We start from the raw sequence: 57,163 nt of genomic DNA, 5'->3' as shown, positions 1-57,163 counted from the left end.
CCGGCAACCAGGCATGGGTCGGCATGGCGCTCACCCGTCTCTTCCACGCCACCGGGGAGACGAAGTACCTCGAAGGCGCACTCGACATCGCGCGGTGGATCCAGACGAACACTGCCGACATGACGCGCGCGCCATACGGCTACATGGGAGGGCAGCTCGAGGACGGCACCTCGCTCGTCTGGAAGTCGACCGAGCACAACGCAGACATCGCCGGATTCTTCACCCAGCTCGCACAGGTCTCCGGCGACCCCGTCTGGTCGGACCGAGCAGCCGTCGCCGCCGCGTTCGTCACCGCGATGCAGGCGGCAGACGGGCACGTCGACACCGGCACGCTCCTCGACGGCAGCACCACCAACGTGTATCCGGTGCCGCTCGACGCGCAGACATGGAGCTCGCTCGCCACGGGCGATCCGCGCTACGGCACGGCCGTCGACTGGACGCTCGCGAATCTCATCGCGAACGACGGCCAGTATCAGGGCCCGTCGATCAGTCACGTCGACGTCTCGAAGGTCTGGTTCGAGGGAGCGGGGCACCTGGCGCTGGCGCTGCGGCTGCGCGACGGCGTCGACGATGCCGCGCGCGCTGACGCCCTGCTCGACAGCATCCGCCTCGCGCAGCGTGATGCGCCGAACGGCGACGGCAAGGGGATCGTGGCGACGTCGACCGATGGGCTCGACTCCGGGTTCGGCGACCTGTACTACGCGAGCCTGCACTCCGGCACGACCGCCTGGTATCTGCTCGCCGCCGCCGGAGACAACCCCTTCACGCTGCCATCCCCCTGACCCCCGCGCGCCCGCGCCCGCGCCCAGCCCGCCGAGCGGCCCCTTTGGCGCCGGCCCACCCCCTTCGCGACGCATTCAAAGGGGTGGCTCGCACGCAAAGGGGTGGGTCGACCGTGCTTGCGGCGGCGGCAGACGCAGGGGGAGGGGAGGGGGGAGGCTGGCGTCAGGCGGCGACGCGGGCGACCGCGGCGATCGCGCTCGCGAAGAAGCCGAGACCGTCGATGCCGCTGCGCATGGCGAGCGAGGTGTCCGGGCCGAAGCCGGCCTCTGCGGCGTGCTCGGGGTGCGGCATCAGACCGACCACGTTGCCCGCCTCGTTCGTGAGTCCGGCGATGTCGCGCAGCGAGCCGTTCGGGTTCACGCCCGCGTAGCGGAAGGCGACCAGGCCCTCGCCCTCCAGACGGTCGAGCGTCTCGTCGTCGGCGATGTAGCCGCCGTCGCCGTTCTTCAGCGGGATCACGATCTCCTGGCCGGTGCGGAACGTGTTCGTCCACGCGGTGTCGGAGTTCTCGACCGTGAGGCGCTGGTCGCGGCGCACGAAGTGCTGGTGGTCGTTGCGGATCAGGCCGCCGGGCAGCAGGTGCGCCTCGACGAGCATCTGGAAGCCGTTGCAGATGCCGAGGATGGGCATGCCCTTCGCCGCGGCGTCCTTGACCTCGCTCATGATCGGCGACAGCGCGGCGATCGCACCGGCGCGCAGATAGTCGCCGTAGCTGAAGCCGCCGGGAAGAACGAGCGCGTCGACACCCTCGAGGTCGTGCGAGCCGTGCCACAGGGCGACGGGCTCTGCGCCGGCGATGCGCACCGCGCGCTGCGCGTCGCGGTCGTCGAGCGAACCGGGGAACGTGACGACCCCGATGCGTGCGGTCATTCGACGACCTCGATGCCGACGACGTCCTCGATCACGGAGTTGGAGAGCACCTCGTCGGCGATGCGCTTGGCCTCGGCGAGCAGCTCGTCGGTGACCTCGCCCTCGACGGTGAGCTCGAAGCGCTTGCCGATGCGGACATCGGTGAAGCCCTCGACGCCCAGACGGGCGAACGCGCCGGAGACGGCCTTCCCCTGCGGGTCGAGCAGTTCGGACTTGGGCATGACGTCGACGACGATGGTGGGCATTCTGATCCTCTTGGCGGCCGCAGGACGCAGCTCTCGGTCGTTGAGCGACGAGCGCGGCGAGGAGTCGAAACGCCGGAAGTCGCGGGAAGGCTGGCGCGCCAAGTCTACCGGGCCGTGACTGCCTCCCACGTCGGTGCTACTCGGCGTGGAACACCGTGTGCAGATCGCCGATCAGGTCGCGACCGCCGAGGCCGTCGATCTCGAACAGGACGGAGATGCCGATCACGTGACTGCCGAGCTGTTCGACGATCTGACGCCCGGCGGCGAGGGTGCCGCCGGTGGCCAGCACGTCGTCGATCAGCAGCACGCGCGACCCTGCCGGCAGATCGTCGTGCATCTCGATCGTGGCGGTGCCGTACTCGAGTGCGTAGTCGACGGATGCCGCAGGCCGAGGCAGCTTGCCGGCCTTGCGGATCGGGATGAGCCCGACACCTGCTGCGATCGCCGCGGCTCCGGCGAGGATGAAGCCGCGCGCCTCGATGCCTGCGACCACGTCGAACTGTCCGGCGAAGGGCTCGAGGATGGCGTCGGTGGTGGCCTTGAGCGCCTCGGCGTCTGCGAGCAGCGGCGTGATGTCGCGGAAGACGATGCCGGGTTCCGGGTAGTCCGGGACGTTGCGGATCAGCGATGCGGCGCGGAGGAGGGCGGGGGAGAGTTCGGCTTCGGGCACCGAGCAAGGCTACCCGCTCTCCGCGAGACGGCAGGTTCGCCGCATCCGCTCCGCATCCGCTCCGCATCCGCTTGACACGCGTGGGAGCGCTCCCATAGAGTGGCGAACCAGCCGTGGGAGCGCTCCCACGGTTCCCGAGAGCACCACCCACCGCACGACCCCCACAAAGGAGTGAACCGTGAACACCCGCGCCCGCAATCGCATCCTCACCACAGCCGCCGTGGCATCCGTCGCAGCCCTGGCCCTCGCCGGCTGCTCGGCCGGCAACGGCGATGCAGCCGAAGGAGACGCCGACGCAGACGTGACGCTGACCGTCACCACGTTCGGCACCTTCGGCTACGAAGACCTCTACACGGAGTACGAGAAGCTCCACCCGAACGTGAAGATCGAGGCGACGAACATCGACACCGGCGGCAACGCCCGCACCGATGCCTTCACCAAGATCGCCGCCGGCTCAGGACTCAGCGACATCGTCGCGATCGAGGAAGGCTGGCTCGGCGCCGTCATGGACGTCTCAGACACCTTCGTCGACCTGCGCGACTACGGCATCGAAGACCGCAAGGCCGACTGGGTCGACTGGAAGTACGGTCAGGCGACGGATGCCGAAGGTCGCGTGATCGGCTACGGCACCGACATCGGCCCGAGCGGCATCTGCTACAACGGCGCGGCCTTCGAGGCCGCAGGTCTGCCGAGCGATCGCGAGTCGGTCGCCGAGCTGCTGACCGGCGACTGGGACACCTACTTCCAGGTCGGTGCCGACTACACCGCCAAGACCGGCAAAGCCTGGTACGACCACTCCGGCTTCGTGTGGAACGCCATGGTCAACCAGCTCGACGAGGGCTACTACACGGCTGACGGCGAGCTGAACGTCGAGGGCAACGCCGAGCTCAAGGAGCGCTTCGAACAGCTCGGCGCCGCGACCGAGGGCGGCCAGTCCGCAGCGCAGACGGCCTGGGACTGGAACGGCGGCAAGTCGTTCGTCGACGGCACCTTCGCGACCTTCGTCTGCCCCGGCTGGATGCTCGGCGTCGTGCAGGGCCAGGTCGAGGCCGGTGGCGGCGACGCATCGACCGGCTGGGACTTCGCCGATGTCTTCCCCGGAGGCGCGGCCAACTGGGGCGGCGCGTTCCTGTCGATCCCGGAGACCTCGCAGCACAAGGAAGCCGCTGCGGCACTCGCCGACTGGCTGACGCAGCCCGAGCAGCAGGTCGAGCAGTCCGCCGCGGCCGGCAACTTCCCGTCGACCGTGAAGGCGCAGGAGACGCTGGCATCGGATGCCACGCCGAACGCGTTCTTCAACGACGCCCCCACGGGCGCGATCCTCGCCGAGCGCGCGAAGGGCGTCGTGGCGCAGTTCAAGGGCGCGGACGACTCCGTCATCCAGGAGAACGTCTTCGGCCCGGCCCTCAGCAGCCTCGACCGCGGTGAGACCGACACCAAGGGCGCCTGGGATCAGGCCATCCAGCTGCTGAACGACCTCGTCGGCTGATCCTCACTACTGGGTTGCTGAGCCTGTCGGAGCACCACCGGACCCTTCGACAGGCTCAGGGACCCACCCATGGGGCCACCCGAGCTCACGGACCCGCGCGCTCAGGGACCCACCCATGGCCACCCGAGCTCACGGACCCACCCGAGCTCTGGAACCCACACTCGCGTCAAACAAGGACGACTCATGACCCTCACAGCGGAACGCCGCGAGACGGCATCCCGACACACGCCGGATGCTGTGCCGAAGCGGCCATGGCGGCACCGGCTGTCGCGGTTCGACCAGCACGCCTCGCCGTACTTCTACATCTCTCCGTTCTTCCTGCTGTTCGGCCTCGTCGGGCTGTTCCCGCTGCTGTACACGGTCTGGGTGGCCGTGCACGAGTGGGATCTGCTGAAGGGCCAGGAGGGCTTCGTCGGGCTCGACAACTTCGTCAAGATCCTGAATGACGCGATGTTCTGGAACTCGATCGGCAACACGCTCAGCATCTTCCTGCTGTCGGCGATCCCGCAGCTCGCGGTGGCACTCGTCATCGCGTACCTGCTCGACCGCGGCCTGCGTGCTCCCACGTTCTGGCGCATGAGCGTGCTCATCCCGTTCGTGGTGACCCCGGTCGCCGTGGCCATCATCTTCTCGAGCATCTTCAACGAGGCCGACGGTCTCGCCAACAACCTGCTGAACCTGATCGGCATCGCCGACCAGGAGTGGAAGCACAACACCGCGCTGTCGCACCTCGCGATCGCGATCATGGTGAACTTCCGCTGGACCGGGTACAACGCCCTGATCCTGCTCGCCGCGATGCAGGCGGTGCCGCGCGATCTGTACGAGTCCGCCGCGCTCGACGGCGCCGGCTCCGCCCGCAGGTTCTTCTCCATCACGATCCCCACGATCCGGCCGACCCTGATCTTCGTCATCATCACCGCCACGATCGGCGGGCTGCAGATCTTCGCCGAGCCGCGCCTGTTCGACGTCTCGACCGCCGGCGGCATCGGCGGCAGCGACCGGCAATTCCAGACCACGGTGCTGTTCCTCTGGGAGCTCGCCTTCTTCCGGCGGAACCTGGGCGAAGCATCCGCCGTCGCGATCCTGCTGTTCCTGCTGATCGTCGGCATCGGCGTGATCAACTTCCTGATCTCCCGACGGATCTCGACGGGTGACGCCCCGAAGAACCGCGCAGCGCGCCGCCGAGCTCGCACCACCGCGCCCAGCACCACGACCGAGAAGGAGAGCGCACGATGACTGCGACCCAGGCGCTCAGCGTGCCCGAGAAGATCCGCCGCCGTCGCGGCGCGACCGGTGGCACCGCCGGTATCGGCAGCCGTCCCGGCTTCCTCACCTATGGGCTGCTCGCCGCCTTCATCATCGGCAGCGTCTACCCGTTGTGGTGGTCGGTCGTGGTCGCCAGCGGCACGAACGCCACCCGCGGCGAGACGCTGCCCCTGGTACCGGGCGGCAACTTCTTCGTGAACGCCGCGAAGGTGCTCGACGCCATCCCGTTCTGGCTCGCCCTCGGCAACTCGTTCCTGATCTCCGGCATCATCACGATCTCGGTCGTGACCTTCTCGACGCTCGCCGGCTACGCCTTCGCGAAGCTGCGGTTCAAGGGTCGTGACGGGCTGATGATCTTCGTGATCGCGACCATGGCGATCCCGACGCAGCTGGGCATCATCCCGCTGTTCATGCTGATGCGCGAGCTCGGCTGGACCGGCTCGATCGGCGCCGTGATCGTGCCGACGCTGGTCACCGCGTTCGGCGTCTTCTTCATGCGGCAGTACCTGGTCGACGTGATCCCCGACGAGCTGATCGAGGCCGCGCGCATGGACGGCGCGAACCAGTTCCGCACGTTCCTCACCGTCGGCATCCCCGCCGCTCGTCCGGCCATGGCGATCCTCGGGCTGTTCACCTTCATGACCGCGTGGACCGACTACCTCTGGCCGCTGATCGTGCTCTCCCCGCAGAATCCGACGCTGCAGACGGCGCTCAGCCAGCTGCAGTCCGGCTACTACATCGACTACTCCATCGTGCTCGCCGGTGCCGTGCTCGCGACCCTCCCGCTCCTCGTGCTCTTCGTGGTCGCGGGGCGGCAGCTGGTCAGTGGCATCATGGCTGGCGCGGTGAAAGGATGACCCCTATGACCCGTGCTTTCCCCGAGAACTTCCTGTTCGGCGCCGCGACAGCGGCCTATCAGATCGAGGGGGCGGCATTCGAGGACGGACGCACGGCGTCGATCTGGGACGCGTTCTCCCGGGTGCCGGGTGCGGTCATCAACGGCGACAACGGCGACGTCGCCTGCGACCACTATCACCGGTATGCCGACGACATCGCGCTGATGACGCAGCTGGGCCTGCAGACCTACCGATTCTCGACCTCGTGGTCGCGCGTCCGGCCGGACGGCGGAGCCGTGAATGCGAAGGGCGTCGACTTCTACGAGCGCCTGGTCGACGGGCTGCTGGATGCCGACATCCTGCCGTGGCTGACGCTGTACCACTGGGACATGCCGCAGGCGCTGCAGGAGCAGGGCGGCTGGACGAACCGCGACACCGTCGGCCGCTTCCTCGAGTACGCCGGCACCATGCACGACGCACTGGGCGACCGGGTGAACGTGTGGACCACGCTGAACGAGCCGTGGTGCTCGTCGTTCCTCTCGTACACGGGCGGGGAGCACGCGCCGGGGCACACGAGCATCGAGGAGGGGCTGCTCGCCTCGCACCATCTGCTGCTCGCGCACGGCGAGACCGTCCGCGAACTGCGCGGGCGCGACGCCGGCCTGAACCTCGGCATCACCCTCAACCACACGGTCGCCGACGCCGCGGACCCGGATGACCCGGCCGATGTCGACGCCGCCCGCCGGATCGACGGGCAGTTCAACCGCTGGTTCCTCGACCCCATCTACCGCGGTGCCTATCCGGCCGACATCGTCGAGGACATCAGGGCGGTGGATGCCGAGGCCGTCGCCGCATTCGAGGCGGCAATCCACGACGGCGACCTCGCGACAATCGCGCAGCACATCGACACGCAGGGCGTGAACTACTACCACGGCGACCTCGTCTCGGGCACGGCGCCCGCGGAGTCAGCGGTCGAGAGCGTGCCGGACACCGAGCGGAAGGTGCGCAGCCCGTATCCCTCGTTCGAGCACATCCACAACGTCGAGCGCGGCCTCCCTCGCACGGCCCAGAACTGGGAGGTGCAGCCAGAGGGGCTCACCAGGCTGCTCGAGCGCATCTGGACCGAGTACGCGCAGCCGGCTGGCACCGTGCTCTCGATGACCGAGAACGGCGCGGCGTACGACGATGTCGAGGTGCTGGAGGACGGCGAGACGCGGGTGCACGACGCCGAGCGCACCGAGTTCCTCCGCCTGCACCTCGAGGCGGTGCTGGATGCCGTGGAGGCCGGCGTCGACGTGCGCGGCTATTTCTACTGGTCGATGTTCGACAACTACGAGTGGGCCTGGGGCTACGACAAGCGCTTCGGCATCGTGCGCGTCGACTACGACACCCAGGAGCGGAGCGTGAAGGACTCCGGCCGGGAGTACGCTCGCATCATCGCCGCACGCAGCATCTGATCGCGGCGGGGCGGGCGGAGCATCCGAGCCGTCGTCGGACTTGAAGGAGAGCCGTGCCGTCACGAGCGACCATCGAAGAGGTGGCGTCCACCGCCGGGGTGTCCCGGTCGACTGTGTCTCGCGTGGTGAACGGGTCGACTGCGGTCAGCCCAGAGGCACTCGTCGCGGTGCGCGCGGCGATCGAGCAGCTCAACTACGTGCCCAACCGCGCGGCGCGCTCCCTGGCATCCAATCAGACCCAGGCGATCGCGCTGATCGTGCCGGAGGACACCACCCGGTTCTTCGGCGACCCCTTCTTCGCGGCGATCGTCGCGGGCATCACCGGCGCGCTGCGCACCTCGGACTACCTGCTGAACCTGCTGATCGCGAGCGACGACCCCGGCGACAAGATGTCGAGCTTCGTGCTCAACGGCGGCGTCGACGGCGCGCTGATCGTGTCGCATCACATGAGTGACGCGTTCATCGACCGGATCGCCGACGCGGTTCCCGTGGTCTACGGCGGCCGGCCGGTGCGGCAGCGCGAGGACGACTACGTGGTCGACGTCGACAACGTCTGGAGCGCACACCAGGCCACCCGCCGCCTGATCGACATCGGCCGTACCCGGATCGCCACGATCTCGGGGACCCCGACGATGGTCTCCTCGGTCGACCGGGTGCAGGGCTTCCGCAGCGCGCTCGCCGAGGCGGGGCTGCGGCCGTTCGCCGAGGAGGCCGGTGACTACAGCGAATCCAGCGGAGCGGATGCCGCGCGCCGCATCCTCGCCGCCGGGCGTCCCGATGCGATCTTCGTCGCGAGCGACCTGATGGCCCGCGGTGCCCTCACGGTGCTGCGCAGCGCCGGTGTGCGCGTGCCGGAGGACATCGCGCTGGTCGGCTTCGACGACTCCTCGGTGGCGACGTCGACGGATCCGCAGCTCACGACCATGCGTCAGCCGATGTATGCGCAGGGGGAGTCGATGGCGCGGGTGCTGCTCGCGCGTCTCGGCGGCGGGGATCCGCCGCACACGACGATCCTGCCGACCGAGCTCGTGGTGCGCGCCTCGGCCTGACTGCTCGCCTCGGCTTTCCGAGGTGAACACGGGTGCGGGCTTGACGCCCCTCCAGGACAAGCCCGCACCCGTGAGACTGCGGGGTGCAGCCCGTCATCCGGAAGTCGGTCTCCGTTGCGAGCTGCTCTCTGTCCACCCATAGATTGAATGAGTGTTCAGTGAGTAATCTATATGGCGGGGGAACCGAACCGGAAGCCGAACGGCTGAACCAGGAGGTGAGACCCGTGGCGCGATCCGACGAGCAGAACCGTCTCGCTCGCGAGCGCGCTCGCGAGAACATCCTGCAGGCGGCGATCGAGGTCTTCAGCGAACGGGGTGTCTCCGGGGCGAGCGTCGCCGAGATCACCCGCCGTGCCGGTGTCGCCCAGGGGTTGGTGAGCTATCACTTCGGCGGCAAGGAGCAGCTGATCGTCGCGGTCATCGATGCGTGGTTCGACGCGCTGTTCAGCATCCCCGAGGTGTCCGGCGCAGCTGACGACCGTCTGGCCGGCATCATCGACGGCGTGCTGATGGCGACCGGCTACGCGCTGCCGGTGCAGAAGGTCGTGCTCGCGATGCAGCAGCAGCCGGCGACGCACCGCCTGTACGCCGAGGCGGAGGACCGGTTCCACGAGCGGGCGATCCAGTCGGAGGAATCCGTGCGAGACATCTTCCGCGCGCGCGGCGCCGTCGATCCCGAGCTCGAGGAGATCATGCTGCGCGGCACGCTCGAGGGCGTCCTCCTGAAGTTCGCTGTCTACGGCGACACGTTCCCGCTGGAGGATGCGCGCCGCTGGATGTACCGGCTCTACGGCATCCCAGCTCCCGAGACTCCGCTGCCGCTCGAGCTCCCGCCGCGCCAGGTGCCGCTGCGCCTGCGAGCATCCGGTGCGGTGCGCGATCCGCAGCGCTGAGGGGCGCTGACCGTCATGGGCGCGGCGTCAGGCGTGGCCCATGCGGGCGAACGCGCCGAGCACGCTGCGCTCGGATGCCGTGAGGTAGCGCTCCAGCTCATCGGCCGCGGCCTCGGGACCGCGTTCGAGCAGCGCCGTGAGCACGGCCCTGTTGCGACGGACGAACGGCTCGTGCAGTGACTTCGGCTGGTCGATCTCGAGGAACACGAGCCGCAGCTCGGCGGCGACGTCACGATAGGTGCGGGCGAGGCGCGCACTGTCCGCGAGCGCGACGATCGCATCGTGGAAGGCCATGTTCGCGCTGCCGATGCGCCGCCAGTCCTCGTGCGGCAGCTGCTCCTCCGCTTCGGCGAGCGCGTCGCGCATGAGCTGCACCGCCGGGTGCTCGGGCTCGGACTGGCGCAGCGCGGCGCACTCGATCACGCGACGGGCGCGATAGATGTCGATCACGTCGGCGATGGTCGGCGATGCGACGGAGACCCCCCGGTGCGGGATGTGCTCGACGAGGCCCTGCTCGGCGAGTACGCGGAAGGCCTCGCGCAACGTGTTGCGCGATACGTCGAACTGCTCGGCGAGAGCCGACTCCGACAGCCGCGACCCGGGCGCGAAGTCCCCGTCGATGATGCGCTGACGGAGCACGTCGGCGAGCACGCCCTGCTGGTTCATGCCTTCATCGTAGGTGCCGGAGCGCGCGGATCGTCCACGGATTCCCCGCATGAATCACACGAAAGCAACCTTGTTGTAGCACGGCGGAAACAATCTTGTTGAACAATCATGAACTATCCGTTCTACACTGGGTGCCAACCGACACCCACCAACGACGATGGGAATCCCCCTATGACCGAGCAGTCACCCACCGCCCTCTCCCCGGAGGACGAAGTCCGCCTCGCTGCCGTCAAGAAGCGCGCAGGACGCAGCGCCGTCATCGGCGCGATCTTCCTCATGGCCACCAGCGCCATCGGCCCCGGCTTCATCACGCAGACCGCGACCTTCACGGCGACGATGGGTGCGGCGTTCGCGTTCGCGATCCTCATCTCGATCCTCGTCGACATCGCGGTGCAGTTGAACGTGTGGCGCATGATCACGTCTTCCGGCAAGCGCGCCGGCGAACTCGCCAACAGCGCCATCCCCTTCTCCGGCCACCTCATCGCACTGCTCGTCGTGATCGGCGGCCTCGCCTTCAACATCGGCAACATCGCCGGTGGCGGGCTCGGCCTCAACGCGCTCCTCGGCATCGATGCGAAGCTCGGCGGCGTCCTCACCGCGGCGCTCGCGATCATCATCTTCCTGGTGAAGAAGGCCGGTCCCGTCATGGACATCGTCCTGGTGATCCTCGGTGTCGGGATGATCGTGATGACCGTGGTGGTGGCGGTCATCGCCCAGCCCCCGATCGGCGAGGCGCTGCGCCAGACGTTCGTGCCGGACGAGCTGAACTTCGCCACGATCACCACGATCGTCGGCGGCACCGTCGGTGGATACATCACGTACTCCGGCGCGCACCGCTACCTCGACTCCGGGCACACCGGCCCTGAGCAGGCCGGCCCCGTGATGCGGGCTGCGGCCAACGGCATCCTCGTCACCGGCGTCATGCGCTACGTGCTGTTCCTCGCCGTGCTCGGCGTCGTCGCCTCCGGTGTCACGCTCGACCTCTCCGGTCAGGGCGCGAACCCCGCTGGTCAGGCCTTCGGTGCGGTGCTCGGCGATGCAGGTCTCCGCATCTTCGGCGCGATCTTCTGGGCCGCCGCGATCAGCTCGGTCATCGGTGCGGCGTACACCTCGGCGACGTTCCTCTCCACCTACACGAAGAAGCTCGCCGGAGGCTGGCCGCTGCAGCTCGCGACCGTGGCGTTCATCGTCGTCTCGCTGATCGTGTACCTGTCGATCGGCACCGCGCCCGCCGCGATCCTCGTCTTCGTCGGCGGCTTCAACGGACTGATCCTGCCGATCGGACTCACCGTGTTCATGTACATCGGCTGGTTCCGTCGCGACCTCCTCGGGTCGAAGAAGTACCCGATGTGGCTGCTCATCGCCGGCACGCTCGTGACCGCGCTGACCTGGTACATGGGCGCCGTCTCGATCGGCCCCATCTTCGCCTTCCTCGGAATCGGAGCGTGATCGCATGACATCCATCGACCTGAACTCGGACCTCGGCGAGAACGTCGCCGACCGGATCGTGAGCGACGACGAGAGCATGCTGCGCCTCGTCGCGAGCGCGAACGTGTCGTGCGGCTTCCATGCAGGGAGCCCGGAGGGCATCCGCGAGACGCTCGCAGCAGCAGTGCAGGGCGGCGTCGTGATCGGCGCGCACCCCGGCTACCGCGACTACGAGAACTTCGGACGCACGAAGGTCGACATCGACTCCGCCACGCTCCAGGCGCAGGTCGAGTACCAGCTCGGGGCGCTCATGGGTCTCGCTGCCGCGGTCGGCGGGCGGGTCGCCTACGTCAAGCCGCACGGCGCGCTGTACAACACGATCGCCCGCGACGAGCGACAGTCGAACGACGTCGTGGCCGCGATCCGCGCGATCGATCCCAGCCTCGTGCTGCTCGGCCTCGCCGGCGGCGTCGTGCTCGATGTCGCCGAGCGAGCGGGGCTGGCAACCGCGGCCGAGGCCTTCGCCGACCGCGCCTACCAGCCGGACGGGCAGCTCGTGTCGCGCACCGAGCCGGGATCCGTGCTGCACGACCCGGCCGAGGTCGCGGAGCGGATGGTCCGCCTCGCCGCCCACGGCGTGATCCGCGCGATCGACGGCACCGATGTGCCGGTGGTGGCCCAGTCGATCTGCGTGCACGGCGACAGCCCGGGCTCTGTCGCGATGGCCGCTGAGACAAAGCGGATGCTCCAGGCCGAGGGCATCACGATCGCCCCGTTCGTGCGGGTGTGACATGACGGTGCTCGCCACGTTCATCACCGACGTGCCGGATGCGGAGTACCCGGTCTGATGCGAATCCTCACGGCATCCGATCGTGCCCTGCTCGTCGAGGCAGCCGATCTCGATGAAGCCATGCGGCTGAACCTCGCGTGGGACGGCCTGCCCGGCGTCGTCGAGCGCATCCCCGGTGCCAGGACGGTGCTCGTGCGCTTCGATCCGCTTCAGGTCTCCGCTGCTGATCTCGCGGGTGTGCTGGCCTCGACCGAGGTGGGCGGCGGTGAGCTGCCGCGCGCCGGCGAGGCTGTGGTGCCGGTGCACTACGACGGCGAGGACCTCGATGAGGCGGCGTCGTTGCTCGGCGTCTCGGCGGATGAGCTCGTGAACCGGCATCTCGCCGCCGACTGGCGGGTCGCGTTCTCGGGCTTCGCCCCGGGGTTCGGCTATGTCGTGAGCGGCGATCCCCTCTTCGACGTACCGCGTCGCTCCTCGCCGCGAACCCGCGTGCCGGCCGGATCGGTGGCGTTGGCCGGGCAGTTCACCGGGGTGTATCCGCGCGAGAGCCCAGGCGGGTGGCAGCTCATCGGCCGCACGGATGCCGTGATGTGGGACATCGACCGCGACCCGCCGGCACTGCTCGCACCCGGCGCGACCGTGCGGTTCGAACGGGTGCGTGCCCAGGCTCGGCTGGGCGAGAGCGGACATGTGCAGACGCAGCCCCCGCGTGCCGGCGACGGCGTGAGCCTGCACGCGGATGCTGCCGTCGAGGTCGTCCGCTCCTCGCTGCAGCTGCTCGTGCAGGACGCAGGGCGCCCTGGCTACGCCGCGCTCGGGGTCTCGGCATCCGGAGCAGCCGATCGGCGAGCGATGCGCGACGCGAACCGTGCCGTGGGCAATGCCGCGTCCGCTGCCGTGCTGGAGAGCGTCGGCGGAGCCGTCCTGCGGTTCCGCGGCGCAGGCGTCGCGGCGGTCGCCGGCGCACTCGGCTCGCTCAGCCTGACCGAAGCAGACGGCACGGTTCGCTCCGTCGCGCACGGCGAACCGTTCGCGACGGTCGACGGCGACGAGCTCGCCCTCGGCCATCCCGAGCGCGGGCTGCGATACGTCATCGCCGTGCGCGGTGGATTCGACGCCGACACCGCACTCGGCAGCCGAGCGGGCGACACCCTCGCCGGGCTCGGACCGGAGGCGCTCGCGGTCGGCGCGGTCATCCCCGTCGGAGTCGCCGCGACGAAACCGGTCGAGCCCGATCCCGTGCCTCGAGACCTTCCCGCACCCGGTGATGTCGTCGAGCTCGAGATCACCCTCGGCCCCCGCGACGACTGGTTCACCGCCGCCGCGCTGGGGGCGCTCACCGACCAGGAATGGACAGTGACCCCCCGTTCGGATCGCGTCGGCATCCGCCTGCAGGGAGAGGTGCCGCTCGAGCGCTCCGTCGGCGGCGAGCTGCCCAGCGAGGGCGCCGTCACCGGCGCGATCCAGGTGCCGCCGGACGGTCAGCCGGTGCTGTTCCTCCCCGATCATCCGCTCACCGGCGGGTACCCCATCATCGGTGCGCTCACGGATCGCAGCCTCGACCTCGCAGGTCAGCTGGCTCCTGGCGTCCGTCTTCGTCTCATCGTCAAGGAGAACTCATGATCAAGGTGCTGATCGCGAATCGCGGCGAGATCGCCGTGCGCGTCATCCGCGCGTGCGCGGAAGCAGGGTACGCGTCGATCGCGGTGTCCGCGGATCAGGATGCCGATGCGCTGCACGTGCGTCTTGCGGATGAGGCGGTCGGGCTGGGCGGGGACACCGCAGCGACGACGTATCTGTCGATCGATGCGCTGCTCGCAGCTGCCGAGCAGACCGGTGCGGATGCCGTGCATCCCGGCTATGGATTCCTCTCGGAGAGCGCTGCGTTCGCGCGAGCGGTCGAGGGGGCGGGGCTCATCTGGATCGGTCCGTCGCCCGAGAGCATCGACGCGCTCGGCGACAAGATGACCGCGCGGCGCATCGCGCAGCGGGTCGGCGCACCGCTTGCCGCCGGCACCGATGAGCCGCTGGCCGGCCCGGACGAGGCGGTGGCGTTCGCGGAGCAGCACGGCCTCCCGATCGCGATCAAGGCCGCGTTCGGCGGTGGCGGACGAGGGCTCAAGGTCGTTCGGGAACTGTCCGAGGTCGCCGCTGCCTTCGACGCGGCCACGCGCGAGGCGATCGCCGCCTTCGGTCGCGGTGAGTGCTTCGTGGAGCGGTTCCTCGAGAGCCCGCGGCACATCGAGGTGCAGGTGCTCGGCGACGGGCTCGGCGGCATCGTCGTCGTCGGCGACCGCGACTGCTCCATGCAGCGCCGGAACCAGAAGCTCATCGAAGAGGCGCCGGCGCCCGGGCTGTCGACCGAGCAGCGGTCGCTGATCCACGAGGCGGCGCGGTCGATCTGTGCAGAGGTGCAGTACCGCGGCGCGGGCACGGTCGAGTTCCTGCTCGCCGCCGACGGCACGATCTCGTTCCTCGAGGTCAACACGCGGCTCCAGGTGGAGCATCCGGTCACCGAGGAGGTCACCGGGGTCGACCTGGTGCGGGAGCAGTTCCGCATCGCGTTCGGTGAGGGCATGTCGCTCGCTGAGACGCCGACACCGACCGGGCACGCGTTCGAGTTCCGGATCAACGCGGAGGACCCGGGCCGCGGATTCCTCCCGAGCCCCGGCCGAGTCGAGACGCTGCGCATCCCAGGTGGCCCTGGGGTGCGCTGGGACAGCGGCATCGAAGCGGGCGACGCCGTGCAGCCTGCCTTCGACTCCATGATCGCCAAGCTCATCGTGCACGCCGAGTCGCGTGATGCGGCGCTCGTGCGCGCTCGGCGGGCCCTGCGCGAACTCTCGGTCGAGGGCCCGGCGACCGTGATCCCGTTCGACCGGCTCGCGATCGATGACCCGGCGTTCGCCACCGAGACCTTCGCGGTGCACACGCAGTGGATCGAGAGCGCCCTGCTGCCGACGCTGGAGCCGCAGCTGCGACCGGCTGCGGTGCCGGATGCCGCGCTGCAGCGGTTCCCGGTGGAGATCGACGGTCGCCGGGTCGTGCTCGGTCTGCCTGCGGCCCTGCTCGCGGGTCTCGGCCAGGGCGGTGGGGGTGCTGCGGCGACGCCTCCGGCCGACCCGACCGAGCTGCGCTCACCTGCTCCGGGCACGCTCGTCCGCTGGCTCGTCGATGACGGTGCACAGGTGGCCGAGGGCGATCCGGTCGCGGTGCTCGACGCGATGAAGATGGAGACGTCTGTCGCCGCCCATCGCTCCGGCACGCTGTCGCGGAGGGCCGAGCTCTCTGCATCCGTCCCGGCCGACGGCGTGCTCGCCGTCATCGACTAGGCGCATGTCCGGCTTCTGAAACGCAGAGATCCCGGATGCCTCGGGCGAGGCATCCGGGATCAGCTGGTCATGCGCGACGAGCGTTGCGTGTGGGCGCCGGATCAGGCCGGGTCGCCGCCGAGCGGGCCGACCGCCTCGAGCGGCTTGGGGTCGTCTGCGCCGGTCTTGCGGGCACGGGCGATCAGATTGCCCAGGTGGTAGATCAACAGGGCCGCGACCGTGCCGAGCACGATGCCGCCGAACGCGAAGTCGCCGAGCTGCATCGAGAAGCCGGCGATGCCGATCACGAGCGAGACCGCGGCCGTGTACTGGTTCACCGGGCGTGAGAAGTCCACGCGGCTGTCGACCCAGATCTTGATGCCGATGATGCCGATCAGGCCGTAGAGCGCGGTGGTCGCGCCGCCCAGCACGCCGGCTGGGATCGAGTTGAAGACCTCGCCGACCTTGGGCGAGAATGCGAGCAGAATCGCGAACAGGCCGGCGACCCAGTACACGGCCGTCGAGTACACGCGGGTCGCCGCCATGACGCCGATGTTCTCGCCGTAGGTGGTCGTGCCCGAGCCGCCGAAGCCACCGGCGAGCGTCGTCGCGACACCGTCGGCGATCAGGGCGCGGCCCGTGTGCTTGTTGATCGACGGGTCCTCGGTCATGCTGGCGACGCCGCGCACGTGGCCGACGTTCTCGGCGACCAGCACCAGGACGACCGGCAGGAACATCGCGATGGTCGACCAGGTGCCGGGCTCCACGAAGTCCGGGAGGTGGAACTCGGGCAGGCCGATCCACGGGGCGTCGGCGATGAGCTCGGCCGGCGTCTTGCCGCCGCGCAGAGCGTTCGGCGCGTCGAACGAGCCGGTGAACGCGGCATAGATGAATCCGACCGCGACGCCGAGGAAGATCGAGATGCGGCCGAGGAAGCCGCGGAACAGCACCGCGAATACGATGATCGCGACGAGCGTGATGGTCGCGGTGACGGGGTCGATCTGGAAGTTGTTCCACGCCGTCGGGGCGAGGTTGAAGCCGATCAGCGCGACGATCGCGCCGGCGACCACCGGTGGCATCAGGGCGTCGACCCAGCGGAGCCCGGCGAACTGCACGACCAGACCGACGATCGTGAGCAGGATGCCGACGGCGACCACGCCGGCGAGCGCCGAGCCCATGTTGCCGGCGGCGACGGCGGCCGTGATCGGCGCGATGAACGCGAAGGAGGAGCCGAGGTAGCTGGGCAGGCGGTTCTTCGTGATGAGCAGGAAGAGGATCGTGCCGATACCGCTGAACAGCAGCGTGGTCGAGACGGGGAAGCCCGTCAGCGTCGGCACCAGGAACGTCGCGCCGAACATCGCGACGACATGCTGCGCGCCGATGGCGATCGTGGCGGGCCAGTTCAGGCGCTCTTCGGGCGTGACGACGGCGCCGGCTTCGACCGTGCGGCCGTTTCCGTGGATCTTCCACAGGGGCATGCGTGCTCCTCAGGTTTTCGGGGGAGGGAGAGGGGAGTGCTGGAGCAACACTACCGATTCCTGAATGTTCCCTGGGTGCCTCGACCTGCGTCGGGGCGTCGAACGGCCGGCGCGCGCTCACCCTGCATGGCGTTGTGCGGGATGCAGGGAGAATCGACCCGATTCTCCCTGCCGGTCGAACATCTCCCTGCAGCTCGCTCGGGGCAACGGTGGATGCCGAGGGCGACGGTGGATGCCGCGGTCGACGCCGGATGCCGCGGGTCAGACCCCGAGGCGGCCGAGGAGCTCGCGGTACCGGTCGGCCGTGCGGTCGACGATGTCCTCGGGGAGCAGCGGCGGCTCGCCCTGCTTGTCCCAGTTCGCGGCGAGCCAGTCGCGCACGATCTGCTTGTCGAAGCTGGCCATCCGCTCGCTCGGCGTCGTGCCGGTGCGCCACGCCTCGGCATCCCAGTACCGCGACGAGTCGCTCGTGAGCACCTCGTCGGCCAGGCGCAGCGTGCCGTCGGCATCCGTCCCGAACTCGAACTTCGTGTCGGCGAGGATGAGGCCCTGCTCCTCGGCGATCGCGGCGGCACGGGAGTAGATCGCGAGCGAGGCCTCGCGCAGCTCGTGCGCCCGCTCGGCCCCGACGAGCTCGACCGTCTGCTCGAAGGTGATGTTCTCGTCGTGCTCGCCCATCGGCGCCTTGTAGGCGGGCGTGAACAGCGGCTCGGGCAGGCGGTCGCCGTTCTGCAGGCCGGCGGGAAGCGGGATGCCGCACACCGTGCCGCTCTCCTGGTACTCGGCCCAGCCCGACCCAGTGATGTACCCGCGGACGACGCACTCGATCGGCAGCATCTCGAGCGACTGCGCGAGCATGGCGCGGTCCTCGACGGAGGCCGGGATGTCGCCATCGGCGAGATGGTTCGGCACGTCGTCGAGCTGTGCGAACCACCAGCGGCTCAGCGCGGTGAGCACGGCGCCCTTCTTCGGGATGCCGGGGGAGAGCACGAAGTCGAACGCGCTGACCCGGTCGCTCGCGACGACGAGGATGCGGGTGTCGCCCGGGTCCTCCGAGGCGTACAGGTCGCGGACCTTGCCCGAGTAGATGTGCCGCCAGCCGGGGATGCTCTGTGCTGATCCTTCTGAAGGTGTGCTCACCCGCCCATTATCCCGGTGATCCGCTCGGCATCGTCTCCGCATGTCCTCGCGGCTGAATCAACCACACCGGACCACTTGATCGGATGCCGGAACGGGCGTATAGTCCACGTGGACTAATTGAGATGGAGTAGGTGATGAAAGACCCCGTGGACACGCTCACGCCGATGGGCGTGATGGTGCTCGCACTGCTGCGCGAGAGCGACATGCACCCGTACGAGATGGTGCGGCTGCTGCGTGCGCGCCACGACGACCGGCTGCTCACGATCACCAACGGCACGCTCTACCACACGGTCTCGCGCCTGCAGAAGACGGGCCTGCTCGACGAGGTCGGCATCGACCGCGAAGGCAACCGTCCTGAGCGCACCACCTACACGCTGACGGATGCCGGACGCAGCGCTGTCGTCGCCTGGGTGCAGCGCGAGCTGCCGCGCGTCGATCGTCCGGCCGAGTTCCGCATCGCGCTCGCCGAGTCGCACAACCTCGAACGCGACGACGTGGTCGAGCTGCTCGGCGACCGCCGTACCGCGCTCGTGGAGGAGCACGCGATGCATCGCGACGGACTCGTCAAGGCGCACGCCAAGGGCGTCCCCGCCCAGGTGCTCGTCGAGATCGAGCGCCAGGAGGTGCTGCTCGAGGCCGAGCTGCGCTGGCTCGACGCATTCCTCACCAGGCTCGACGGCGACGAACTCCCCTGGGGGCCGTCGGCGTTCACCGACTCAGACCGCTATCTCGCTCAGCGAAAGGCTGCACAGCAATGACCGAATCACGCCAGGCGACGGGACCCGACACGGGCACGTTCGCCGCGGGGCAGCGCCCCAAGAGCCCATGGCCCGCCCTGTGGGCGCTCGTCATCGGCTTCTTCATGATCCTCGTCGACACCACGATCGTCTCGGTCGCGAATCCGGCGATCAAGGCCGCACTCGACCCGAACACGAACAACCTCGACAACGTCGTGTGGGTCACGAGCGCCTACCTGCTCACCTACGCTGTGCCGCTGCTCATCACGGGCCGCCTCGGTGACCGCTTCGGACCGAAGAACATCTACCTCATCGGTCTCGCGATCTTCACGCTCGCCTCCCTCTGGTGCGGGCTGTCGAGCTCGCTCGAAGGCCTGATCGCGGCACGTGCCGTGCAGGGTCTCGGCGCGGCGTTCATGACGCCGCAGACCATGGCCGTCATCACCCGGACGTTCCCGCCGAACCGACGCGGTGCGGCCATGGGTCTCTGGGGTGCCACGGCCGGCGTCGCGACCCTGGTCGGACCGCTGCTCGGCGGCGTCCTGGTCGACGGCCTCGGCTGGGAATGGATCTTCTTCGTGAACCTGCCCGTCGGCGTGATCGCCTTCATCGCAGCGTGGATCCTCGTGCCGAAGCTGCAGACGCATCCGCATCGCTTCGACATCCTCGGTGTCGTGCTGAGCGCCGTCGCGATCTTCCTCGTGGTCTTCGGCCTGCAGGAGGGCGAGAAGTACGACTGGGGTGTCATCTGGGGCCCGATCTCGGTGTGGGGCCTGATCATCGCCGGACTCGTCCTGCTCGCGGTGTTCATCCTGCAGCAGTGGAAGACGAAGAGCGAGGCCCTCGTGCCGCTCGAGCTCTTCCGCGACCGCAACTTCTCCGGCGCGAACATCGCGATCGCCACGGTCGGCTTCGCGGTGACGAGCATGTCGCTGCCGCTGATGTTCTTCCTGCAGATCGCTCGTGGGCTCACCCCCACCCAGGCTGCGCTGCTGATGATCCCGATGGCCGTGTTCTCGGGCGTTCTCGCACCGCTCGCCGGCAAGATCCTCGACCGCACCGACCCGCGGCTCATCCTCATCCCCGGCCTGATCTTCTTCTCCATCGCGCTGCTCTGGTACTCGTCGCTGGTGAACATGGACAGCGAGATCTGGATGTTCCTGTTCCCGTCCGCGCTCCTCGGCATCGGCAGTGCCGGCATGTGGGGTCCGCTCGCGACCACGGCGACACGGATGCTCCCGATGCGCCAGGCCGGCGCCGGAGCGGGCATCTACAACACCACCCGGACGATCGGCTCGGTGGTCGGATCGGCATCGATCGCGACGTTCATGCAGGCGCGCCTCGAGGCCAACCTTCCGGGGATGGACGACGCCGCAGGCTCGATCGGCTCGGGCGGATCACTGCCCGCTGCCGTCGCCGACGGCTTCTCGGCGGCGATGTCGCAGGCCATCCTGCTGCCGGCCAGTGTGATCGTGATCGGGCTCATCGCCTCGCTGTTCCTGCGTGGCGCTCCGAAGGCCCCGCAGCCGGAGGCATCCGCGCCGTCTGCGCCGGTTCCCACTCCGGCCGAGTGACCCGCGCGACACCGCCCCCTGTTCCCTCCGGTGCAGGGGGCGGTGTCGTGTCCGGCATCAGCGTGTCCTTTTGCGACTCCGACGACGATCTGGTGTGCTGTCGTGATGACGACGGAACTCCTGCGCCCGACCAGCCGCCTGCTCGACAGCTGGGCAGCCGCTGTCGCCGAGTTCGGTGACGGGCACATCGACGGGTCCGGTCTCCAGTCGCCGGTCACGCCGGATCGGGCGACGCTCGACGCGCTCGTCGCCGAGTCCATCACGCTCGCGGACACGACCGTCGCGCCGCCGGAGGGACGGGTCCACAACGACCTGTACTGGATCGTCGACGAGGGCGAGGTCGTCGGCTTCCTCTCGTTCCGGCACGCGCTGAACGACTATCTGCGCGAGGTCGGCGGTCACATCGGCTACGCGGTCCGGGCATCGCGACGGCGTCAGGGGTATGCATCCGCAGCGCTCGCTCTCGCCCTCGACCGCGCGAGAGAGATCGGTCTCGACCGCGTGCTCGTGACGTGCGACGACGACAACGAGGGGTCGGCGCGCACGATCGAGGGCGCCGGCGGCGTGCTGCAGGATGTCCGGGATCAGTCCGAGAAGGGGCACCCGATGCTGCGGCGCTACTGGATCACGCTCTAGCCGAACGGCTTCCGCAGCGGCGGTGTCAGCGGCAACCGGCATTCCGGACTGCGTCCAAGTGTTGACTAGGGTGGTTTCTCGGCGCCCGTCCGGTCGTCACCGCCGATCGAGGAGCATCCGTCGTGATCCGAAATCCCTCTTCCGCGGCCGGGAGGCTGCGCCGACTCGGTCGTACAGCCACGGCCACGGTGTTGACGGCCTTCGTCGCCATCGGAGCGCTGCTCGGCGGCGCCACTGCGGCGAACGCCGAGACCGAGACGTACGTGATCGGCACCGACACGACCTTCGCGCCGTTCGAGTTCACGAACGCCGACGGCGAGCTCGTCGGCATCGACATGGACCTGCTCCGTGCGATCGCGAAGGATCAGGGCTTCGAGGTCGAGATCCGTCAGCTCGGATTCGACGCGGCCCTGCAGGCCCTGCAGTCGAACCAGGTGGACGCCGTCATGGCGGGCATGTCGATCACCGACGAGCGCAAGCAGGCCTTCGACTTCAGCGACCCGTACTTCACCAGCGGCATCCAGCTCGGCGTGCTCGAGGCAAGCGACATCCAGTCGCTCGACGACCTCGACGGCAAGACCGTCGCGGTCAAGACCGGCACCCAGGGGCAGACCTTCGCCGAGGAGAACGAGGACGAGTACGGCTTCCGTGTCACGCCGTACAGCGACACCACCGACATGGTGGATGCCGTCAAGGCCGGCCAGGCGGTCGGCTACTTCGAGGACTTCCCGGTGCTCGCCTACGGCATCCAGCAGGGGTCGGGCTTCCGCCTGGTCGGTGAGCCGGAACTCGGCGGCGAGTACGGCTTCGCGGTCAACAAGGGGATGAACCCCGAGCTGCTCTCGATGTTCAACGAGGGACTCGCGAACCTCCAGGACTCCGGCGAGTACGACGAGATCGTCGACACCTACCTCAGCGCCGACGAGACCAGCGCGCAGCCGACCGACATCATCTCGGTCGCCGTGAAGTACTGGCCGGCCCTGATGAGCGGTCTCTGGCTCACGATCCTGGCGACACTCGTCGCACTCGTCGCCTCCTTCATCCTGGGCATCGTGTTCGGCTTCGGACGCATCTCGAAGTTCCTGCCGTTCCGCTGGCTCGCCACCGCGTACGTCTACGTCTTCCGCGGCACCCCGATCCTGGTGCAGGCGTTCTTCGTGTTCTTCGCCATCCCGCAGCTGTTCCCGGGTCTGCAGTTCAACCCGTTCGTGGCCGGTGCGATCACGCTCTCGCTCAACACGGGTGCGTACATGACCGAGATCATCCGCGGCGGCATCCAGGCGGTCGATCCCGGCCAGGCCGAGGCATCGCGCTCGCTCGGCCTCGGCCACTGGAAGACCATGCAGAAGGTCGTCCTGCCGCAGGCGTTCCGCATCATGATCCCGTCGTTCGTGAACCAGGGCATCATCACCCTGAAGGACACGTCGCTGATCAGCGTCATCGGCCTCGCGGAGCTCACCTTCGCCTCGCGTCAGATCATCGCCTCGACGTACCTGTCGGCGCAGGTGCTGACGATCGTCGCCATCATCTACTTCGTCGTGATCACGCTGCTGACGCTGCTCGCGAACCGCCTGGAGAGGACGTTCAACGCATGAGCAAGATCGCCGTGCAGGATCTGCACAAGTCGTTCGGAAGCAACCAGGTGCTCAAGGGCATCGACCTCACGGTGGATGACGGCGAGGTCGTCGCGGTCATCGGCCCGTCGGGCTCCGGCAAGTCGACGCTGCTGCGCTGCCTGAACAAGCTCGAGGAGCCCACCTCCGGCAAGGTCGTCATCGACGGCGTCGACCTCACCGACAAGAGCGTCAAGCTCGACGAGGTGCGCCAGCGCATCGGCATGGTCTTTCAGCACTTCAACCTGTTCCCGCACATGACCGTGCTCGAGAACATCACGCTGGCTCCGATCGAGCTCGGCCGGTTCTCGAAGGCTGAGGCCCGGGAGCGGGCGATGTCGCTGCTCGAGCGCGTGGGGCTGCAGGAGAAGGCGGATGCCAAGCCGGCATCCCTCTCCGGCGGACAGAAGCAGCGTGTGGCCATCGCGCGCGCACTCGCGATGGATCCCGAGATCATGCTGTTCGACGAGGCCACCAGCGCGCTCGACCCGGAGATGGTCGGCGAGGTGCTGCAGGTCATCCGCGACCTGGCATCGGCCGGCATGACGATGGTGCTCGTGACGCACGAGATGGGCTTCGCCCGCGAGGTGTCCGACCGCACGGTCTTCATGGACGGCGGCGTGGTCGTCGAGGAGGCGGCTCCGGCCGACCTGTTCGGCGCCCCCAAGAACGAGCGCCTGAAGGACTTCCTCTCGAAGGTGCTCTGACGCTCTTGCCTGCTGCCGCTTCGTGCCGAGCGGCCCCTCTGTGTGCGAACGGCCCCCTTGAGTGCAGCACTCACGGGGGCCGTTCGCATGAAAAGGGGCCGCTCGGCACAAGCGGAGGCGGGAATTACTCCGCGACGCGGGCGGCGATGTCGGTGCGGTACTGCGACCCGTCGAGGGTGATGCGCGAGATCGCGTCGTACGCGCGGTCGCGAGCGGTGCGGAAATCGGATGCCACGGCGACGACGTTCAGCACGCGGCCACCCGTCGCGATGAGCGATCCGCCGGGTGCGTCGGGCGCGGCGGTCGCGGCGTGCACGATGCGAACGCTCTCGACCGACGCGGCATCCGCCAGCCCCTCGATCGGACGACCGGTCTGCGGCGCCTCGGGGTAGCCCTCGCTCGCCAGCACCACGGTGATGGCGACGTCATCGCTGAACTCGGGCTCCGGCTGGTCTTCGAGGGTGCCGGATGCGGCGGCGAACAGCAGCTCCGACAGCGGCGTGACCAGGCGCGGCAGCACGATCTGCGTCTCGGGGTCGCCGAAGCGCGCGTTGAACTCGATCACGCGCACGCCGGCGGGCGTGAGGATGAGGCCCGCGTAGAGCAGGCCGATGAACGGGGTGCCCTCGGCGTCGAGCTGACGGATCACCGGCAGCGCGACGTCGCGCGTGACCAGGGCTGTGAACTCCTGCTCGCTGCCGAACTGCTCGGCGAGCCAGGGGAGCGGCGAGTACGCGCCCATGCCGCCGGTGTTGGGGCCGGCGTCGCCGTCGAGCGCGCGCTTGAAGTCCTGCGCCGGGCTGAGCGCCCGAACGGTGTCGCCGTCGCTGAGGAAGAACAACGAGACCTCGGGGCCGGAGAGGAACTCCTCGACCAGCACCGGCCCGGTGGGCAGATACTGCTCGGCATGTGCGAGCGCCTCGGCGCGGTCGGAGGTGACGATGACGCCCTTGCCGGCCGCCAGACCATCGGCCTTCACGACGTGCGGGGCGCCGAGCTCGTCGAACGCGGCCTCGACCTCGGCGACCGTGGTCGCGCGTGCGGCGCGGCCGGTCGGCACGCCGGCCTCGTCCATGATGCGCTTGGCGAAGGACTTCGATCCCTCGAGCTGCGCTGCGGCCTTGCCGGGACCGAACACCGGGATACCGCGGGCTCGCAGCGCGTCGGCGACGCCCGCGACCAGCGGGGCCTCCGGGCCGATCACGACGAGGTCGATCGCGTGCTCGTTGGCGAAGTCGGTCACCGCGCCGCCGTCGAGCGGGTCGAGCGACACGGGGGTGGCATCCTGTGCGATGCCGGCGTTGCCCGGAGCGACGAAGATCTCGTGCTCCGTCTGCTCTGCCCGCAGAGCGAGGATGATCGCGTGCTCACGGGCACCGGAACCGAGGACGAGAATCTTCACCCGTCCAGACTACCGAGGGTCCCGCTCCGGATTTCCGCCTCGGATCCCTGAGCGTCCGCCCCCTGGGTCCCTGAGCGTCCGCCCCCTGGGTCCCTGAGCCTGTCGAAGGGCCCGACCCGTGCGGCTCGCTTCAGACGGGCCGTTCGTCGTCGACGTTCCACGGCACGGTCCAGCCGGCGGCGTCGAACAGCCCGCTCAGCACCATGGCCGTGAACCCCCACACGATCGTGCCGTCGACATCGAACGCCGGAGCGCGGAACGTGCGATCCCCGAAGGCTCGCACCGACGTGTATCGGGTGGCCGGGTCGAGCAGCTGGGCGACCGGCACGCGGAACACCTCGACGGTCTCGGCATGGTCGACCGCTGCGACACGCGACGGCGTGCGCCACCAGCCGAGCACCGGCGTCACACGGTGATTGCTCGCGGCGAGCGGGATCTCGGGCAGCGTCGCGAGCACCTCGACACCGGCGGGGTCGAGTCCGGTCTCCTCCTCCGCTTCGCGCAGCGCGGTGGCCGCGGCATCCGCGTCGCCCGGCTCGGTGCGGCCGCCGGGGAACGACACCTGCCCGGGATGCGAGGAGAGCGTCGGTGCTCGGCGCTGCAGCAGCACGTCGAGGTCGCGGGCGACCGCGGCATCCCACGTCGGCGCAGGCATGCAGTCGAGCACGCCGAACAGGATCAGCACGGCGGCGTCGTGCGCGCTCTCCGGGTCGAGGAGGGCGGGGAACGGGCCACCCCAGGACTGGCCGGACGCTGCAGCGAGCAGCTCGGCGCGTGCGCCTTCCGGATGCTGCGTGCTCATGCTCCGAGCCTATGCCTGCCGCGTGCGTCGGGCGTCGGGCGGCGGCGTACCCTGATTCCCATGGCTCGCAAGATCGACATCATCGACGGACGCACGGCGCTCGACGCCGTCCGACGAGCGGATGCCGATGGCTCGAAGCCACCGCGGACGGCGCTCGCGACCGCGGTGCGGTACCTGCTGCAGCTGCTCGATGAGAAGGCGCCGGGCAACAGCGTCGAGGTACGGGTGCCGCCCTTCGGCGCGGTGCAGGTCATCCAGGGCCCGCGACACACGCGCGGCACGCCGCCGAACGTGGTCGAGATGGATGCCGAGACCTGGATCGCGGTCGCGACGGGCGAGGAGCACTGGGCGGATGCCGCGGCATCCGGTCGTATCCATGCCTCCGGCACGCGGGCCGACCTCCTGGACGTGCTGCCGCTGCGCCCATGAGCGGGCGCGGTGCTGTCTCCGGTGCCGAGTAGCGTGACAGTGACGAGACGAAGGGACTGCTGTGGGCAAGCGCAAGACACCGGAACAGATCGCCGATGAGGAACGCCGGTACGAGCTGGCTCGCGGTGCGCGCACGCCCGAGGAGTTCGAAGCACTCGTGTTCGACCCCAATCAGGCGATCCGCGCGGCGGCCGCGCACAATCCGGCGGCGGATGCGGCCTCGCTCTCGCAGTTCGCTCATGACCGGTTCTGGGGCGTGCGCATCGAGGTCGCGAATCATCCGAACACCACGAGGGGCGTCCTCCTCGAGCTGCTCGAACCTGATCCGCGCAAGCGCGGCGTCGTGCACCACGAGGCCATGGAGCGGCTGCTCGCCGAGGGCGTCCGCTTCGACGACGACGGGCGGCCGGTCTCGTGAGCTACGTCGTCGACGACGCGCTCGACCGCATCGACACCGACATGGTGTGGGGAGCCCTGCGTGACGTCTACTGGGCGAAGTGGCGCAGCCGCGACGACATCGAGGCGCAGATCCGCGATGCCTGGCGGGTGATCGGCGTCTACGAGGAGCAGACCGGCGAGCAGGTCGGCTTCGCCCGCGCGGTGTCGGACGGCCTCGGCTTCGCCTATCTCGCCGACGTCATCGTGGTCGAGGCGCATCGCGGCAATGGGCTGGGCAAGCGGATCGTGCAGGCCATGATCGATGACGGCCCCGGTGCGCACTTCCGCTGGACGCTCTTCACGAGCGATGCGCACGGCCTCTACGAGCAGTTCGGATTCGCGGTTCCTGACCGCACGGCGCTGGTCCGCCCGGCCGCTTCCCTTCCGGTGCATCCGACCCAGGCTCCGTCGACGCGCTAGGCCTGCGTACCCGCGGTCGGCTCGGTCGGCTCGGTCGGGTCGGTCGGTCGACGGGTCGGCTCGGTGCCCCGCTCAGCGCCGTATTCGCCCTGCATGGAGATGTTCGGGATGCAGGGAGGATCGGGCGGATCCTCCCTGCATACGTGACTTCTCCCTGCATCATGAACGCGCGTCGCGGAGTCGCGGCGAGGAGCCACGGTGCAAGGCGTGCCCGTCTCAGCGCCGCGCGGCCACCAGCGGCACGCCCGTGCTCGGGTGCGGGAAGACGTCGACCGGCTGGCCGTAGACGGCCTCGATCCGCTCGGCGGTGAGGACCTCTGCCGCGGTGCCGGATGCCGCGACGCGGCCGCCGTCGAGCAGGGTGACCCGGTCGGCGTGCGCGAGGGCCGCGTTCAGGTCGTGCAGCACGATCGCGACGGCGATCCCGGCATCCGCCTGTGCCCTGATCAGCCGCATGACATCCTCGTGGTGCTTCAGGTCGAGCGCGGCGGTCGGTTCGTCGAGCAGCAGGATGCCGGTGCGCTGCGCGAGCACGCGAGCCAGGGCGACGCGGGCTCGCTCGCCGCCGGAGAGCGATGTCACCGATCGATCGGCGAGCGGCAGCACCTCGGTCGCCGCCATGGCTGCCGCCACGATCTCATCGTCATCGTCGGCAGCGCCGGTGCGCGCCCAGGGCGCGCGACCCATCCGCACGACCTGCTCGGCGCTGAACGGGAACGAGACGGCGTTCTCCTGCAGCAGCACCGCGCGCGCACGCGCCAGCTCCTGCGGTCGGATCCCCGTGATGGGCGTTCCGTCGAGGGCGACCGACCCGGCGTGCGGAGACACGTCGCCCGCGAGCACGCCGAAGAGCGTCGACTTGCCGGCGCCGTTGGGTCCGACCAGTGCGTGGATCTCGCCCGCGCTGACCTCGATCGAAGCCGCGTCGAGGATCGCGCGGGTGCCGCCGACACGGACCGTGATGCCGCTCGCGCGGAGCCGGGCGCTCATGCCCAGCCACCCGAGCGGCGCCGGGTGCGCACCAGCAGCCAGAGGAAGAACGGCCCGCCGACGAGCGAGGTGATCATGCCGATCGGCAGGTCGGCCAGTGGCACGGCGGTGCGTGCGACGAGGTCGGCCACGGCGATCAGGAGCGCGCCGCCGATGGCCGAGGCGATCATGAGCGGCAGGTGCGCCGGTCCGATGATCATGCGCATCAGGTGCGGCACGACGAGCCCTGCGAAGCCGATGATCCCGGCGAACGCGACAGCCGCGCACACCAGCACCGCGACCGTGACGATCACGACCATCCGGAGCAGCTCGACGTTGACGCCGAGGTGGCGGGCAGTGCGCTCGCCGAGGGCGAAGAGGTCGAGCTGCGGCGACACGATGAGTGCGACGACCACGCCGATCGCGACGAGCGGCGCAACCAGGCCGACGTTCGCCCAGAGCGCCCCGTTGAGCGAGCCGAGCTGCCAGAACACGATCTGCTCGCGCGTCGAGGTGGTACCGAGGAACGTGAGGAATGCCATGCCGGCGCCGGCGATCGCATTGATCGCGATGCCGGTCAGGAGCAGCGTGACGACCTCGGTGCGTCCGCCGGAGCGACTGATGAAGTACACGGCGAGCACCGCGACGAGGCCGCCGAGGAACGCGAACGCGGGCGTCGTCCACATGCCGAAGGAGGCGAGCCCCAGCGTGATGCTCGCGGCGGCGCCGAGGGCGGCTCCCGAGGAGACGCCGACGACCCCTGCATCCGCCAGCGGGTTCCCGAAGATCGCCTGCATGAGCACGCCGGACACCGCGAGCGCGGCGCCGACGAGCAGACCGAGCACGAGGCGGGGGAGTCGGAGGTTGTAGATCACGCCGTAGTCGGTCGCCGAGGTGGGCGCCCAGGCGGTGTCGATCCCGATGCCGCGCAGCAGCACGCCGATCAGGTCGGTCGGGGAGAGCGAGTACTGCCCGCTCGTGATCGACACGATGCAGGTGACGACGAGCGCGGCGAGCAGCCCGATCGTGACGAGGGTGAAGCGCAGCCCCCGATGCGTCGACGGGGTGCTGGTGACGACTTCGCCGCTCACTTCGCGGGCTCTGGCGCGTAGAGCGCGCGGGCCAGCGCGCCGATCACGTCGGCTGAGCGCGGCCCGAAGCTGAGGATCTCGCTGTCAGCCATGTCGATCACGCGGCGGTTGGCTCCGGCCGGCGTCTCGGCGATCGCCGGGATCCGCTCGATGAGTCCGTCGATGCCGTCGACCGATTCGAGTCCGTCGGTCATCATCACGAGCACGTCAGGGCGGGCGGCGACGAGCGCCTCGGCAGTCATCGGCTTCATGCCCTCCCAGCCGATCTCGGCGGCGACGTCGACGCCGCCCACCGCGTCGATCAGGGAGTCCGCCCCGGAGTCCTCGCCGAAGATGTAGTAGATGTTCGCGTTGCCGCGCACGTAGAGGAACAGCATCCGCGCACGGTCCTCGACATCGGCGGGAACGACCGCGCCGATCTCGGCCTGCGCTGCCGCGAGGTCGGTGTCGAGCCGCTCGATCAGGGCCTGCCCTCGGGTCGGCACGCCGAGCGCGGTGGCGATCTCGGTCACCAGTTCGTCGGTGGTGTCGAGGCGGCGGTCGCTGGAGATGACGACGACGGTGATGCCGGCATCCCGAAGCTGCTGCCGGATCTCCTTCGGGCCGATCGTGGTGTCGGTCAGGATCACGGTGGGCGCGAGTTCGAGGATCGCCTCGGCGTTCAGCGTGTGGCCGGTCTTGGTCACGACGGGCAGGTCTTCGGTGCCGGCGAACATGGTCGAGGCATCGCGGCCGACGACCTGATCGCCGAGTCCGAGCGCGAACACGGTCGAGGCGATGGTGCCGGAGATGTCGATCGGCAGGATGCGGTCGACGTCGGTGATCGCGATCTCGCGGTCTTCGCTGTCGGTCACGGTGACGGGCAGCTTCGGAGCGGTGTCGTCGTCGACCGGGTCGATCGCATGGTCGGAGAGGCAGGCGGTCGAGCCGCCGGTCACGGCGCGCACGTCGTCGACGAGGTCCAGCTCCGCGAGGGGGACGGATGCCTGCGGGCAGCTGTCGACGGCTTCGGATGCCGGCGGTGCGGCGGTCGCGCCCGGCCCAGCGCACCCGGCGAGACCGAGCGCGAGAGCGGCGGCGAGAAGGACGACGGGAACGCGGCGCATTAGGCAAGGCTAGCCTAAAACTTGACGCGCTCTCCTCCACCCCCCTACGCTCAGGAATGAAGCTTGCTGAGGTAAGCCTAACCAAAACCCTACCCCTCGCCCGACTGCATTGCGGCACCGCCGGCGCGCGTGCTCTTCCGCGTGCCCGGAGCCGTGGAGAACCGTGAACGCCACAGCCACAGCACCCACAGGGAGCGCCCGCATACGCGTGCTGCTCGCCGCCCTCATCTCCTTCGTCCTGATCGCGGCCGGTGCCGTGATCGCTCCGCCGGCACACGCGGCAGGCGCGACCGTGAACGCAACCGTCACCTCGGCGAGCACCTCCGGTGTCACCGTGCAGGTCGCAGCATCCGGTCTCCCCGATGTCGCGAGCGTCTACGCGGCGCTCATCGTGAAGGGTACGGAGAGCGGACTCTCCGGGGGTGGCGGCTACGCGGCATTCGCGATTCCGTTCCCCGCTGTCTCGGCCGGTGCGAGCTCCTTCACGCTGACCGCCCCGGTCGACAAGCTCGACCGCACGCAGGCGTACGAGGTGCTCATCTGGCAGCAGCACTCGAACCCCGACAGCTCGACGATCTACGGTCGTGGCGACGTCAGCATCTCGGGCGGACAGTGGGATGCCGTGTTCGGCACCGAGACGCCTGATCCTGGCACCGATCCGGGGACCGACCCCGGCACGGATCCCGGTACGGATCCCGGCACCGATCCCGGCACCGACCCCGGTACGGATCCCGGCACCGACCCCGGTACGGATCCGGGGACTGACCCCGGTACCGGCCCGACCGTCCCCGACAATGCCGCGATCGAGGTCTTCCTCTCCGACGGCACCACGCCGGCAGCCGGCGCGTCGCTGAAGGCAGGCGACACCATCGTCGTGAAGGGAACCGGCTACGACCCGGCCGCGAATGTCGGCGGCCGCGGCGTGCCGATCCCCTCGACCCTCCCGCAGGGCACCTACGTCGTCTTCGGCAACTTCGCGTCCGCATGGCAGCCCTCCGCAGGAGCAGCATCCAGCACCCGCTCCGTCGGCTCGCAGGCCTGGGGCCTCGCCGAGAGCGTGCTGGACCAGGTGCCGTCGCAGTACCAGGACACGATCCGCTCGCAGTGGGTCGACATCGCAGCGGACGGCTCGTTCTCGGCCACGCTGACGCTGAAGGACACGAAGGCGACCCCCGGCACCTACGGCGTCTACACCTACGGCGCCGGCGGCGTGGTGAACGCCGACCAGGAGCGCAGCGTCGCCCTGAACTACAGCGTGGCGCCCAAGATCACGGTGACCTCGGCTGTCTCCACGCCGACCCCCGGCATCACCGCGACGGTGAAGGGCACGGACTTCGGCACCGCGGCAGGCGTCTACGCGGCCGTGATCGAGACCGGCACCGAGGCGAACGTGACCTCGGGTGGTGGCTTCCTGGCGATGCAGTACGTGCGCGGCATCTCGGGCGGCGCGTTCAGCGTCGACCTGACCGCAGCCGCCGCATCGCTCGACCGGAGCAAGACCTATGAGGTGATCGTGTGGACGCAGCACACGCTGCCGAATGCCGACACGATCCTGGTGCGCTCGGCGGTCGCGATCAGCGACGCCGACTGGGACGTCATCGCGCCTGAGCCGGCGGATGCGTCGATCTCGGTGTTCCTCGCCGACGGCACCACCCCCGCGGAGGGCGTCGCGCTGAAGGCCGGCGACACGGTCGTCGTGAAGGGCAGCGGCTACGACCCGACGGCGAACGTCGGCGGACGCGGCGTGCCGATCCCCTCGAACCTCCCGCAGGGCACGTACGTCGTGTTCGGCAACTTCGGCTCCGCCTGGCAGCCCTCGACCGGTGCGGCGAGCTCGACGCGTTCGGTCGGCGCGCAGGTCTGGGCGCTCTCGGAGGGCGTGCTGAACCAGGTGCCGGCGCAGTACCAGGGCGCGATCCGCGCGCAGTGGGTCGACATCGCGGCTGACGGCACGTTCGAAGCCACGCTGACACTGAAGGACACGCCGGCCACGCCTGGCACCTACGGGGTGTACACCTACGGCGCCGGCGGCGTCACGAACGCGGATCAGGAGCGCAGCGTCGCCCTGAACTACGGCCTCACCCCGTTCGTCACCGCTGCAGTCACGGCCGCCACCGCGGCCGACGGCCTGATCGTCACCGCGGCCGGGACGAAGCTCGGCGACATCGCCGGCGCATATGTCGCGCTGATCGAGCAGGGCACCGAGTCGGACGTGACAACCGGTGGTGGCTTCCTGGCGATGCAGTACGTGCGCGGCATCTCGGGCGGCGCCTTCAGCGTCGACCTGACCGCAGCGGCCGACTCGCTCGACCGCACGAAGGACTACGAGGTGATCGTGTGGAAGCAGCACACGATGCCGACCGCAGACACGATCTACGCCCGCAGCTCCGTCACGATCAGCGACGCGCAGTGGGACGCCCTGATCCCGGCACCGGCGGCATCCGTCTCGACCACCGTGAAGACGGCGACGGCGGCCGATGGCCTGACGCTCGCCACCTCGGGAGCGAATCTCGGTGACATCACCGGCGCGTACGTCGCGCTGATCGAGCAGGGCACCGAGGCGGATGTGACCGCGGGTGGTGGCTTCCTGGCGATGCAGTACGTGCGCGGCATCTCGGGTGGCGCCTTCAGCGTCGACCTGACCGCGGCAGCGAACACCCTCGACAGGACGAAGACCTACGAGGTCATCGTCTGGCAGCAGCACACCCTGCCGACGGCTGACACGATCTTCGCGCGTTCGACCGTGAAGATCAGCGACGCGCAGTGGAAGTCGCTGCTCGGCGAAGTCACCTCCCCGGTGGTCAAGAACACGGTGAAGACGGCGACCGCCGCTGAGGGGCTGACGGTCACATCGACCGCCGCGCAGCTGGGCGACGTGCCAGGTGCGTACGTCGCGCTGATCGAGGCCGGCACGGAGGGCAGCGTCACGGCCGGTGGCGGCTTCCTCGCGATGCAGTGGGTGCAGAACGTCACGCTCGAGGCGTTCACGATCGACCTGAACACGGCTGCCTCCACGCTCGATCGCACCAAGACGTACGAGGTGATCGTCTGGAAGCAGCACTCGCTGCCCACCGCCGACACCCTCCTCGCACGCTCGACAGTCACGATCACCGAGGCGCAGTGGGATGACCTCATGGGCACGAAGCCCGAGACGCCGAACCCGCCGGTCACGCCCCCCGGCGCAGCGGTACCCGGTGGCTCGTTGCGCTGGGCGATCTCGACGTCGTTCTCGAACTACGTGACGGGTCAGATCGCCAAGGGCGCGATCGACGTCTCGAACGGTGCGACCCGCTCGGGCGGACAGTTCCAGTTCGGCCAGACGGTCGGCGGCGACTACAACGCCGCGACCGGCGTCGGCAGCGTCGTGTACCGCGGCTCGGTGCGCTTCACCGGCCACGCCGGCGTGCTCGACGTCACGGTCTCGAACCCGCAGATCAGCATCAGCGCTGCGGGCGCGGCGACCCTGTTCGTCACCCACGGCGGAGCGCAGGTGGCCTTCGCCACGCTCGATCTCTCCAGGGCGTCGAAGACCACGGCCAACGGCGCGGTCACCTACAGCGCCGCGCCGGCGACGCTGACGGCCGACGGGCGCAACCGCGTGCTGTCCGGCTTCTCGACGACGCTCGACCCGGTGTCGTTCACGATCGGCTCCGTCGCTGCGGCGCCGTCCGGCACGACCGGAACCGTGGCGGCCGCTGCGGTGAAGGCCAAGGCGACCCTCCCGGCGACCCCGCCGGCGAGCACCGGGATCCGGATCGATGACGAGAACCTCGCAGCGCTCCAGTCCGGGCAGTCCGCGACGTTCTCGGCATCCGGATTCCAGCCGAACGAGGCCGACATCAAGGTCGTCGTGTACTCGACGCCCGTGCTGCTCGACACGGTGACGGCGGATGCCGCCGGCAACGCGACCTGGACGGGCACGCTGCCGGCGAGCCTCGAGGACGGCGCGCACACGCTCACCCTGCAGGGCTCGGTGTCCCGTGGCCTCGAGTTCACGCTGACGCGTGCTGCCGCCGTGATCGGTGCCTGCACGGTCGAGGGCGCCTCGCTCAAGTGGGGCTACAAGGAGTCGTTCCGCACCTACATCGAGGGCATCGCGAAGGGCGGCTGGACGCTGACCGACGTCGCCTACGAGTACCCCGACTACGTGTGGGCGAACGGCAGCGGATCGTTCGACGACGAGACCCTCACCGGTCTTGTGACGTACGGCGGCAGCATCAACTTCACGGGCCACGACGGCGCGCTGAACACGACGCTCGCCAACGCCAGGGTCGAGCTGGCCGGCAGCACCGGCTACCTGGTGTTCGACGTGACCGGCACCACGCAGGACGGCGCGAGCGTCGACCAGCCGGGTGTCCGTCTCGCGGAGTTCGCCGTGGGGGACGCCGCAGTCGTCGACGGCGTGCTGTCGCTCGACGCGATCCCGACGTCGCTCACCGAGGCAGGCGCGGCCGCCTTCGGCACTTATGCCGCCGGTGAGGCGCTCGACCCGGTGACCGCGGTGATCCCGGTGAACACGGAGTGCGGCGTCGCCGCTCCGGCCGATGACGAGGAGACGGAGTCCGAGGCCACCACTGCGGTGACCGCGATCTCCGAGCCCGTCGACTCCGAGGGTGCACCCGTGTGGCCGTGGATCGTCGGCGGCCTGGTCGTCGTCGCGCTCGCCGCAGCGGGTGGCGTGCTCATCGCCCGTCGGAACACGAAGGACGAGACCGCCGAGGTGACGACCGAGGTCTGATCACAAGCCGAACGGCCCTCCCCGCGGCGGACGCGGGGAGGGCCGTTCTTCGTCTTGCGTCCAACATGCGTGCGACGTGCAGGGAGATGTGCCGGATGCAGGAGGATTCCTCGGCGTTTCATCCTGCGGTTCGCACATCTCCCTGCACGTCGCGCGCCGATGCCGCCGTTCTGGGTTGCTGGGCCCCGCCCGCTGGGTTGCCGAGCCCCGCCCGCTGGGTTGCTGAGCCTGTCGAAGCACGGGTACTGGGCCACAGGGAACGGTGGGACAATGGATGCATGTCCTCCACCGATTCCCACCAGACCGTCGAAGCGACCGTGCGCCACGTGCCGCGGTACGGCGTGCTGATGACGATCGGTGGCGTGCTGGGCGTCATTGCCGCGGCGATCCTCACCTTCACCGGCAGCTTCGAGGAGTCGCAGGCGCTCGACGTCGTCTACCCGGCGGGTCAGGTCTTCGGCTTCCTGCTGCTGTGGACCGCGCCGATCGGCATCGCCCTCGGCGGTATCGCGGGGCTCGTCATGGAGCGCCTCGCGCGTCGCCACGACCGCGTCGTGCGCGTCGACCGCGAGACGATCATCGAAGCCGACTGACGCAGGCCGGCTCGGCGATCAGGCCAGCTCGGCCCTCAGGCCAGCTCGGCGATCACCGGCCGGATCGCGCCGTCGAACGCGACCACGTCGCGCCGCAGCCCGTCGGTGACGGCGACCGTCAGCGCCCCGATCCACCAGATGCCGCGCTGCGAGAACGGCAGCACCTGCACGTTCAGCTCGAACGAGTGGGCTCGCCGCCCGATGTCCCGCTCGAACTCCGCGATCGCGCTGGCGTAGGCGCGGTAGGCGTCGCCTCCACGGTTGCTCTTGATCGAGCTGAGGTATCGGTCGTGCGCGGCCCTGGCGTAGCGCAGTGCGGATTCCGCCTGCGGCACGATCGCCTCGGTGAGCGCTTCCGCGCCGGTCGCCGGCAGCGCGACGAGCGTGTCGAACCCCTCGATCAGCTCCAGCGGCACCTCGGAGCGGTGGGCTCGCGGCTCGACCGTCATGTCCCAGTACTCGCGCCACTGCGCCTCGAGCTCAGGGGAGGCGTCCACGGCATCCGGCGCCCTGACCGGCAGCTCGCGCAGACTCGGCAGATCCTCGGGCACGCGGATGCCGAGCGCTTGGCGCAGCGCGAGCGCGACGAGAACGGGAACGCTCGCGTCTTCGCGGATGAGCCACTGCGGCTTGTCGGCCATGGCCCCATCGTAGGGCGCTGAGGCTCCGGCATCCGAGACCTGTCGCACGGATTCCCATGAGCTCTTCGGGCGGTAGGCTGTTCAGGTGGCTGCCTCCCCCACCAATCCCTATTCCGAAGCCGGCGTCGATACCGCTGCAGGCGATCTCGCCGTCGAGCTGATGAAGTCTTCCGTGCGCGCGACGCACGGCCCTGAAGTGCTCGGCGGTGTCGGCGGATTCGCCGGCCTGTTCGATGCCAGCGCGCTGCGCGACTTCCGTCGCCCGCTGCTCGCGACCAGCACGGACGGCGTCGGCACGAAGGTCGCGATCGCGCAGGCCATCGACAAGCACGACACGATCGGCCAGGACCTGGTCGGCATGGTCGTCGACGACATCGTCGTGGTGGGTGCGAAGCCGCTCTTCATGACCGACTACATCGCCTGCGGCAAGGTCGTCCCGCAGCGCATCGCCGACATCGTCCGCGGCATCGCCGAGGCGTGCTCCGCGACCGGCACCGCGCTGGTCGGCGGCGAGACCGCCGAGCACCCGGGGCTGCTCGGACCGCGCGACTACGACGTGGCGGGAGCGGCGACCGGCGTGGTCGAGGCCGATGCCATCCTCGGCGCGGACCGCGTGCAGGACGGGGATGCCGTGATCGCGGTCTCGTCCAGCGGACTGCACTCCAACGGCTACTCGCTCGTGCGCCACATCATCACGAACGCCGGCATCGGCTACGGCGACAACGCGGCCGACTTCGGCTCGACCTGGGGCGAGGCGCTCCTCGAGCCCACCCGCCTGTACACGCTGCCGTTGCTGCGCCTGATCGACGCGCTCGGCCCTTCGACAGGCTCAGGGACCCAGGGCGGGAGCTCAGGGACCCAGGGCGGGACCGGCGCGGTCCATGCGCTCAGCCACGTCACCGGCGGCGGCATCGCCGCGAACCTCGCGCGCGTGCTCCCGCAGGGCAGCTGGGCCGAGGTCGACCGCAGCACGTGGTCGCCGAGCCCGATCTTCCGGGTGCTCAGCGACATCGCCGGATCCACGCTCGAGTCCGCCGAGGGCACCTGGAACCTCGGCATCGGCTTCCTCGCGGTGATCGCGGCGGACAAGAAGGATGCCGCGATCGCGGCGCTGAACGCGGAGGGCATGCCGTCGTGGCAGGTCGGCACCGTCGGTTTCGGCGCGCGTCCGGCCGGAGAGTTCGAACAGGGCGCCAAGGGCGTCGACGGCGGAGCGGTTCGCCTCGTCGGAGCATACGCGGACGGAGCGAAGTAATCCCCCATGTGCGGCATCGTCGGAATGGTGGGGGCAGCCCCGGTCAATCAGGACATCTACGACGCACTCCTGCTGCTGCAGCATCGCGGCCAGGATGCGACGGGCATCGCGACGGCGGAGTCGAACGGGGTGATGCACAACGCCAAGGCGCAGGGCATGGTCCGCGAGGCGTTCCGCACCCGCGACATGCGAGCGCTGCTCGGCAATGTGGGCCTCGGCCACGTGCGCTACGCCACGAAGGGCACCGCTTCGAATGAAGAGGAGATGCAGCCCTTCTACGTGAACGCGCCGTACGGCATCATCCTCATCCACAACGGCAACCTCACCAACACGCGTGAGCTGACGGCCGAGATGGCGAAGCGCGACCGCCGCCACCTGAACTCCTCCAGCGACACCGAGCTGCTGCTGAACGTGCTCGCCGGCGAGCTGCAGAACACCACCTCGACCGTCGACCTCGACCCCGAGCGGGTGTTCGAGGCCGTCGCCCGCACGCACGAGCGCATCGAGGGCGCCTACGCCGTGATCGCCGTGATCGCCGGCTACGGCCTGCTCGCGTTCCGCGATCCCTTCGGCATCCGTCCGCTGATCCTCGGCCGTCGCCCGTCGACGGTCGCCGGCGCCGAGGGCAAGGACGAGTGGGTCGTCGCGAGCGAGTCGCTCGTGCTCGAGAACGGCGACTACGAGGTCGTGCGCGAGGTCGAGCCCGGTGAGGCGATCTTCATCACCACCGAGGGCGAGCTGTACTCGAAGCAGTGCTCAGAGGCCGCGCAGCTGGCGCCGTGCGCGTTCGAGTACGTCTACCTGGCCCGCCCCGACTCTGTCATGAACGGCATCTCGGTGTACGAGTCCCGCCTGCGCATGGGCGACCGTCTCGCCGACACCATCGCGAAGCACGTGCCGATGGACAAGATCGACGTCGTGATGCCGATCCCCGACTCCTCGCGCCCCGCAGCGATGGAGGTCGCCCGCAAGCTCGGCATCGAGTACCGCGAAGGCTTCTACAAGAACCGTTACGTCGGCCGCACCTTCATCATGCCCGGCCAGGCGGTGCGCAAGAAGAGCGTTCGGCAGAAGCTCAACGCCATGTCGACGGAGTTCCAGGGCAAGAACGTGCTGCTGATCGACGACTCGATCGTGCGCGGCACGACGTCGAAGGAGATCATCCAGATGGCCAGGGATGCCGGTGCCACGTCGGTGACCTTCGCCTCGGCTGCGCCGCCGGTCCGCCACCCGCACGTCTACGGCATCAACATGCCGTCGCGGCAGGAGCTCATCGCGCACGGCCGCACGATCCCCGAGATCGCCGAGGTGCTCGGCTGCGACCACCTCGTCTACCAGGAGGTCGAAGACCTGAAGGCGGCGATCACGGAGGGCTCGGCGATCACCGATCTCGACATGAGCTGCTTCGACGGCCGGTACGTCACCGGCACGGTCTCAGACGAGTACCTCGCCTGGGTCGAGGGCTCGCAGACGTCATGACGACGCCCGCCCGCCCGCTCTGGGAGGGGCGAACCCTCGCACTCGTGGGGATCGTGCTCGTCGCGTTCTCCCTGCGCTCCGCAGTCGCGTCGCTGTCCCCGGTGATCGATCACGTCGCGGAGGACTTCACGGTCTCGTCGGTCGTGGTCGGACTGATCGGCGCAGCCCCGCCGGTGTGCTTCGCGGTGTTCGGCCTGCTCACCCCGCTGTTCGAGCGCCGCTTCGGCCTGGAGCGCGTCGCTGTCACGGCCATCGCCCTGATGGCGGCCGGGATGCTGCTGCGCGGGTTCGCGGTCGACTCGGTCACGCTGCTCGCCGCGACCGCGCTCGTGTTCGCCGGCGTCGGCTCGGGCAACGTCCTGCTGCCGCCCCTCGTGAAGAAGTACTTCCCCGACCGCATCGGCGTCATGATGACGGTCTACTCGACCACGCTGGCGATCTCGACCTTCCTGCCGCCGCTGGTGGCCGTGCCGGTCGCCGATTCGCTCGGCTGGCGGGTGTCGCTCGGCATGTGGGGCATCGTCGCTGCGATCTCCCTGGTGCCGTGGCTGACGCTGCTGATCCGCGAGCGGTCGGCCCCCGTGACCGCACCGGCCGAGAACGTGGCGATCGATCCGACCGACGGTCGGCATGACGTGCAGGATGCGGTTGCCGTCGCGACCGGTCCGATCTCGACCGCTCCGGCGAACCCTCGATACTTCGCCCGCCTCTGGCGGCTGCCGCTCGCCTGGGCGCTGGCGCTCGTCTTCGGCACCTCGTCGACCATGGCCTACGTCTCGTTCGCCTGGTTGCCGACGCTGCTCGTCGACATCGGCGGCGTCACTCCGGCGACCGCCGGACTGCTGCTGTCGCTGTTCGCGCTGATCGGCCTGCCCTGCTCCATGATCGTGCCGATCATGGTCGTGCGGTTCCAGGCGACCCGTCCGCTGTTCTTCATCGCGGTCGGCGGCGGCCTGGTCGGTCTCCTCGGGCTGCTGCTCGTGCCGTCCGCTGCGCTGCCGCTGTGGGTGAGCTTCTTCGGGCTCACGGCCATCATGTTCCCGCTGAGCCTCGTGCTGCTCAGCATCCGCGCACGCACTCCGGAGAGCGCCGTCGCGCTGAGCGGCTTCGTGCAGAGCATCGGCTACGCGATCGCGGCGGTCTTCCCGCTGCTCGTCGGCCTGCTGCATGACACGACCGCCGGGTGGCAGGTGCCGCTCATCGTGATCGCCGGAGTGCTGATCGTCTCGATCCCCGCAGGCATCGTCGCTGGCCGTCGGCGCACGATCGAAGACGAGTGGGAGCGTCGCCACGGTCGCTGGTGACCGATCGGTTCAGCGGAATCGGACGAGTCCGCTGCGGGCTGCGCGGATGAGGATCTGCACGCGGTTGTTGACCTCCCACTTGGTCATGATGTTGCTCAGATGCGTCTTCACGGTGCTCTCGGAGACATGGATGGCGCGGGCGATCTCGGCATTCGAGCGACCGAGGGCCAGGTGCGTGACGATCTCCCGCTCGCGCTCGGAGAGCTGCTGGCCGGCTGCGAGTTCGTCTCTCGGCGTCGGCGCCCCGTCCTGAGCACTCTCGATCAGGCGGGCGGTGATCGCCGGCGACAGGGCTGCGGCGCCGGCGTGCACCAGACGGACCGCTTCGACGATCGCCTCGGGCTCGGCATCCTTCAGCAGATAGCCGGCGGCCCCGGCTCGGAGCATCGGCAGGATCATCTCGACCGTGCCGAAGGTGGTGATCGCCAGCACTCGGGTCGTCGGCGCGCTTGCGGCGATCTCGGTGGCGGCCTCCACGCCGCCCATGCGGGGCATCTGCATGTCGAGGAGGACGACATCAGGGCTCAGCTCCTGCACCAGAGCCACGCCGGCGACCCCGTCGACGGCTTCCCCCACGACGTCGATGTCGTGGGCGTCCTCGAGGAACACGGTCAGTGCTCGGCGGACGAGCTTGTCGTCATCGACGATGGCCACACGGATTCGTCCCACGCCTGGATCCTATCGTCGGCAGCTGGGGGTCCCGCCGCCGACCGCGTGCTGCGTCGTCTCCAGACCGAACGTACCGGCGAGAACGGCCCGAAAGACTATGGCGCCGTCCCTCGGATACCGGAAGTGTGAGCGGTGCACCGAAGAGATAATCGACGATATGAGCAAAATGCGGTCTGTCCTCGTGCCTCAGAGCACCTCGCGCGGATTCGACGCGGCCGCGCCGCTGAACACCGCCGAGCGAATCGTCCTGCTCGTCGTCGTCGCGGCGGCGATCATCGCGACCGTGCTCTCGGTCGCTCTCGGTGGCGAGCCGATCTCGTCCCTCGTCATCCTCGATGTGGCGATCACGGCGATCTTCGCGGTCTTCCTCATCTCTCCGCCGCTCGCCGTGGCGCTGCTCGCTCTGGCGATGGTCGTCGCGTTCCTCTCCGGCTACGACGGTCCGGCATTCGCGGCGCTCTCCGTCGCCACGGCCGTGGTCGTCCGGATGTGCTCGATGCGGGTGATCGTCGGCTTCACGGGACTGCTCTTGGTCGCTGCGGCCGCGATCGCGATCGTTCGGCCGTCGAAGCCGGTCGAGGTCGGCGTCGGACTGCTCGTCGCGGTGATCGCCGGCGCCGGTGGCTTCCTGCTCCGTTCGGCGCGGGGTCGTGAGCAGCGACTGGCAGCGGCCGCCAAGGAGCAGGCCGCCGTGATGGACCAGGTGCGTCGTGATGAGCGCCTGCTCATCGCCGACGAGCTGCACGACGTCATCGCTCACGATCTGACGGTGATCGCGATGCAGACTCGGGTGATGGAGCGCCAGCGCGATCCCGAGCTGCTCGCGCAGACCCAGCGCGAGATCGGCGACGCGGCTCGACGCGCGCTCCGGGACATCCGCCGGCTCATCGCACCGGGGCACGGCGAGGCGCAGCCGGAGCGGATCGACGACTTCGAGACGACCCTCGCGGAGATGGAGACGACGCTGCGCGCAGCGGGATACGCCCCGGACGTGACTGCAGACCTGTCGCAGCCGCTGCCCCGGCTGGTGGATGCCGCACTCGCACGCGTGCTGCGTGAGAGCACCACGAACATCATCAAGCACGGACGGGTGGGCCCGGTGCGCATCCAGGTGGGAGCGGATGCGCAGTCGGCCCGCCTGCGGGTCAGCAACGACTACAGCGTTCCCCGGGTTCGTACCGGCCTGCCGTCCGGAGGATTCGGCTCCACGCGGCTGGCGGAGCGGGTCGACGTGCTCGGAGGCGAGTTCATCCAGGCGACCGAGGGCGATGCATGGGTCGTGCGGGCGACGCTGCCGCTGGCCTGAGCGCGGTCAGCGAGCGCTGCGGGGTGGCGCGGTCGACGAGCGCACGATGAGCTGCGGATCCGTCGACGGGACATCGCCCACGGGCTCATGTCCTTCGATCTGGGCGATGACCCGCAATGCGGCGGCTCGTCCCATCGACTCGAAGGGCTGACGAACGGTGGTGAGTGCAGGCGAGGCGTAGGCGGCGAGGGCGATGTCGTCGACGCTGACCACGGAGACGTCCTCCGGCACATTCCGACCTGCTTCGTGCAGCGCGCGGATCAGGCCGAACGCCATCTCGTCGCTCGAGACGAAGACGGCGGTGACCTCGGGGATCGCGGCGATCGTGCGGCCGGCGCGGTAGCCGGACTCCGGCGTCCAGTCGGCCGGGATCACCGGCGGCGGCGTGATGCCGCGGTCGCGCAGCGTCTGCTCCCAGGCTTCGCTGCGCTGCTGGGTCTCGGTCCAGTAGTCGTCACCGGACACATGCCACACAGTTGCGTGGCCGAGATCGAGCAGGTGCTCGACGGCGAGTCGGGCGATCGCCCCCTGGTCGACGGCGAGCGGGGCATCCTCGTCGAGCGAGACGCGCTCGCTGCGCGTCGCCGGGGTGCGATCCATCCGCATCCGCATCGCCGGGCTGTCGAGCTCGACAGGCACGCCGAGGATGATGCCTTCCGCGCCCTGTCGCTCCAACCGGTCGAAGGCCTCCAGGAACGCCTCGTTCGAGGCATGATCCGCCACTGCTGCCGTCGACACCGTGTAGCCGTTCGCGGCGGCGGTCTGCTGGATGCCGACGCCGAGGGCAGCAGAGGAGTAGCGGTCGGTGGAGACCACGATCACGCCGAGCACGCGCGTGCGCCCCGAGGCGAGGGATGCCGCGGCGGCGTGCACCCGATACCCGAGCTCATCGACGGCGGCGAGGACGCGTCTCGCGGTGTCGGCGCGCACGTTGTCCTGCCCAGACATGACCCTGGAGACGGTCTGCGTCGAGACGCCGGCGAGCTTGGCGACGTCGACCTGGCTCGGAGAGCGGTCTTCCTGATGGCGGCGTGGTGACATGTGCCAATGGTAGCGATCAATCGCCGGAATATCAGTAACTGCGACGGGTTGCGATGCGATAATGTGAACGCAAACACTCGTCTTTGGAGCGCTATGTCCAACCTTCTCGCCGCCGTCGTCGACGGCCCGACCGCGAACGCCGCCACCTCGGCATCCGCGGACCTCGCTCTCGACTCCGCGCTGTCCTGGCGTGACGGCGAGATCATCCGCGAGGGTGCGCCGCACCGCATCCTGTCCGGGGCGATCCACTATTTCCGCGTCCACCCCGATCAGTGGGAGGACCGCCTGCGACGCCTCGCCGCGATGGGCGCGAACACGGTCGACACCTACATCGCGTGGAACTTCCACGAGCGCACGGAGGGCGACGCGCGGTTCGACGGCTGGCGCGACATCGAGCGCTTCATCCGCATCGCGGGGGAGGTCGGTCTCGATGTGTTCGTGCGTCCGAGTCCCTACATCTGCGCCGAGTGGTCGAACGGCGGCATCCCCTTCTGGCTCTCCGGTCGGGTGGATGCGCTGCGCACGAGCGACCCCGCCTTCCTCGCGGCGGTGGATGCCTGGTACGACCGGCTCATTCCGCTCCTCGTCCCGCTGCAGGCGGCGCACGGGGGATCGATCGTGGCGGTCCAGGTGGAGAACGAGTACGGGTCCTTCGGCAGCGACCATGCCTACCTCGCACACCTGCGAGACGGGCTGCGGTCGCGCGGCATCGTCGAGATGCTCACGACCGCCGACGGCATCACCGCCGACATGATCGAGCACGGCAGCGTGCCCGGCGCGATGACGACGTTCACGTTCGGCACCGGAGTCGCAGATGCCGTCGAGCTGCGCCGAGAGGGCGAGGCGCTGATGTGCAGCGAGCTCTGGGGTGGCTGGTTCGATCACTGGGGCGAGCGGCACCACGTCCGCTCGGCCACCAGCATGGGCGGCACCGTTGGCGAACTGCTGGCGCAGGGTGGCTCCGTGAGCCTCTACATGGCCCACGGCGGCACCAACTTCGGCCTGTGGAACGGTGCGAACCACGACGACGTGCTGCAGCCGACCGTGACGAGCTACGACTCCGACGCCCCGATCGGCGAGGACGGCACGCTGAACCCGAAGTTCCACGCGCTGCGCGAGCTGTTCGCACCGTTCCATGCCGGGGCGCTGCCGGATGTGCCCGCAGTGCCTCGTCGACAGGCGGCAGCATCCGCTGTCCTGGCACCGAGCCGATCCCTCCTGGAGCTCGTGCGCTCGCTCCCTGCCGTCGGCGAGCAGACGCCCGGTCCGCAGACGTTCGAGCGCCTCGGCGCCGAGGACGGCCTCGTCGCCTACGAGTCTCCCGTCGTCTTCTCCGCCGGCACGACGCTGACCATCGACGGGTTGCACGATCGCGCCTCGGTCTTCCTCGACGACGAGCGGCTCGGCACGCTCGACCGCGACGGCGAGACGTCGCTCGCGATGCCCGAGTCCGGCGGGCGGGGGCTGCTCACGATCGTGGTCGAGAGCCTCGGCCGGATCAACTACGGCCCCCGGACCGGCGAGGGGAAGGGCATCATGGGCTCGGTCATGATCGGCCGGCGGTTCGTGCATGGCTGGACGCACCGGATCGTCCCGCAGACGGCTCCGGATGCCGCGCCCGGCATGGTCTCGTCCGATGGCGTCGCGGTCGCGCGGATCGAGGTCGCCGAAGCACTCGATGCCTGGCTCGCCGTTCCCGGTGGCTCGAAGGGGATGGTCTGGCTGAACGGGTTCCTGCTCGGCCGCTATTGGAAGGTCGGTCCGCAGGAGACCCTCTATGCGCCTGCGCCGCTGTGGCGCGAGGGCTGGAACGAGGTCGTCGTGCTCGAGACGGACGCGCTCGGCAGCACGGTCGAGATTCGCGAGCAGCCGTCGTTCGGGCCGCCGGAGGAGTTCATCGGCTCCTGATCCGCCGGTCGTTCGGAGGCCGTCCCGCATCACTCGCGGGGCGGCCTTCCGTGCGCTGCGTGAGCATGCGTGCGAGTATGTTAGCGCTAGCTCCATGAAAAGGGTTGAAAAATCGGCGCATGCACCTCTAGAGTGATAGCGCAAACATTGATTCATCGATGACTCACTCAGGGCGCATCGGAGCGTCTCCTCTCCGAGCACCTCCCGTTCGAGAGGCAAGACGTGTCGAATCCTTCCCGATCATCCCGCGCGACGCGCACCGTCAGCTCCCTGCTGACGACCGCGCTCGTCTTCGGCGGTGCAGCTGTGCAAGCGGTGCCAGCGCAGGCAGCCGACCTGATCCCCGTCCCGAAGTCCGAGTACCGTCTGTCCGCCGTGTCGAGCGAGTCCGACCCCTATCCGGCCCCGCCCGCACTCGACGGCACCGCGCTCGGCGCCTTCGATGGCGACTTCTCCACGCAGTGGGTCTCGCGGTACACCGTGCCGGCCCCTGCCCCGCATTGGCTCTCGATCGACCTGCAGCGCTCGATCTCGATCAAGGCGCTCGACTACTCCGGCAAGAAGGGGCAGCGCATCGACGCGAAGCACGTCGAGGTGTACGTCACCGATGACGCTGCCGTCGCGACCACGTCTCCGAAGGACGGCGGCTGGGGCACAGCCGTGAGCACCGCGACGCTGCATGCGCCGGCGGCCGACGATGAGAAGCAGCGCATCGAACTCGCCACGGCGACGACAGGACGCTACGTCGCCTTCCTGATCATCGACGCCCAGGACCCGGCGGGCAACGGCGGCGGCGCAGGCGAGATCGAGGTCCTCTCCGACGCAGCCCTCCCGCCGATCGTCACCGACCCCGGCAACCCTCCGGCCGGCGACACCGTGCAGATCGAGAACGGCGGCACCACGGCGACCGTCTCCCGGACCTTCCCGCAGATCGTCGGCTACACGGTGGACGGCACGGCCATCGGCGGCCAGCGCACCTCGGGTGGCACCTGGGCGGTCAACGGCACCTCGTACACCGCCGAGACCACGGCCACGACAACGGCATCCGGCATCGACTACATCTCGGCGCTGGACGGCATCGACGTCACGGTGCGAAGCCGGATCCAGGTCTCGGACGACGGCACGGTCGGCTTCGAGGTCACCGGCGTGGAGGGCGCAGCATCGGTCAACACGCTCGGCCTTCCGGACAACGCATTCCTGTCGACCAGCGCTGCCGATGCCGGTTCGGTGCTCGATCGCACCGTGATCAGTCCTGACAGCACGAAGAACGCCGATGAGCACATCGCGCTGACCGCATCGACCGCGACCGGGCAGAAGGGCGCGTCCTTCGCGTTCCTCGGCACCGGCGAGGTCATCGGCAGCGTGATCACGAACGCGACGACGCAGGCTTCCGGGGGCACCGCGTCGTGGAACAGCCGCCTGACCACGCGGGTGACGGAGGCAGGCGGACGCACTGCAGAGATCGGCTCGAACTCCTGGCTCATCCACCCGACCACCGCGGTCGACAGCCGCGTGACGACCTACGAGCTGCCGAAGGTGACCGTGCTGTTCGCGGGCGACCGCAACGGCGACGACGTCGTCGACTGGCAGGATGCCGCCATCCGCTACCGCGAGATCGACACGCCGCGCCTCGGCGCAGACCGGGTCGCCGAGCGCGTCGTGAGCCGCATCCCGTTCAACTTCGCCTCGAGCGCGACCAACTACTTCGACCTCACGCTCGACAACACCAGGCGCATCGCCAACCAGACCGACGGACTCGGCCAGTGGGTGCTCAACAAGGGCTACGGCAGCGAGGGCCACGACTCCGCGAACACCGACTACGGCGACAACTTCAACGAGCGCGCCGGTGGGGTCACCGACCTGAACACGCTCGTCGATGAGGGCGCCAAGCTCAACGCCGACATGAGCGTGCACGTCAACGCCACCGAGATGTACCCGCAGGCGAACGCCTTCGACTCGGCGATCATCGACGGCGCTGCGCCCTACAAGCCGGGCTGGAACTGGCTGGACCAGTCGTACTACATCGACCAGCAGGCGGACCTCGGCTCCGGCCGCGTGCTCGACCGCTTCCAGCAGTTGCGCGACGAGGTGCCCGGCCTCAGCGGCGTCTACATCGACGTCTACTACTCGAACGGGTGGGTCGCCGAGGAGCTCGCCGACGAGCTGCACGGCATGGGCCTCGAGGTCGCGACCGAGTGGGGCGACAAGTTCGTCGACAACACGGTCTGGTCGCACTGGCCGAACGATCTCAGCTACGGCGGGGTGACGAACAAGGGCATCAACTCGACCATGGTGCGGTTCATCCAGAACGGCCAGGCCGACATCTGGAACGATGACGCTCTGCTCGGCCAGCAGCGGCTGGTCGACGCCGAGGGGTGGGTCGGCAACCAGAACTGGGACGGCTTCATCGACAACGTCTGGACCCAGAGCCTGCCGACCAAGTTCCTCCAGCACTTCGATCTGCTCACGTATGCGGCCGGTGCGAAGGCCACGCTGACCGACGACGTCGAGGTCGCGATCGATGCGGGAACACGCGTGATCACGATGGACGGCGCCACGGTGCTCCGCGGTGACTCGTACCTGCTGCCCTGGCAGTCGCTCGACTCCAACGCCGACGCCGGTTCGCCGGTCGACGCCGACAAGATGTACTTCTACTCGGCATCCGGCGGCGAGAAGACCTTCGGCCTCACGGATGCCTTCAGCGCGAACACCACGTTCGACGTGTTCGAGCTGGGCGACCAGGGCCGCGTCAAGGTCGGTACTGCGAACGCGGCCGACGGCACGCTCACGCTGACCGGCGACAAGGGCGTCTCCTACGTGGTCGTGCCGCAGGGCGGGGCGCAGCGCGCCGCGGTCGAGTACCACGACGCCGGTCTGGATGACCCGGGGTTCAACGCCGGATCGCTCGATGTCTGGCACCCCGAAGGCGATGTCTCGCTCGAGCGGACCGACCTCGGTGCGAAGAAGAACGAGTCCCGCGGCGACAACATCGCCGTGCTCGGCGCCGGCGAGTCGTCGATCGGCCAGACCGTCACCGGGCTCGAGCCGGGGCAGCGGTACTCGTTCTCCGCGCAGGTGCAGATCGATCCGACCGCGACCCGACACGTCAGCGTCGCGGTCGACACCGGAGGCGGAACGGTCGACAGCACATGGAACCTCTCACCGACCTCGAACTACATGCGTGCCGACTCGAAGGCCGGTCAGCACTATCAGCGCGGTTCGGTGTCGTTCCTCGCGCCGGCATCCGGCGAGGTCGACGTGTCGATCAGGGCCGCGGCCGGTGAGGCGAAGGTGCGCGTCGACAACGCGCGCATCATGCTCGACACCACCGCTGCGACGGTCGCCGGCGCGGTCTACTCGAACGACTTCGAGGGCAACCAGGCGGGCTGGGGACCGTTCGTGAAGGGCGACGCCAACGGCATCGACGATCCCCGCACGAGCATCTCGCGCCGGCACGATCCGTACGCGAGCAGCGAGTGGCGCAACACGGCTGCCCCGTTCGCCCCCGGCGGCGCACTGGCAGGTCTCGCGACCGATTCGACGTTGACGGGCGACCACTCCCTGATGTCGCACTCCGAGAACAACGGCGTCGTGTACCGCACCGATCCGACGCTCGTGCCGCTGCAGGCAGGGCACACGTACCGGATCGGGTTCGACTACCAGGTCGGTGCGAGCGGCGCGTACCGCTGGCTCAGCGGCACCGACGTCGTGTCGGGCGGTGAGGTCACCTCGACCACGCTCAGCCGCACGCCCATCGATCAGGCCCTGGAGACCACTGCGTTCAGTCAGGACGTGGTCGTCGGATGCGGCGACTACACCTGGGTCGGTCTGGAGCGGGCAGGGGGACCGGACGTCGACTTCGTGCTCGACGATTTCACCGTGACGGATCTGGGAGCGACCACCGGCGGCACGCCGTGCGCGACCGTGTCCGGTGAGAGCGCGGTGCTGAACCCCGGCGGTCAGGCGAGCTTCACGACGACGTTCACGAACAGCGAGGATCTCGCGGTCGAGAACATCGGCGTGCAGCTCGAGCTGCCTGACGGCTACACGGTCGAGGTCGCTGAGGGCTCGTCGAACCTGTTCGCATCGGTCGCACCGGGGGAGAGCGCCGACACCACCTGGCTGATCACCGCTCCGGCAGAGGCAGCGGGCACATCGGTCGGCATCGGCATCTCGGCGACGTACCTCGCCGACTGCGATGCGCGGACGGTGAGCGCGGTGCAGCAGGCCGCCGTGGCGTCGCGAGCACGGATCCCGAACGCGCAGATCACGGCATCCGCCAGTTCGGAGGAGGTCGATGGCGAGGACGGCGCAGCCGCGAACATGCTCGACGGCGACGCCGGCAGCTTCTGGCACAGTCGATGGAGTGCGAACGCGACCTCGTATCCGCATGTGCTGACCTTCGATCTCGGCGCAGCAGAGCAGGTCGACGGAGTCTCGTACCTGCGCCGCGGCGCCAACCAGAACGGTCCGATCAAGGGGTATCAGGTGGCCGTCTCGACCGACGGTGCGACGTTCACCGACGTGACCTCGGGCGAGTGGAAGAACGTCGCCGAGTGGCAGGACGTGAACTTCGACGAGACCACGGCCCGATACATCCGCATCACGGCAACCTCATCGATCTCGGGGACCCAGTTCGCCGCGGTCGCCGAGATGGCGGTCTACGGCTCCTCAGCACCGAACGAGGGGCACGCTCCGAAGGCGCGGCCGGCGGACGACCTGAGCGAGTGCACCCCGGCCACCGACCCGAAGCTGAGCCTCGGTGCGGACTCGGTCCGGGCCGGGGAGACCGTCGAGGCAAGACTGACGGGCTTCGCGCCGGAGTCGACGGTGTCGATCTGGCTCGACGAGGTGCGACTGGCGGATGCGCCGGTCGATGCCGACGGGAGCGTCACGACGCCAGTGCTGATCCCGGTGGACACGACCGTCGGCACGCACCGCATCACGGTGCAGGATGCCGCGGGCACCGAGCTCGCGGGTGCCGAGGTGCAGGTGAAGAAGGCCAAGCCAGTGGACGCACCGACCGTGGTCGCCGCGGTGGGCGCCGTGCAGGCCGGCGGCTCGGTGGGCGTGCAGCTGCGCGGGTTCGAGGCTGGAGCGCTCGTGCAGCTCTGGCTGCATTCCGAGCCGGTCAAGGTCGGCGAGGTCGTGGTGTCGGACAGCGGTGAGGCGTCCGCCACCATCACGATCCCCGCCGGGACTGCAGCCGGTGCGCACTCGATCGTGGCGACGGATGCCGTTGGCGCCGAGCTGGCGCGGACGGGACTCTCGGTCACTGCTGCACCCGCGTCTGCGGGCGGCGGCGACCTTGCGACGACGGGCGCCGACGGTGTGCTCTGGTCGACCGTCGGCATCTCGGCGCTGGTGCTCATCACCCTCGGTGCGCTGCTGTGGACGCGCCGTCGGCGGATGAGCTGATCGTGCGCTGACCGGCTCGGACGAAGCGGCCCGGAGGTCTTCCTCCGGGCCGCTTCGCGGTGTCGCGCCGTGTGCTCGACTCGTGGGTGGGGAAGCGGCGGCAGATCGCTGCGCTCGAGTCCGAGGAGGCGGAGCTGCTGGTGCAGCAGATCGCGATCCACGATGCCGGTCCCGACATCGCTCGCGAACCGGCGGGACGCAACACCGGCTGGAGCCGGCTCTTCCTCGACGCGACCTGCCGGTCCCATCACACGCTGAAGCATCCCGATGCGCCCGAGGTGCATCGATGGACTGCGCAACAGCGACAGGACGGCACGATCACCTGGTTCAGTCCGCTGGGACGCGGGTATCCGGATCCGCCCTCGCGGTGCGTGATGTTCGTCTGACCTGCCCGATGAGCCTTTGCCCGATGAGCCCTTGCCCGATGAGCCTTTGCCCGCTCAGCCCTTGACCGCTCCAGCCGCCAGTCCGGAGCGCCAGTAGCGCTGCAGCGTGAAGAACAGCAGGATCAGCGGGATCACGCCCAGCAGGGCGCCGAGCATGACCGCGCCCTTGTCGGGCGAGAAGTAGCTCATCATGCCGTACAACCCGAGTGTGACCGGCTTGAGATCCTGGCTCGAGATCATCATGAGCGGCAACAGGAAGTTGTTCCATGTCGCCACGAAGATGAACAGGAAGATCGTCACCATCGCCGGACCCAGCAGGCGCAGGACGATCGTGAAGAAGATCCGCCCCTCACCGGCGCCGTCGATACGTGCGGCCTCCAGCAGTTCGGTCGGCACCGAGGACTGCGCGTAGACCATGCCGAGGAAGACGCCGAACGGTGAGACCGCTGAGGGGATGATGATCGCCCAGACCGTGTTCGTCAGGCCCAGCGCGTGGAACTCGATGTAGAGCGGCACCGTGAGCAGCGCGACCGGGAGCAGGAGCCCTGCCATGATCACGCCGACCGCGATCTTCTTGCCGGGGAAGGCGAACTTCGCGATCGCGTAGCCGGCCATCACGGCGAACAGGGTGCCGATCACGCCCGCGCTGACTGAGTAGAACAGCGAGTTGCCGACCCAGCGCCAGAACAGACCCTGCGTCCAGCCCATCAGGCTGTCGTAGTTCGCGCCGAGGTTCCAATCGGCGAACCAGAAGCCGAAGGTCGACGTGAGATCGGTGTTGTTCTTGGTCGAGGCGACGATGAGCCAGTAGACGGGCACGAGGAAGTAGAGGGTCGCCACGACGAGGGCGATGATGCCGAACACGCGGGCGAGCGGGCCGGGGGCGATCGACGGCGGTGGTGCGTCGGCGGCCTGCGGGCGGCGAGTGCGTCGACGTCCGGGAGACGGAGCGGTGGTGAGGAGGCGTGTGGTGGTCATGCGTCGCCCTTTCGGCGCTGGAGCAGCGCGTAGACGATCGCGAGCAGGCCCGCGATGAGTGCCATGAGCAGGGAGTAGGCGGATGCCGGGCCGCTGCCGGAGGGGGAGAGCTCCCCCATCATGGAGTTGTAGGTGAGCATCATCGGGGTGAAGTCCTTGCCCATCCAGGAGTTCGCCGATTCCATGATGACCGGCTCGTTGAACAGCTGGATCGTGCCGATGATCGACAGCAGCACGGCGAGCAGGGCCGCCCCGCGCACGAGCGGGACCTTGATGCGCATCGCCACCTGGAAGCCGGATGCTCCGTCGAGGCGGGCCGCCTCGTACAGATCGCGCGGCACGGCCTGCAGCGCGGAGAGGAAGATCAGCATGTTGTAGCCCGTGTAGGTCCACGTGGTCATGTTGGCCATCGAGAACAGGATCGTCTGCGGCGACATGAGGTCGGTGCCCTCGGGGAGGTACGGCAGGAACGGCGACACCTGGGGTGTGTAGAGGTACAGCCACATCATCGCCGCGATGATGCCGGGGACCGCGTACGGGAGGAAGAACGCGAGACGGAACAGGGCGGGGCGGCGAACGATGAACGAGTCGAGGAGCAGGGCGAGGGCGAGGGCCATCACCGTCATCAGCGGGATCTGCAGCGCGGCGAAAGCCACGACGCGTCCCATGCCCGACCAGAATGCGCCGTTGCCGATCGCCGCGGCGAAGTTGTCGAGGCCGACGAAGGCGTCCACCAGCTCGCCGCCGCCGTAGAGCCCATCGCCGGAGGGCACCTGGGCGAAGAACGCGGAGCGCACCGAGACGATGATCGGCACGAGGAACACGACGGCGAAGAGCACGGCGAACGGCGCCATGAACAGCCAGCCGGTCACCCCCTCGCGGCGGTTCCCTGAGCCTCGGCGGATGCGCCGGATCGGGGTGTGCGGGTCCGGCAGCGCTGCCGACGGCCGCGTCTCGGTCACAGTGACCATGGTGTCGCCTCTCGATTCATGACGACGGCGGAGCGCACCGTCTGTGCGTGCGCTCCGCCGTCGATCATCCGATGATGCCGTCTCGGCAGGTCACTCCGCGACCGGGAGGCCGAGGTCCTTCAGGGAGGTGACCGCGGTGTCCTGCGCGGTCGTGAAGACGTCCGCGACCGTCGCGGTGCCGGCGACCGCCGCGGCTGCCGTCTCGTTCATCTTCGACAGCGTCGAGAAGCCAGGGGCGTAGGGGAAGTCGGGGTTGAGGTTCTCGGTCGCGGTGGCGAGCTCGGCGAGCACATCCTGGTCGCCGAACTGACGCAGCATCTTCTCCGGCGTCTCGACGCTGCCCTTCGCGGCGACGACGAGTCCCTGCGACGCGAGATCGTCGACCTGCGTGTTGAACCAGTCGTTGAACTCCATCGCTTCGGCTGGGTGCTCGCAGCCCTTCATGACCGAGATGCCCGAGCCGCCGTCGGGGCCGCTCAGCGCGCCGGCGCCGAAGTCGGGAAGCTGCGCGACGCGCCACTGCCCCTCCGCAGGAGTGCCGTCGAGCGAGTCGAGCAGGAATCCGGCCTCCCAGGCGGCGCCGATGTGTCCGATCAGGCTGCCGTCGTTCAGGGCTGCCGTGAACCCCTCGCCCCAGCGCTCGGTGGCCAGCGTCTGCTTGCTGTCCAGGAGCCCCTGCCAGAAGCCGGCGACGCGCTCCGCGCCGTCTCCCTCGGCGTCGACCTTCCACTCGTCGCCCTCGGTGCTGAACCAGGTGTCGCCGGCGGCGGCGGCCTGACCGGCGAGCCAGTTCTGCGCCTCGTCCGGCGTGAACGCCGTGACGTACTTGCCTGCGGCCGTGGCAGCGGCGGAATCGGCCGTGAGGTCATCGAGGGTGGTCGGCACGTCGAGTCCGAGGGCGGTGAACTCGGCCTCGTTGTAGAAGTACACCAGGGGGCCGGTGTCGGTCGGCAGACCGACGATCGCATCGCCGACCTTCATGCCGCTGAACGCGCCGGCCGAGAAGTGGTCCTCGTACTTCTTCGCCTCGGGGGCGACATCCTGCAGCAGCCCCTTGACGAACAGCTGCGGAACCTCGGCGTACCCGGTCTGTGCGAGGCAGGGGCCGTTGCCGGCCTTGATGTCGGTCTCGAGCTTCAGGATCATGTCGCTCGACTTGCCGTCGAACTTCGTGGCCTTCACCTGGATGTCCGGGTGGTCGGCGTTCCAGCGCTTGACGATGTCGTCGACCTTGGTCATCCCGTCGCCGTCGGGGAGGCGGTGAACGTACTCGATCGTGATCGGGTCGCCGCCGGCGCTGCCGGAGTCGGTGTCGCCGGACGAGCAGGCGGCGAGGCCGAAGGCCGATACGGCACCGACGGCGACGATCGCGGCGGTGCGTGTGAAGCGAGGGGTGATTGCCATGCTGTTCTCCTCTTCGAGGTCAGGTTCTGCGGATCTTCCCGGATGAGGGGTGGCGTTGCGGCGCCGTCGATCACATGCACATCAAATCAGAAAATGTTTGCGTTCACAAGCGCGTGATTCAGATGATTCAAGCAGGCCTGATAGCCTCCGACGGGAGCGCTGACATCGAGCAGGGACGACACGTTCGATCGCCGTTCGATCGTCGCGAGCGATCTCAGCGTGCGTGCAGTTCGTCGCCGACGCGGATGACGCCGGCCGGTGCGGTGCCCTGATCGTCGGCCCATCCCGGCAGCAGCAGCCGGCCCAGGGTCGGCTCGTCCTGCGCGAGTGCTCCGGTGAGGGTGGTGAGCACCTTCGCGTCGCGGATCCCGGTGTCCGGATTCGCGTGCGTCGCCAGGCAGCGCACGATCGGGCCAGCGGCGCGGAAGGTCATGTCGCCGATGCGCACCTCGCTCGACCAGTCGAGCTCCTCCCACGCATCGACCCCGTCGATCACGACGTTCGAGCGGAAGCGGCGGTCGTCGATGCGCAGTTCCAGTGCGTCGCCGAGCGCATCCACGCTGGCCCGGCTGTGCACCGAGACGTAGCCCTGCGGTCGATCCTGGAACTGCGAGGTCTCGCCGTCGCCGACGAGCACGAGGGGAAGTCGCCCGGGGCGGCCGAGCTTCTTCGCCTCGGGCGTCGCGAGCACGAACTCGGTGATCGCGTCGGTCAGCGCCGCACGGCCATCGACGTCGAGCCCGGCCTCGACCAGCACGTCGCCGCCCTGCTCGATCCGGATCCGTCTGGATGCGTCGTCATAGCTCGTGCGGAGCGCGGCCAGCGCGGGGAAGTCCTGCAGTGCGAGGCCCTTGGCCTTCGGCCAGTAGTCCAGGCCGTCGCGGTCCTCCGGGGTGGCGGCATCCGCGAATCGGAATGCGAGCACGCGATCTCCGGCGACCCTGCCGTCGGCCTGCACGATCAGCGCATCGACGGATTCGGGCGTGAGGCCCTTGATCGGGTGGCGGTAGAGGGAGACGACGCGGGCCATGAGGAGATCCTCTCAGGTGGGCGCCCAGCATCCGGGCACGACGAAACCCCCGTAGGTCGTACGGGGGAGACGTCGAACAGAAAGCGGTCAGGCCTTCTCTAGTTCGTCCTCGTCTTCGTCGGCATAGTCATCAGCCCACTTGTCGACGTAGGCGTCTTCGTCGGTCGGATGACCCAATTCGCGCTCGAGAGCGGAATAGTTCACCGACGGACTGTACGCCTTGAGTTCGCGGGCGATCTTTGTGTGTTTCGCCTTCTGACGGCCACGGCCCATGCGCGAGACCCCCTCACGAGTTAAGCTGCGGGCGGCAAAAGCCCGAGGCATCACGACACCGGCGCGCAGCCGGTAAGAGTAGCATTCAGAATAGCACGCGGGTAAGACCCTCTGGCTGACGCCAGGCTGGTGAAGGGAACGATCTTCATGACCGAGAACACCTCCACTCCGTCCGACGAGGCTGCACAGAACGCAGCGCTGCAGAAAGCGGTGATCGTCGGCCTGCAGCCGGAACAGAATCAGCGCGTCCTCGAGGAGGCGCTGCGGTTCTCCCGACTGCTCGATGTGCCGCTCGTCGTCGCCCACGTCGACGTCACGCGCTTCGTGACCTACGAGGATCCGGACGGATACGTGCACTCCGCGCCGATCGACATCAACTTCGACGCCGGTGCGGCCGAGTTCGAAGCCGTGCAGTCCGCCGCCGCCGCGGTGCTCGACCCGGCCGGGATCACCTGGACGGCTCGCCAACTCGTCGGCGATCCGGCGCTGGCGATCAAGCAGCTCGCGAACAAGCTCGACGCCCAGCTCATCGTGGTCGGCACCCGCAAGCGAGGGATCGGCGAGTCGATCCGCGAGTTCTTCACCGGATCGGTCGCAGCGCGCCTGACGCACCGGCAGCACCGCTCGGTGCTCGTCGTGCCGCTCGGCGAGTCGGTGCCCGATTCGCAGAAGGAGATCTGGCCCGAGTAGTCGTCGGGAGCTCCTGGAACGACGACGCCCCCTCGGACTCGGCTGAGTACGAGGGGGCGTCTGTGATGGGGCGGGTCAGGAGGACGCGAGGGCTCTCGTCACGGCGTGCGCCGCGGCATCGAGTCCGTCCTCCAGCTCGGAGACGACGGATGCCGGCAGGGCGCCGCCCTTCGCCACATGCGTCCGGATGTCGGTGCGCACCCTGGCACGGAACGCGTTGATGATGGCATCCGCCCGGTGCAGCTCTTCGCGACTGGTGACGCGGACGTCGTCGCTCGCCGCGCGCGGTCGGCTTTTCGCAGCAGCGCGCTCATCGTGCTCCGCCGAGGCGAGATCGGCCCGCAGGCTCTTCATCGCGTCCTTCACGCTCTGGCGCACCTCGTTCGCGATCAGACGAACCGAGTCGGCGAGACCGGACTCGATGCCGGCCAGGTCGCCCTCGCGTGCTGCGAGCTCTTCACGACCTGCGTCGGTGATGGAGTAGATCGTGGTGCGGCCGTCGACGGTCTTCGAGACCAGGCCCTCCTCCTCGAGCTTCGCGAGCCGCGGGTAGATCGTGCCGGCGCTCGGCGTGTAGGTGCCGCCGGTGCGGTCGGTCAGCGACTGGATGATGCCGTAGCCGTGCTGCGGCGCCTCGGCGAGCAGCGACAGGAGGTAGAGCCGCAGGTCGCCGTGCGAGAACACTGCGGGGCTCATGCTTCCTCCCACTCCGCGTCGTTCGTGATCGACTCGGGAGCCCGGCGCAGCACCGTGACGCCGCCGGAGACGGAGTTCGCGCGCAGAT

Annotated in this window: 50 protein-coding genes (2 of these 50 only partly in view); 29 read left to right on the top strand and 21 right to left on the bottom strand. The window is 69.1% G+C overall.

Annotated elements, in window-relative coordinates:
- Positions 1-782, top strand: partial view of a hypothetical protein gene (locus V7Z82_RS07025; RefSeq protein WP_334149474.1) — the 3' portion only. Its footprint begins 481 nt before the window's first position; the window shows 782 of its 1,263 coding nt (coding positions 482-1,263); the start codon falls outside the window, past its left edge; the stop codon is at positions 780-782.
- Between the two features lie 163 nt (positions 783-945).
- Here the strand turns inward: V7Z82_RS07025 and purQ are convergent, their stop codons facing one another.
- The 3 genes from purQ to V7Z82_RS07010 all read right to left on the bottom strand — a co-directional run bounded on the left by purQ (position 946) and on the right by V7Z82_RS07010 (position 2,568).
- Complete coding sequence (gene purQ / locus V7Z82_RS07020; RefSeq protein ID WP_334149472.1) at positions 946-1,653, bottom strand: phosphoribosylformylglycinamidine synthase subunit PurQ; 708 nt, start codon at positions 1,651-1,653, stop codon at positions 946-948.
- Positions 1,650-1,898, bottom strand: a complete 249-nt coding sequence (purS, locus tag V7Z82_RS07015; protein ID WP_334149470.1) for a phosphoribosylformylglycinamidine synthase subunit PurS — start codon at positions 1,896-1,898, stop codon at positions 1,650-1,652. The genes purQ and purS overlap by 4 nt, the downstream gene beginning before the upstream one ends.
- A 136-nt stretch (positions 1,899-2,034) precedes the next feature.
- Positions 2,035-2,568 (bottom strand): adenine phosphoribosyltransferase, encoded by a 534-nt coding sequence (locus V7Z82_RS07010; RefSeq protein WP_334149468.1) that lies wholly within the window; start codon positions 2,566-2,568, stop codon positions 2,035-2,037.
- Positions 2,569-2,746: 178 nt separating this feature from the next.
- On the opposite strand from V7Z82_RS07010, the gene V7Z82_RS07005 reads away from it, so the two are divergent.
- The 6 genes from V7Z82_RS07005 (at position 2,747) to V7Z82_RS06980 (ending at position 9,558) form a co-directional block, all read left to right on the top strand.
- Positions 2,747-4,057 (top strand): ABC transporter substrate-binding protein, encoded by a 1,311-nt coding sequence (locus V7Z82_RS07005; protein ID WP_334149466.1) that lies wholly within the window; start codon positions 2,747-2,749, stop codon positions 4,055-4,057.
- 183 nt (positions 4,058-4,240) lie between these two features.
- Positions 4,241-5,293, top strand: coding sequence for a carbohydrate ABC transporter permease (locus V7Z82_RS07000; RefSeq protein WP_334149464.1), 1,053 nt, complete (start codon positions 4,241-4,243; stop codon positions 5,291-5,293).
- On the top strand, positions 5,290-6,180 hold the full coding sequence (locus tag V7Z82_RS06995; protein WP_334149462.1) for a carbohydrate ABC transporter permease: 891 nt from the start codon (positions 5,290-5,292) through the stop codon (positions 6,178-6,180). Before V7Z82_RS07000 ends, V7Z82_RS06995 begins: the two co-directional genes overlap by 4 nt.
- 5 nt (positions 6,181-6,185) lie before the next feature.
- Positions 6,186-7,616 (top strand): GH1 family beta-glucosidase, encoded by a 1,431-nt coding sequence (locus V7Z82_RS06990; protein ID WP_334149460.1) that lies wholly within the window; start codon positions 6,186-6,188, stop codon positions 7,614-7,616.
- A gap of 53 nt (positions 7,617-7,669) precedes the next feature.
- Entirely contained in the window at positions 7,670-8,665 is a 996-nt protein-coding gene (locus V7Z82_RS06985; RefSeq protein WP_334149458.1) for a LacI family DNA-binding transcriptional regulator, read from the top strand.
- 224 nt (positions 8,666-8,889) lie between these two features.
- A complete protein-coding gene (locus V7Z82_RS06980) occupies positions 8,890-9,558 on the top strand; it encodes a TetR/AcrR family transcriptional regulator (protein ID WP_334149456.1) in 669 nt (222 codons plus the stop codon).
- Positions 9,559-9,585: 27 nt separating this feature from the next.
- Here the strand turns inward: V7Z82_RS06980 and V7Z82_RS06975 are convergent, their stop codons facing one another.
- Entirely contained in the window at positions 9,586-10,224 is a 639-nt protein-coding gene (locus V7Z82_RS06975; RefSeq protein ID WP_334149454.1) for a GntR family transcriptional regulator, read from the bottom strand.
- A gap of 171 nt (positions 10,225-10,395) precedes the next feature.
- On the opposite strand from V7Z82_RS06975, the gene V7Z82_RS06970 reads away from it, so the two are divergent.
- Genes V7Z82_RS06970 through V7Z82_RS06955 form a run of 4 tightly spaced genes read left to right on the top strand, consistent with a single transcriptional unit; the run spans position 10,396 to position 15,774 of the window.
- On the top strand, positions 10,396-11,673 hold the full coding sequence (locus tag V7Z82_RS06970) for an NRAMP family divalent metal transporter (protein ID WP_334149452.1): 1,278 nt from the start codon (positions 10,396-10,398) through the stop codon (positions 11,671-11,673).
- Positions 11,674-11,677: 4 nt separating this feature from the next.
- The gene (locus tag V7Z82_RS06965) at positions 11,678-12,442 is read left to right on the top strand and encodes a LamB/YcsF family protein (protein WP_334149450.1); all 765 of its coding nucleotides are present in this window, start codon (positions 11,678-11,680) and stop codon (positions 12,440-12,442) included.
- Between the two features lie 57 nt (positions 12,443-12,499).
- Positions 12,500-14,065 carry an urea amidolyase family protein gene (locus V7Z82_RS06960; protein ID WP_334149448.1) on the top strand — a complete coding sequence of 522 codons (1,566 nt, stop codon included), beginning with the start codon at positions 12,500-12,502 and terminating at the stop codon, positions 14,063-14,065.
- Positions 14,062-15,774 carry an acetyl/propionyl/methylcrotonyl-CoA carboxylase subunit alpha gene (locus tag V7Z82_RS06955; RefSeq protein ID WP_334149446.1) on the top strand — a complete coding sequence of 571 codons (1,713 nt, stop codon included), beginning with the start codon at positions 14,062-14,064 and terminating at the stop codon, positions 15,772-15,774. The genes V7Z82_RS06960 and V7Z82_RS06955 overlap by 4 nt, the downstream gene beginning before the upstream one ends.
- A 101-nt stretch (positions 15,775-15,875) precedes the next feature.
- Here the strand turns inward: V7Z82_RS06955 and V7Z82_RS06950 are convergent, their stop codons facing one another.
- Positions 15,876-17,231 carry a uracil-xanthine permease family protein gene (locus V7Z82_RS06950; protein ID WP_334149444.1) on the bottom strand — a complete coding sequence of 452 codons (1,356 nt, stop codon included), beginning with the start codon at positions 17,229-17,231 and terminating at the stop codon, positions 15,876-15,878.
- A gap of 261 nt (positions 17,232-17,492) precedes the next feature.
- Positions 17,493-18,371 carry a phosphoribosylaminoimidazolesuccinocarboxamide synthase gene (locus tag V7Z82_RS06945; RefSeq protein ID WP_334149442.1) on the bottom strand — a complete coding sequence of 293 codons (879 nt, stop codon included), beginning with the start codon at positions 18,369-18,371 and terminating at the stop codon, positions 17,493-17,495.
- A 134-nt stretch (positions 18,372-18,505) separates the two neighbouring features.
- Here V7Z82_RS06945 and V7Z82_RS06940 point away from each other — a divergent pair, with 134 nt between their 5' ends.
- The 5 genes from V7Z82_RS06940 to V7Z82_RS06920 all read left to right on the top strand — a co-directional run bounded on the left by V7Z82_RS06940 (position 18,506) and on the right by V7Z82_RS06920 (position 23,638).
- A complete protein-coding gene (locus V7Z82_RS06940) occupies positions 18,506-19,129 on the top strand; it encodes a PadR family transcriptional regulator (protein WP_334149440.1) in 624 nt (207 codons plus the stop codon).
- Positions 19,126-20,682 carry a DHA2 family efflux MFS transporter permease subunit gene (locus V7Z82_RS06935; RefSeq protein WP_334149438.1) on the top strand — a complete coding sequence of 519 codons (1,557 nt, stop codon included), beginning with the start codon at positions 19,126-19,128 and terminating at the stop codon, positions 20,680-20,682. The genes V7Z82_RS06940 and V7Z82_RS06935 overlap by 4 nt, the downstream gene beginning before the upstream one ends.
- 105 nt (positions 20,683-20,787) lie before the next feature.
- Positions 20,788-21,318, top strand: a complete 531-nt coding sequence (locus tag V7Z82_RS06930; RefSeq protein ID WP_334149436.1) for a GNAT family N-acetyltransferase — start codon at positions 20,788-20,790, stop codon at positions 21,316-21,318.
- A 122-nt stretch (positions 21,319-21,440) separates the two neighbouring features.
- Positions 21,441-22,913 (top strand): amino acid ABC transporter substrate-binding protein/permease, encoded by a 1,473-nt coding sequence (locus V7Z82_RS06925; RefSeq protein ID WP_442927597.1) that lies wholly within the window; start codon positions 21,441-21,443, stop codon positions 22,911-22,913.
- The gene (locus tag V7Z82_RS06920) at positions 22,910-23,638 is read left to right on the top strand and encodes an amino acid ABC transporter ATP-binding protein (RefSeq protein WP_334149434.1); all 729 of its coding nucleotides are present in this window, start codon (positions 22,910-22,912) and stop codon (positions 23,636-23,638) included. Before V7Z82_RS06925 ends, V7Z82_RS06920 begins: the two co-directional genes overlap by 4 nt.
- A 124-nt stretch (positions 23,639-23,762) precedes the next feature.
- Here the strand turns inward: V7Z82_RS06920 and purD are convergent, their stop codons facing one another.
- Positions 23,763-25,040: a phosphoribosylamine--glycine ligase gene (gene purD / locus V7Z82_RS06915; protein ID WP_334149431.1), complete on the bottom strand. Its 1,278-nt coding sequence runs from the start codon at positions 25,038-25,040 to the stop codon at positions 23,763-23,765.
- A 130-nt stretch (positions 25,041-25,170) separates the two neighbouring features.
- Positions 25,171-25,842, bottom strand: coding sequence for an NUDIX hydrolase (locus tag V7Z82_RS06910; protein WP_334149429.1), 672 nt, complete (start codon positions 25,840-25,842; stop codon positions 25,171-25,173).
- Between the two features lie 60 nt (positions 25,843-25,902).
- Here V7Z82_RS06910 and V7Z82_RS06905 point away from each other — a divergent pair, with 60 nt between their 5' ends.
- The 3 genes from V7Z82_RS06905 to V7Z82_RS06895 all read left to right on the top strand — a co-directional run bounded on the left by V7Z82_RS06905 (position 25,903) and on the right by V7Z82_RS06895 (position 27,129).
- Positions 25,903-26,271, top strand: a complete 369-nt coding sequence (locus V7Z82_RS06905; RefSeq protein WP_334149427.1) for a sterol carrier family protein — start codon at positions 25,903-25,905, stop codon at positions 26,269-26,271.
- A 61-nt stretch (positions 26,272-26,332) separates the two neighbouring features.
- Positions 26,333-26,689, top strand: a complete 357-nt coding sequence (locus V7Z82_RS06900) for a hypothetical protein (RefSeq protein ID WP_334149425.1) — start codon at positions 26,333-26,335, stop codon at positions 26,687-26,689.
- Positions 26,686-27,129, top strand: a complete 444-nt coding sequence (locus V7Z82_RS06895; protein ID WP_334149423.1) for a GNAT family N-acetyltransferase — start codon at positions 26,686-26,688, stop codon at positions 27,127-27,129. Before V7Z82_RS06900 ends, V7Z82_RS06895 begins: the two co-directional genes overlap by 4 nt.
- Before the next feature lie 216 nt (positions 27,130-27,345).
- Here the strand turns inward: V7Z82_RS06895 and V7Z82_RS06890 are convergent, their stop codons facing one another.
- Genes V7Z82_RS06890 through V7Z82_RS06880 form a run of 3 tightly spaced genes read right to left on the bottom strand, consistent with a single transcriptional unit; the run spans position 27,346 to position 30,295 of the window.
- Complete coding sequence (locus V7Z82_RS06890; protein WP_334149421.1) at positions 27,346-28,119, bottom strand: heme ABC transporter ATP-binding protein; 774 nt, start codon at positions 28,117-28,119, stop codon at positions 27,346-27,348.
- Positions 28,116-29,189 carry a FecCD family ABC transporter permease gene (locus V7Z82_RS06885; protein ID WP_334149419.1) on the bottom strand — a complete coding sequence of 358 codons (1,074 nt, stop codon included), beginning with the start codon at positions 29,187-29,189 and terminating at the stop codon, positions 28,116-28,118. The genes V7Z82_RS06890 and V7Z82_RS06885 overlap by 4 nt, the downstream gene beginning before the upstream one ends.
- Complete coding sequence (locus tag V7Z82_RS06880; protein WP_334149418.1) at positions 29,186-30,295, bottom strand: heme/hemin ABC transporter substrate-binding protein; 1,110 nt, start codon at positions 30,293-30,295, stop codon at positions 29,186-29,188. The genes V7Z82_RS06885 and V7Z82_RS06880 overlap by 4 nt, the downstream gene beginning before the upstream one ends.
- Positions 30,296-30,458: 163 nt before the next feature.
- Between V7Z82_RS06880 and V7Z82_RS06875 the strand changes: the two genes are divergently transcribed.
- Positions 30,459-35,033, top strand: coding sequence for an HtaA domain-containing protein (locus V7Z82_RS06875; RefSeq protein WP_334149416.1), 4,575 nt, complete (start codon positions 30,459-30,461; stop codon positions 35,031-35,033).
- Between the two features lie 278 nt (positions 35,034-35,311).
- On the top strand, positions 35,312-35,626 hold the full coding sequence (locus tag V7Z82_RS06870; protein WP_334149414.1) for a potassium transporter Trk: 315 nt from the start codon (positions 35,312-35,314) through the stop codon (positions 35,624-35,626).
- A gap of 35 nt (positions 35,627-35,661) precedes the next feature.
- Here the strand turns inward: V7Z82_RS06870 and V7Z82_RS06865 are convergent, their stop codons facing one another.
- Positions 35,662-36,267, bottom strand: coding sequence for a zinc-binding alcohol dehydrogenase (locus tag V7Z82_RS06865; RefSeq protein ID WP_334149411.1), 606 nt, complete (start codon positions 36,265-36,267; stop codon positions 35,662-35,664).
- Between the two features lie 85 nt (positions 36,268-36,352).
- Between V7Z82_RS06865 and purM the strand changes: the two genes are divergently transcribed.
- Genes purM through V7Z82_RS06850 form a run of 3 tightly spaced genes read left to right on the top strand, consistent with a single transcriptional unit; the run spans position 36,353 to position 40,305 of the window.
- The gene (gene purM / locus V7Z82_RS06860; RefSeq protein ID WP_334149407.1) at positions 36,353-37,522 is read left to right on the top strand and encodes a phosphoribosylformylglycinamidine cyclo-ligase; all 1,170 of its coding nucleotides are present in this window, start codon (positions 36,353-36,355) and stop codon (positions 37,520-37,522) included.
- 6 nt (positions 37,523-37,528) lie between these two features.
- The gene (purF, locus tag V7Z82_RS06855; protein WP_334149405.1) at positions 37,529-39,001 is read left to right on the top strand and encodes an amidophosphoribosyltransferase; all 1,473 of its coding nucleotides are present in this window, start codon (positions 37,529-37,531) and stop codon (positions 38,999-39,001) included.
- A complete protein-coding gene (locus tag V7Z82_RS06850) occupies positions 38,998-40,305 on the top strand; it encodes an MFS transporter (RefSeq protein WP_334149403.1) in 1,308 nt (435 codons plus the stop codon). The genes purF and V7Z82_RS06850 overlap by 4 nt, the downstream gene beginning before the upstream one ends.
- A gap of 9 nt (positions 40,306-40,314) precedes the next feature.
- On the opposite strand, the gene V7Z82_RS06845 is transcribed toward V7Z82_RS06850, so the two are convergent.
- On the bottom strand, positions 40,315-40,974 hold the full coding sequence (locus V7Z82_RS06845; protein ID WP_334149401.1) for a response regulator transcription factor: 660 nt from the start codon (positions 40,972-40,974) through the stop codon (positions 40,315-40,317).
- Between the two features lie 181 nt (positions 40,975-41,155).
- Between V7Z82_RS06845 and V7Z82_RS06840 the strand changes: the two genes are divergently transcribed.
- Positions 41,156-42,280, top strand: a complete 1,125-nt coding sequence (locus tag V7Z82_RS06840) for a sensor histidine kinase (RefSeq protein WP_334149399.1) — start codon at positions 41,156-41,158, stop codon at positions 42,278-42,280.
- A gap of 6 nt (positions 42,281-42,286) precedes the next feature.
- On the opposite strand, the gene V7Z82_RS06835 is transcribed toward V7Z82_RS06840, so the two are convergent.
- On the bottom strand, positions 42,287-43,321 hold the full coding sequence (locus tag V7Z82_RS06835; protein WP_334149397.1) for a LacI family DNA-binding transcriptional regulator: 1,035 nt from the start codon (positions 43,319-43,321) through the stop codon (positions 42,287-42,289).
- A gap of 93 nt (positions 43,322-43,414) precedes the next feature.
- Between V7Z82_RS06835 and V7Z82_RS06830 the strand changes: the two genes are divergently transcribed.
- From V7Z82_RS06830 to V7Z82_RS06820, 3 genes are all read left to right on the top strand, one after another.
- Positions 43,415-45,229: a glycoside hydrolase family 35 protein gene (locus V7Z82_RS06830; RefSeq protein WP_334149395.1), complete on the top strand. Its 1,815-nt coding sequence runs from the start codon at positions 43,415-43,417 to the stop codon at positions 45,227-45,229.
- A 222-nt stretch (positions 45,230-45,451) separates the two neighbouring features.
- Positions 45,452-50,647, top strand: coding sequence for an endo-alpha-N-acetylgalactosaminidase family protein (locus V7Z82_RS06825; protein ID WP_334149393.1), 5,196 nt, complete (start codon positions 45,452-45,454; stop codon positions 50,645-50,647).
- Positions 50,648-50,706: 59 nt separating this feature from the next.
- On the top strand, positions 50,707-51,033 hold the full coding sequence (locus V7Z82_RS06820; RefSeq protein ID WP_334149391.1) for a hypothetical protein: 327 nt from the start codon (positions 50,707-50,709) through the stop codon (positions 51,031-51,033).
- A gap of 54 nt (positions 51,034-51,087) precedes the next feature.
- Here V7Z82_RS06820 and V7Z82_RS06815 read toward each other — a convergent pair whose 3' ends face one another.
- The 5 genes from V7Z82_RS06815 to V7Z82_RS06795 form a co-directional block, all read right to left on the bottom strand.
- The gene (locus V7Z82_RS06815) at positions 51,088-52,011 is read right to left on the bottom strand and encodes a carbohydrate ABC transporter permease (protein ID WP_334149389.1); all 924 of its coding nucleotides are present in this window, start codon (positions 52,009-52,011) and stop codon (positions 51,088-51,090) included.
- Positions 52,008-52,982, bottom strand: coding sequence for a carbohydrate ABC transporter permease (locus V7Z82_RS06810; protein ID WP_334149387.1), 975 nt, complete (start codon positions 52,980-52,982; stop codon positions 52,008-52,010). The genes V7Z82_RS06815 and V7Z82_RS06810 overlap by 4 nt, the downstream gene beginning before the upstream one ends.
- A 90-nt stretch (positions 52,983-53,072) precedes the next feature.
- Complete coding sequence (locus V7Z82_RS06805; protein ID WP_334149385.1) at positions 53,073-54,386, bottom strand: ABC transporter substrate-binding protein; 1,314 nt, start codon at positions 54,384-54,386, stop codon at positions 53,073-53,075.
- 214 nt (positions 54,387-54,600) lie between these two features.
- A complete protein-coding gene (locus V7Z82_RS06800) occupies positions 54,601-55,416 on the bottom strand; it encodes an MOSC domain-containing protein (protein ID WP_334149383.1) in 816 nt (271 codons plus the stop codon).
- Positions 55,417-55,503: 87 nt separating this feature from the next.
- Positions 55,504-55,689, bottom strand: a complete 186-nt coding sequence (locus V7Z82_RS06795; protein ID WP_029259537.1) for a DUF3073 domain-containing protein — start codon at positions 55,687-55,689, stop codon at positions 55,504-55,506.
- A gap of 147 nt (positions 55,690-55,836) precedes the next feature.
- On the opposite strand from V7Z82_RS06795, the gene V7Z82_RS06790 reads away from it, so the two are divergent.
- Entirely contained in the window at positions 55,837-56,379 is a 543-nt protein-coding gene (locus V7Z82_RS06790; protein WP_334149370.1) for a universal stress protein, read from the top strand.
- Between the two features lie 75 nt (positions 56,380-56,454).
- On the opposite strand, the gene V7Z82_RS06785 is transcribed toward V7Z82_RS06790, so the two are convergent.
- Positions 56,455-57,075 (bottom strand): PadR family transcriptional regulator, encoded by a 621-nt coding sequence (locus V7Z82_RS06785; RefSeq protein WP_334149368.1) that lies wholly within the window; start codon positions 57,073-57,075, stop codon positions 56,455-56,457.
- Positions 57,072-57,163 carry the 3' portion of a DUF4097 family beta strand repeat-containing protein gene (locus tag V7Z82_RS06780; protein ID WP_334149366.1) on the bottom strand. The gene runs 751 nt beyond the window's last position, so only the last 92 of its 843 coding nucleotides appear in the window; its start codon lies beyond the right edge, outside the window; its stop codon occupies positions 57,072-57,074. The genes V7Z82_RS06785 and V7Z82_RS06780 overlap by 4 nt, the downstream gene beginning before the upstream one ends.

The sequence above is a fragment of the Microbacterium sp. genome (assembly GCF_036823965.1).
In the GTDB taxonomy this organism is placed as follows: domain Bacteria; phylum Actinomycetota; class Actinomycetes; order Actinomycetales; family Microbacteriaceae; genus Microbacterium.
Note: the sequence above shows the minus strand (reverse complement) of the source record. Positions and strands in the feature narration are given on the sequence as shown.

What these genes read in the sequence shown, in the direction of transcription:
- V7Z82_RS07000 (WP_334149464.1), top strand. Translation starts at nt 4,241, where the DNA reads ATGACCCTCACAGCGGAACGCCGCGAGACGGCATCCCGACACACGCCG.
- V7Z82_RS06905 (WP_334149427.1), top strand. Translation starts at nt 25,903, where the DNA reads ATGGCTCGCAAGATCGACATCATCGACGGACGCACGGCGCTCGACGCC.
- V7Z82_RS06955 (WP_334149446.1), top strand. Translation starts at nt 14,062, where the DNA reads ATGATCAAGGTGCTGATCGCGAATCGCGGCGAGATCGCCGTGCGCGTC.
- V7Z82_RS06795 (WP_029259537.1), bottom strand. Translation starts at nt 55,689, where the DNA reads ATGGGCCGTGGCCGTCAGAAGGCGAAACACACAAAGATCGCCCGCGAA.
- V7Z82_RS06995 (WP_334149462.1), top strand. Translation starts at nt 5,290, where the DNA reads ATGACTGCGACCCAGGCGCTCAGCGTGCCCGAGAAGATCCGCCGCCGT.
- V7Z82_RS06800 (WP_334149383.1), bottom strand. Translation starts at nt 55,416, where the DNA reads ATGGCCCGCGTCGTCTCCCTCTACCGCCACCCGATCAAGGGCCTCACG.
- V7Z82_RS06990 (WP_334149460.1), top strand. Translation starts at nt 6,186, where the DNA reads ATGACCCGTGCTTTCCCCGAGAACTTCCTGTTCGGCGCCGCGACAGCG.
- purS (WP_334149470.1), bottom strand. Translation starts at nt 1,898, where the DNA reads ATGCCCACCATCGTCGTCGACGTCATGCCCAAGTCCGAACTGCTCGAC.
- V7Z82_RS06790 (WP_334149370.1), top strand. Translation starts at nt 55,837, where the DNA reads ATGACCGAGAACACCTCCACTCCGTCCGACGAGGCTGCACAGAACGCA.
- V7Z82_RS06960 (WP_334149448.1), top strand. Translation starts at nt 12,500, where the DNA reads ATGCGAATCCTCACGGCATCCGATCGTGCCCTGCTCGTCGAGGCAGCC.
- V7Z82_RS06930 (WP_334149436.1), top strand. Translation starts at nt 20,788, where the DNA reads ATGACGACGGAACTCCTGCGCCCGACCAGCCGCCTGCTCGACAGCTGG.
- V7Z82_RS06880 (WP_334149418.1), bottom strand. Translation starts at nt 30,295, where the DNA reads ATGCGCCGCGTTCCCGTCGTCCTTCTCGCCGCCGCTCTCGCGCTCGGT.
- V7Z82_RS06850 (WP_334149403.1), top strand. Translation starts at nt 38,998, where the DNA reads ATGACGACGCCCGCCCGCCCGCTCTGGGAGGGGCGAACCCTCGCACTC.
- V7Z82_RS06950 (WP_334149444.1), bottom strand. Translation starts at nt 17,231, where the DNA reads ATGCCCCTGTGGAAGATCCACGGAAACGGCCGCACGGTCGAAGCCGGC.
- V7Z82_RS06920 (WP_334149434.1), top strand. Translation starts at nt 22,910, where the DNA reads ATGAGCAAGATCGCCGTGCAGGATCTGCACAAGTCGTTCGGAAGCAAC.
- V7Z82_RS06890 (WP_334149421.1), bottom strand. Translation starts at nt 28,119, where the DNA reads ATGAGCGCCCGGCTCCGCGCGAGCGGCATCACGGTCCGTGTCGGCGGC.
- V7Z82_RS06870 (WP_334149414.1), top strand. Translation starts at nt 35,312, where the DNA reads ATGTCCTCCACCGATTCCCACCAGACCGTCGAAGCGACCGTGCGCCAC.
- purF (WP_334149405.1), top strand. Translation starts at nt 37,529, where the DNA reads ATGTGCGGCATCGTCGGAATGGTGGGGGCAGCCCCGGTCAATCAGGAC.
- V7Z82_RS06805 (WP_334149385.1), bottom strand. Translation starts at nt 54,386, where the DNA reads ATGGCAATCACCCCTCGCTTCACACGCACCGCCGCGATCGTCGCCGTC.
- V7Z82_RS06815 (WP_334149389.1), bottom strand. Translation starts at nt 52,011, where the DNA reads ATGACCACCACACGCCTCCTCACCACCGCTCCGTCTCCCGGACGTCGA.
- V7Z82_RS06975 (WP_334149454.1), bottom strand. Translation starts at nt 10,224, where the DNA reads ATGAACCAGCAGGGCGTGCTCGCCGACGTGCTCCGTCAGCGCATCATC.
- V7Z82_RS06835 (WP_334149397.1), bottom strand. Translation starts at nt 43,321, where the DNA reads ATGTCACCACGCCGCCATCAGGAAGACCGCTCTCCGAGCCAGGTCGAC.
- V7Z82_RS06810 (WP_334149387.1), bottom strand. Translation starts at nt 52,982, where the DNA reads ATGGTCACTGTGACCGAGACGCGGCCGTCGGCAGCGCTGCCGGACCCG.
- V7Z82_RS06785 (WP_334149368.1), bottom strand. Translation starts at nt 57,075, where the DNA reads ATGAGCCCCGCAGTGTTCTCGCACGGCGACCTGCGGCTCTACCTCCTG.
- V7Z82_RS06910 (WP_334149429.1), bottom strand. Translation starts at nt 25,842, where the DNA reads ATGAGCACGCAGCATCCGGAAGGCGCACGCGCCGAGCTGCTCGCTGCA.
- purQ (WP_334149472.1), bottom strand. Translation starts at nt 1,653, where the DNA reads ATGACCGCACGCATCGGGGTCGTCACGTTCCCCGGTTCGCTCGACGAC.
- V7Z82_RS06830 (WP_334149395.1), top strand. Translation starts at nt 43,415, where the DNA reads ATGTCCAACCTTCTCGCCGCCGTCGTCGACGGCCCGACCGCGAACGCC.
- V7Z82_RS06865 (WP_334149411.1), bottom strand. Translation starts at nt 36,267, where the DNA reads ATGGCCGACAAGCCGCAGTGGCTCATCCGCGAAGACGCGAGCGTTCCC.
- V7Z82_RS06940 (WP_334149440.1), top strand. Translation starts at nt 18,506, where the DNA reads ATGAAAGACCCCGTGGACACGCTCACGCCGATGGGCGTGATGGTGCTC.
- V7Z82_RS06935 (WP_334149438.1), top strand. Translation starts at nt 19,126, where the DNA reads ATGACCGAATCACGCCAGGCGACGGGACCCGACACGGGCACGTTCGCC.
- V7Z82_RS06970 (WP_334149452.1), top strand. Translation starts at nt 10,396, where the DNA reads ATGACCGAGCAGTCACCCACCGCCCTCTCCCCGGAGGACGAAGTCCGC.
- V7Z82_RS06965 (WP_334149450.1), top strand. Translation starts at nt 11,678, where the DNA reads ATGACATCCATCGACCTGAACTCGGACCTCGGCGAGAACGTCGCCGAC.